General features: G+C 70.3%; 52 protein-coding genes and 2 pseudogenes (1 of these 54 only partly in view). 26 read left to right on the forward strand and 28 right to left on the reverse strand.

Annotated elements, in window-relative coordinates:
* The 6 genes from ACWD4O_RS37195 to ACWD4O_RS37220 form a co-directional block, all read right to left on the reverse strand.
* Positions 1-666, reverse strand: partial view of a Type 1 glutamine amidotransferase-like domain-containing protein gene (locus ACWD4O_RS37195; RefSeq protein WP_451287036.1) — the 5' portion only. Its footprint begins 3 nt before the window's first position; only the first 666 of its 669 coding nucleotides appear in the window; the start codon lies at positions 664-666; the stop codon falls past the left edge of the window.
* Positions 667-977: 311 nt separating this feature from the next.
* Positions 978-1,811 (reverse strand): carbohydrate ABC transporter permease, encoded by an 834-nt coding sequence (locus tag ACWD4O_RS37200; protein WP_451286935.1) that lies wholly within the window; start codon positions 1,809-1,811, stop codon positions 978-980.
* Positions 1,801-2,784: a carbohydrate ABC transporter permease gene (locus ACWD4O_RS37205; protein WP_451286937.1), complete on the reverse strand. Its 984-nt coding sequence runs from the start codon at positions 2,782-2,784 to the stop codon at positions 1,801-1,803. The genes ACWD4O_RS37200 and ACWD4O_RS37205 overlap by 11 nt, the downstream gene beginning before the upstream one ends.
* Positions 2,781-4,061: an ABC transporter substrate-binding protein gene (locus ACWD4O_RS37210; protein WP_451286938.1), complete on the reverse strand. Its 1,281-nt coding sequence runs from the start codon at positions 4,059-4,061 to the stop codon at positions 2,781-2,783. The genes ACWD4O_RS37205 and ACWD4O_RS37210 overlap by 4 nt, the downstream gene beginning before the upstream one ends.
* Positions 4,062-4,210: 149 nt before the next feature.
* A complete protein-coding gene (locus ACWD4O_RS37215; protein ID WP_451286940.1) occupies positions 4,211-5,785 on the reverse strand; it encodes an FAD-dependent oxidoreductase in 1,575 nt (524 codons plus the stop codon).
* A 17-nt stretch (positions 5,786-5,802) separates the two neighbouring features.
* Entirely contained in the window at positions 5,803-6,852 is a 1,050-nt protein-coding gene (locus tag ACWD4O_RS37220; RefSeq protein WP_451286942.1) for a LacI family DNA-binding transcriptional regulator, read from the reverse strand.
* Between the two features lie 169 nt (positions 6,853-7,021).
* Here ACWD4O_RS37220 and ACWD4O_RS37225 point away from each other — a divergent pair, with 169 nt between their 5' ends.
* On the forward strand, positions 7,022-9,385 hold the full coding sequence (locus tag ACWD4O_RS37225) for a hypothetical protein (protein ID WP_451286944.1): 2,364 nt from the start codon (positions 7,022-7,024) through the stop codon (positions 9,383-9,385).
* Between the two features lie 65 nt (positions 9,386-9,450).
* A complete protein-coding gene (locus ACWD4O_RS37230) occupies positions 9,451-11,097 on the forward strand; it encodes a glycoside hydrolase family 13 protein (protein WP_451286946.1) in 1,647 nt (548 codons plus the stop codon).
* 351 nt (positions 11,098-11,448) lie between these two features.
* Here ACWD4O_RS37230 and ACWD4O_RS37235 read toward each other — a convergent pair whose 3' ends face one another.
* Entirely contained in the window at positions 11,449-12,060 is a 612-nt protein-coding gene (locus ACWD4O_RS37235) for a TetR/AcrR family transcriptional regulator (RefSeq protein WP_451286948.1), read from the reverse strand.
* Positions 12,061-12,292: 232 nt separating this feature from the next.
* Here ACWD4O_RS37235 and ACWD4O_RS37240 point away from each other — a divergent pair, with 232 nt between their 5' ends.
* Positions 12,293-12,979, forward strand: a complete 687-nt coding sequence (locus ACWD4O_RS37240) for an SDR family oxidoreductase (protein WP_451286950.1) — start codon at positions 12,293-12,295, stop codon at positions 12,977-12,979.
* Between the two features lie 153 nt (positions 12,980-13,132).
* Here the strand turns inward: ACWD4O_RS37240 and ACWD4O_RS37245 are convergent, their stop codons facing one another.
* Together ACWD4O_RS37245 and ACWD4O_RS37250 are read right to left on the reverse strand one after the other, a co-directional pair.
* Positions 13,133-13,612, reverse strand: a complete 480-nt coding sequence (locus tag ACWD4O_RS37245) for a hypothetical protein (RefSeq protein WP_451286952.1) — start codon at positions 13,610-13,612, stop codon at positions 13,133-13,135.
* Positions 13,606-14,199, reverse strand: a complete 594-nt coding sequence (locus tag ACWD4O_RS37250) for a TIGR03086 family metal-binding protein (protein ID WP_451286954.1) — start codon at positions 14,197-14,199, stop codon at positions 13,606-13,608. The genes ACWD4O_RS37245 and ACWD4O_RS37250 overlap by 7 nt, the downstream gene beginning before the upstream one ends.
* 115 nt (positions 14,200-14,314) lie before the next feature.
* Between ACWD4O_RS37250 and pdxR the strand changes: the two genes are divergently transcribed.
* Complete coding sequence (gene pdxR, locus ACWD4O_RS37255; RefSeq protein ID WP_451286956.1) at positions 14,315-15,766, forward strand: MocR-like pyridoxine biosynthesis transcription factor PdxR; 1,452 nt, start codon at positions 14,315-14,317, stop codon at positions 15,764-15,766.
* A gap of 156 nt (positions 15,767-15,922) precedes the next feature.
* On the opposite strand, the gene ACWD4O_RS37260 is transcribed toward pdxR, so the two are convergent.
* Entirely contained in the window at positions 15,923-16,618 is a 696-nt protein-coding gene (locus ACWD4O_RS37260) for an alpha/beta fold hydrolase (protein ID WP_451286958.1), read from the reverse strand.
* Positions 16,619-16,694: 76 nt separating this feature from the next.
* Between ACWD4O_RS37260 and ACWD4O_RS37265 the strand changes: the two genes are divergently transcribed.
* Positions 16,695-17,270 carry a TetR/AcrR family transcriptional regulator gene (locus ACWD4O_RS37265; RefSeq protein ID WP_451286960.1) on the forward strand — a complete coding sequence of 192 codons (576 nt, stop codon included), beginning with the start codon at positions 16,695-16,697 and terminating at the stop codon, positions 17,268-17,270.
* Positions 17,271-17,629: 359 nt separating this feature from the next.
* A complete protein-coding gene (locus tag ACWD4O_RS37270; protein ID WP_451286962.1) occupies positions 17,630-18,364 on the forward strand; it encodes a hypothetical protein in 735 nt (244 codons plus the stop codon).
* 168 nt (positions 18,365-18,532) lie between these two features.
* Here the strand turns inward: ACWD4O_RS37270 and ACWD4O_RS37275 are convergent, their stop codons facing one another.
* Entirely contained in the window at positions 18,533-19,423 is an 891-nt protein-coding gene (locus ACWD4O_RS37275; RefSeq protein ID WP_451286964.1) for a LysR family transcriptional regulator, read from the reverse strand.
* A 135-nt stretch (positions 19,424-19,558) separates the two neighbouring features.
* Between ACWD4O_RS37275 and ACWD4O_RS37280 the strand changes: the two genes are divergently transcribed.
* The 3 genes from ACWD4O_RS37280 (at position 19,559) to ACWD4O_RS37290 (ending at position 21,362) form a co-directional block, all read left to right on the forward strand.
* Positions 19,559-20,017, forward strand: coding sequence for a nuclear transport factor 2 family protein (locus tag ACWD4O_RS37280; RefSeq protein ID WP_451286966.1), 459 nt, complete (start codon positions 19,559-19,561; stop codon positions 20,015-20,017).
* A 61-nt stretch (positions 20,018-20,078) separates the two neighbouring features.
* Positions 20,079-20,921: an NAD(P)H-binding protein gene (locus ACWD4O_RS37285; protein ID WP_451286968.1), complete on the forward strand. Its 843-nt coding sequence runs from the start codon at positions 20,079-20,081 to the stop codon at positions 20,919-20,921.
* A 57-nt stretch (positions 20,922-20,978) separates the two neighbouring features.
* On the forward strand, positions 20,979-21,362 hold the full coding sequence (locus ACWD4O_RS37290) for a DoxX family protein (protein WP_451286970.1): 384 nt from the start codon (positions 20,979-20,981) through the stop codon (positions 21,360-21,362).
* A 197-nt stretch (positions 21,363-21,559) separates the two neighbouring features.
* On the opposite strand, the gene ACWD4O_RS37295 is transcribed toward ACWD4O_RS37290, so the two are convergent.
* From ACWD4O_RS37295 to ACWD4O_RS37320, 6 genes and pseudogenes are all read right to left on the reverse strand, one after another.
* Positions 21,560-22,591: a WD40 repeat domain-containing protein gene (locus ACWD4O_RS37295; protein WP_451286972.1), complete on the reverse strand. Its 1,032-nt coding sequence runs from the start codon at positions 22,589-22,591 to the stop codon at positions 21,560-21,562.
* Positions 22,557-24,692, reverse strand: coding sequence for a WD40 repeat domain-containing protein (locus tag ACWD4O_RS37300; RefSeq protein WP_451286974.1), 2,136 nt, complete (start codon positions 24,690-24,692; stop codon positions 22,557-22,559). The genes ACWD4O_RS37295 and ACWD4O_RS37300 overlap by 35 nt, the downstream gene beginning before the upstream one ends.
* A gap of 361 nt (positions 24,693-25,053) precedes the next feature.
* Positions 25,054-27,030 (reverse strand): M20/M25/M40 family metallo-hydrolase, encoded by a 1,977-nt coding sequence (locus ACWD4O_RS37305; RefSeq protein WP_451286976.1) that lies wholly within the window; start codon positions 27,028-27,030, stop codon positions 25,054-25,056.
* Complete coding sequence (locus ACWD4O_RS37310) at positions 27,006-28,160, reverse strand: FAD-dependent oxidoreductase (protein ID WP_451286978.1); 1,155 nt, start codon at positions 28,158-28,160, stop codon at positions 27,006-27,008. The genes ACWD4O_RS37305 and ACWD4O_RS37310 overlap by 25 nt, the downstream gene beginning before the upstream one ends.
* 18 nt (positions 28,161-28,178) lie before the next feature.
* Positions 28,179-28,451, reverse strand: a pseudogene (locus ACWD4O_RS37315) (alpha/beta fold hydrolase); the annotation flags it as partial.
* Between the two features lie 254 nt (positions 28,452-28,705).
* Positions 28,706-29,611, reverse strand: a complete 906-nt coding sequence (locus ACWD4O_RS37320) for an AraC family transcriptional regulator (RefSeq protein ID WP_451286980.1) — start codon at positions 29,609-29,611, stop codon at positions 28,706-28,708.
* A gap of 143 nt (positions 29,612-29,754) precedes the next feature.
* Here ACWD4O_RS37320 and ACWD4O_RS37325 point away from each other — a divergent pair, with 143 nt between their 5' ends.
* The 3 genes from ACWD4O_RS37325 (at position 29,755) to ACWD4O_RS37335 (ending at position 32,024) form a co-directional block, all read left to right on the forward strand.
* Positions 29,755-30,072 (forward strand): putative quinol monooxygenase, encoded by a 318-nt coding sequence (locus ACWD4O_RS37325; protein ID WP_451286982.1) that lies wholly within the window; start codon positions 29,755-29,757, stop codon positions 30,070-30,072.
* A gap of 163 nt (positions 30,073-30,235) precedes the next feature.
* Positions 30,236-31,204, forward strand: coding sequence for an alpha/beta hydrolase (locus ACWD4O_RS37330; RefSeq protein ID WP_451286984.1), 969 nt, complete (start codon positions 30,236-30,238; stop codon positions 31,202-31,204).
* Between the two features lie 58 nt (positions 31,205-31,262).
* Positions 31,263-32,024, forward strand: coding sequence for an SDR family NAD(P)-dependent oxidoreductase (locus tag ACWD4O_RS37335; protein WP_451286986.1), 762 nt, complete (start codon positions 31,263-31,265; stop codon positions 32,022-32,024).
* 273 nt (positions 32,025-32,297) lie between these two features.
* Here ACWD4O_RS37335 and ACWD4O_RS37340 read toward each other — a convergent pair whose 3' ends face one another.
* Entirely contained in the window at positions 32,298-33,167 is an 870-nt protein-coding gene (locus ACWD4O_RS37340; protein ID WP_451286987.1) for a helix-turn-helix domain-containing protein, read from the reverse strand.
* A gap of 226 nt (positions 33,168-33,393) precedes the next feature.
* Between ACWD4O_RS37340 and ACWD4O_RS37345 the strand changes: the two genes are divergently transcribed.
* Positions 33,394-34,311 carry an alpha/beta hydrolase gene (locus tag ACWD4O_RS37345; protein ID WP_451286989.1) on the forward strand — a complete coding sequence of 306 codons (918 nt, stop codon included), beginning with the start codon at positions 33,394-33,396 and terminating at the stop codon, positions 34,309-34,311.
* 126 nt (positions 34,312-34,437) lie between these two features.
* Here the strand turns inward: ACWD4O_RS37345 and ACWD4O_RS37350 are convergent, their stop codons facing one another.
* Both ACWD4O_RS37350 and ACWD4O_RS37355 read right to left on the reverse strand, forming a co-directional pair.
* The gene (locus tag ACWD4O_RS37350) at positions 34,438-35,115 is read right to left on the reverse strand and encodes a hypothetical protein (RefSeq protein WP_451286991.1); all 678 of its coding nucleotides are present in this window, start codon (positions 35,113-35,115) and stop codon (positions 34,438-34,440) included.
* 115 nt (positions 35,116-35,230) lie between these two features.
* Positions 35,231-35,323 (reverse strand): annotated as a pseudogene (locus ACWD4O_RS37355) (IS5/IS1182 family transposase); the annotation flags it as partial.
* Positions 35,324-35,391: 68 nt separating this feature from the next.
* Here ACWD4O_RS37355 and ACWD4O_RS37360 point away from each other — a divergent pair.
* The 3 genes from ACWD4O_RS37360 to ACWD4O_RS37370 are packed head-to-tail and all read left to right on the forward strand — an operon-like array spanning position 35,392 to position 36,911.
* Positions 35,392-35,733, forward strand: coding sequence for an ArsR/SmtB family transcription factor (locus ACWD4O_RS37360; RefSeq protein WP_451286993.1), 342 nt, complete (start codon positions 35,392-35,394; stop codon positions 35,731-35,733).
* A 3-nt stretch (positions 35,734-35,736) separates the two neighbouring features.
* Complete coding sequence (locus ACWD4O_RS37365; RefSeq protein WP_451286995.1) at positions 35,737-36,243, forward strand: SRPBCC family protein; 507 nt, start codon at positions 35,737-35,739, stop codon at positions 36,241-36,243.
* Positions 36,243-36,911 (forward strand): dihydrofolate reductase family protein, encoded by a 669-nt coding sequence (locus ACWD4O_RS37370; RefSeq protein ID WP_451286997.1) that lies wholly within the window; start codon positions 36,243-36,245, stop codon positions 36,909-36,911. The genes ACWD4O_RS37365 and ACWD4O_RS37370 overlap by 1 nt, the downstream gene beginning before the upstream one ends.
* Before the next feature lie 502 nt (positions 36,912-37,413).
* Here the strand turns inward: ACWD4O_RS37370 and ACWD4O_RS37375 are convergent.
* Complete coding sequence (locus ACWD4O_RS37375; protein ID WP_451286999.1) at positions 37,414-37,614, reverse strand: hypothetical protein; 201 nt, start codon at positions 37,612-37,614, stop codon at positions 37,414-37,416.
* Positions 37,615-37,858: 244 nt separating this feature from the next.
* On the opposite strand from ACWD4O_RS37375, the gene ACWD4O_RS37380 reads away from it, so the two are divergent.
* Both ACWD4O_RS37380 and ACWD4O_RS37385 read left to right on the forward strand, forming a co-directional pair.
* Complete coding sequence (locus ACWD4O_RS37380; RefSeq protein WP_451287001.1) at positions 37,859-38,176, forward strand: nucleoside triphosphate pyrophosphohydrolase; 318 nt, start codon at positions 37,859-37,861, stop codon at positions 38,174-38,176.
* A 264-nt stretch (positions 38,177-38,440) separates the two neighbouring features.
* Positions 38,441-39,472, forward strand: a complete 1,032-nt coding sequence (locus ACWD4O_RS37385; protein WP_451287003.1) for a S66 peptidase family protein — start codon at positions 38,441-38,443, stop codon at positions 39,470-39,472.
* A 277-nt stretch (positions 39,473-39,749) separates the two neighbouring features.
* Here ACWD4O_RS37385 and ACWD4O_RS37390 read toward each other — a convergent pair whose 3' ends face one another.
* Positions 39,750-40,529, reverse strand: a complete 780-nt coding sequence (locus ACWD4O_RS37390) for an NAD(P)H-dependent oxidoreductase (RefSeq protein ID WP_451287005.1) — start codon at positions 40,527-40,529, stop codon at positions 39,750-39,752.
* 139 nt (positions 40,530-40,668) lie between these two features.
* Here ACWD4O_RS37390 and ACWD4O_RS37395 point away from each other — a divergent pair, with 139 nt between their 5' ends.
* Positions 40,669-41,514, forward strand: coding sequence for a helix-turn-helix transcriptional regulator (locus ACWD4O_RS37395; RefSeq protein WP_451287007.1), 846 nt, complete (start codon positions 40,669-40,671; stop codon positions 41,512-41,514).
* Positions 41,515-41,662: 148 nt separating this feature from the next.
* A complete protein-coding gene (locus ACWD4O_RS37400; RefSeq protein WP_451287009.1) occupies positions 41,663-42,514 on the forward strand; it encodes a class I SAM-dependent methyltransferase in 852 nt (283 codons plus the stop codon).
* A 332-nt stretch (positions 42,515-42,846) separates the two neighbouring features.
* Here the strand turns inward: ACWD4O_RS37400 and ACWD4O_RS37405 are convergent, their stop codons facing one another.
* Together ACWD4O_RS37405 and ACWD4O_RS37410 are read right to left on the reverse strand one after the other, a co-directional pair.
* A complete protein-coding gene (locus ACWD4O_RS37405; RefSeq protein WP_451287011.1) occupies positions 42,847-42,993 on the reverse strand; it encodes a hypothetical protein in 147 nt (48 codons plus the stop codon).
* An 84-nt stretch (positions 42,994-43,077) separates the two neighbouring features.
* Positions 43,078-43,506 (reverse strand): ester cyclase, encoded by a 429-nt coding sequence (locus tag ACWD4O_RS37410; protein WP_451287013.1) that lies wholly within the window; start codon positions 43,504-43,506, stop codon positions 43,078-43,080.
* A gap of 192 nt (positions 43,507-43,698) precedes the next feature.
* Between ACWD4O_RS37410 and ACWD4O_RS37415 the strand changes: the two genes are divergently transcribed.
* Positions 43,699-44,457, forward strand: a complete 759-nt coding sequence (locus tag ACWD4O_RS37415; protein ID WP_451287015.1) for a MerR family transcriptional regulator — start codon at positions 43,699-43,701, stop codon at positions 44,455-44,457.
* Positions 44,458-44,567: 110 nt separating this feature from the next.
* A complete protein-coding gene (locus tag ACWD4O_RS37420; RefSeq protein ID WP_451287016.1) occupies positions 44,568-45,137 on the forward strand; it encodes a hypothetical protein in 570 nt (189 codons plus the stop codon).
* Between the two features lie 160 nt (positions 45,138-45,297).
* Here the strand turns inward: ACWD4O_RS37420 and ACWD4O_RS37425 are convergent, their stop codons facing one another.
* The gene (locus ACWD4O_RS37425) at positions 45,298-46,170 is read right to left on the reverse strand and encodes an LLM class flavin-dependent oxidoreductase (protein WP_451287018.1); all 873 of its coding nucleotides are present in this window, start codon (positions 46,168-46,170) and stop codon (positions 45,298-45,300) included.
* A gap of 176 nt (positions 46,171-46,346) precedes the next feature.
* On the reverse strand, positions 46,347-47,021 hold the full coding sequence (locus ACWD4O_RS37430) for a TetR/AcrR family transcriptional regulator (protein WP_451287020.1): 675 nt from the start codon (positions 47,019-47,021) through the stop codon (positions 46,347-46,349).
* 125 nt (positions 47,022-47,146) lie between these two features.
* On the opposite strand from ACWD4O_RS37430, the gene ACWD4O_RS37435 reads away from it, so the two are divergent.
* The 4 genes from ACWD4O_RS37435 to ACWD4O_RS37450 all read left to right on the forward strand — a co-directional run bounded on the left by ACWD4O_RS37435 (position 47,147) and on the right by ACWD4O_RS37450 (position 50,579).
* Entirely contained in the window at positions 47,147-48,205 is a 1,059-nt protein-coding gene (locus tag ACWD4O_RS37435) for a zinc-binding dehydrogenase (RefSeq protein ID WP_451287022.1), read from the forward strand.
* A gap of 66 nt (positions 48,206-48,271) precedes the next feature.
* Positions 48,272-48,835, forward strand: a complete 564-nt coding sequence (locus tag ACWD4O_RS37440; protein WP_451287024.1) for a nuclear transport factor 2 family protein — start codon at positions 48,272-48,274, stop codon at positions 48,833-48,835.
* A 26-nt stretch (positions 48,836-48,861) separates the two neighbouring features.
* Positions 48,862-49,725: an NAD(P)-dependent oxidoreductase gene (locus ACWD4O_RS37445; RefSeq protein ID WP_451287026.1), complete on the forward strand. Its 864-nt coding sequence runs from the start codon at positions 48,862-48,864 to the stop codon at positions 49,723-49,725.
* A 53-nt stretch (positions 49,726-49,778) separates the two neighbouring features.
* Positions 49,779-50,579, forward strand: coding sequence for an SDR family NAD(P)-dependent oxidoreductase (locus ACWD4O_RS37450; RefSeq protein WP_451287028.1), 801 nt, complete (start codon positions 49,779-49,781; stop codon positions 50,577-50,579).
* Between the two features lie 171 nt (positions 50,580-50,750).
* Here ACWD4O_RS37450 and ACWD4O_RS37455 read toward each other — a convergent pair whose 3' ends face one another.
* Both ACWD4O_RS37455 and ACWD4O_RS37460 read right to left on the reverse strand, forming a co-directional pair.
* Complete coding sequence (locus tag ACWD4O_RS37455) at positions 50,751-50,993, reverse strand: hypothetical protein (RefSeq protein ID WP_451287030.1); 243 nt, start codon at positions 50,991-50,993, stop codon at positions 50,751-50,753.
* Positions 50,994-51,120: 127 nt separating this feature from the next.
* Positions 51,121-51,585 (reverse strand): oxidoreductase (locus tag ACWD4O_RS37460; RefSeq protein ID WP_451287032.1); only part of this gene is annotated, 465 nt, incomplete at its 5' end.

Here is a 51,585-nt window from a genome sequence, read left to right on the forward strand (position 1 = left end):
CGGATGGAACCGCCACCGGCCTTCAGAAATGACATCCACCTTGCCGTCCCTGACTTGAACGGCCGTCTCGTCGTCGATGAAGTAGATCGGGAAGTCCGCCCGCGCAGCGATGCGATCGGCCCAGGCGTCGTCGCGCTCAGGAAAATCCGGTGAGTACAGGTGGGGCTTGAGATACCAGTCGAAGAAGCCGAACGGCGGCTCCACGGTCGTCGCGCCGAGCACGTGGAGGTCCGGGGTGTCCCCGATGACGTCAGCGGAGTGCTCGGTGAGATTACGGCTGAAGATCATTGATCCGGCGCTCACCCCCACATAGACCCGGCTCTCCAGCGCCTCCAGGAAGCCGTCGGTCAGGCCGTTGCCGGTGATGCTGCGCGCGAGGTGGTAGTGGTTGCCGCCCTCGACATAGACGACGTCGGCGTGGAGCAGCCGGTCGAGCACCATCTGCCGGGGCAGGCCGTTCAGTTCCAGGACGTCGAACTCCCGCCAGCCGAGGCCGTGCAGCCGGTTCATGTCCGCGACGAACCACCCGTGGTCCCCGGGCTCGGCGACTGATGCCGTGGGAACGAACACGACGTTCGCCGACCCGAACGGCTTGCCCAGCATGTCCCGCAGCGCATCCACCAGCGTCTCGTTGCGCAGGCCACTGGCCGTCAACAGAAGGTTCATCGGGCGAGCCAACCACGGCTGACAGTCGCGCGCAACGAACCCAGGATCCACCAACACCGTCATGGCATGGCCGCATCCGGAGCAGGCGCCAAAAGCCTCGCCTCGCGCGTCGGCCCGTTCTCGACGCCTGCGCCGTCAGCAGTCGACGCACCGTGGACGTGCGGCCGTTGGCCCGCAGGGCTGCCTCCGGCGCGGACACCGCAGCCGACCGGAGCACGTCGCGGTGCGGCATCTGGTGGGTGCCCGGCGTGCCGAGGGTTCGGGCTTCTCGGCGGGAGGCGGGAGGCGGGAGGCGGGAGGCGGCCCGGCGTTCATTTGAGGCCGGAGTGGGACAGCCCTTCGATGAAGTGGCGCTGGGCCAGGACGAAGACGATCAGCATCGGGAGGACCGTCATGGTGGCGGCGGCGAGTTGGGTGTTCCACATCGGGCCGCCGTAGGAGTCGGCGAAGCGGGTCAGGGCCTGCGGCAGGGTGAACAGCTCCGGTGACGTGAGGTACACCGTGGGTTCCAGGTAGAGGTTCCAGGAGGCGAGGAACGTCAGGATCGCCACCGCCGACAGGGCCGGTCTGGCCAGCGGCAGGCAGATCCGCCACCAGATCGCGGGGCGGCCGAGGCCGTCGAGGCGGCCGGCCTCCTCCAGTTCGACGGGGAGGGCGATGAAGAACTGCCGCATGATGAACGTCGCCAGTACGCATGGTCCGGCCAGCGCGGTCACCAGGATCAGCGGCCAGTGCGTGTTGATCAGGCCCGCCGATTTGAACAGCTGGAACAGGGGCACGATCGTCACTTCGCTCGGTACCAGCATCCCGGTCAGCACCACCAGGAACAGCGCGTTCGCGCCGGGGAAGCGGATCCGGGCGAAGGCGTACCCGGCCAGACTGGACACCAGGAGAGTGATGAGGGTGACCAGGACGGCGATGTAGACGCTGTTGAAGTACTGCCGGGCGAAGGGCTGGAAGGTGAACGCCTCGCGGTACGCGGACAGGGTCGGTGAGTCGGTCCACAGCGACGGCGGGGCCTGGAAGATCTCCGCCAGTGGTTTGACCGACGCGGCGACCATCCAGATCGTAGGCACCACGAACGGGATCGCCAGCACGCTGAGCGCGATCACCAGCAGGGCCGGCCGGACTCGGTCAGTCCTCATAGAACACCCACTTACGGCGCAGCTGCCATTGCAGCAAGGTGAGCAGCATGACGAAGGACAGCAGCATCAGGGCCAGCGTCGAGCCGTAGCCGATGTCGTTGAACTCGAAGGCCTGCTGGAACACGTAGTAGACGAGGACCGTGGTGGACAGGCCCGGTCCGCCGCCAGTCAGGACGGCGATCTGGGCGAAGGACTGCAGCGCCCCGGCGACGGTGACGATGGCGGTCAGCAGCACCGTCGGGGAGATCATCGGCAACGTGATCCGGGTGAAGACCGTGCGACTGTTCGCACCGTCGATGCGGGCGGCCTCGTACAGCTCCCGCGGTACGCCCTGGAGGGCGGCCAGGAACAGCACCATGTTGATCCCGACGCTGCGAACCACCTGGGTGAGGATCACCGACACCATCGCGGTGTCGCCCTTCTGAAGCCAGTTCGGTCCGTCGATCCCGAGGGTGCCCAGCAGGCCGTTGATGCCGCCGTTGTCCTGGAGGAGGAAGCCCCAGACCAGGGTCCACGCGACCACGGAGACCACCACCGGGGAGAAGAACAGCGTCCGGAACACCGTGACGCCGCGGAACTTCCGGTTGAGGAGGACGGCGATGAGGAGACCGAGGGTGATGTTGACGACCACGACCCCGCCGGAGAAGAGCACGGTCGCCAGCAGCACCTTGGGCAGTTGCGGGTCGTCGGCCAGCGCCGCGTAGTTCTCGCCGCCGACGAAGGTCTGCTTGCCGGTGAAGACGTTCCAGTCGTTCAGGCTGTACCAGATCGCCATGCCGACCGGCAGCAGGACGAACACCGCCACCCCGACGAGCTGCGGCAGGATGAACAGGTAGCCGGTCAGTACGTCCCGTCGGCGGGACGTCCAGAAGGCCCGACCCGCCGGACCCACCGGCCCCGCCGACCCCGATGCGTGCGCGGTCTCGGCTGCGGACTTCACCACCGCCCGCTCGGCGGCCCGTGTCCCGTTCACTTGGCCAGAATCGGCTTGATCGCGGCGCAGACCGACTTCAGGACGGCCGGGATGTCGGCGTCAGCGCGCCACATCGCGTCGAGTGCCGTCTTGCCCTTCTGGGCGATCTCCGCCGGGCTGGTGTGGTTGGGCAGCGTGACCGCGTCCGGCAGCTGGTCGACCACCGCGTCCTGGAGTTGGGCGGCGTTCAGGACCTTGTTGTTCGCGGCGAGCTTGTCCCCGGTCAGCAGCGACTTGCGGGGCGGCGGGAAGTACTGGGCCAGTTTGGCGGCATTCTCGGGGTTGGTCAGGTAGGCGAGGAAGTCCGCCGCCTGCTCCGGGTGCTTGCTGGAGGCCAGTACGCCCATCCCGGCCTGGCCGAGGACGGAGTACTTGCCCTGGGGGCCCGCGGGCAGCGGGTACAGCCCGAACTTGAACGAGCCGGTCAGCAACGAGGCGCGGGACACCTGCGCGACGGTGAAGGCGGCGTCGCCGGCGAAGAAGTCGGCGCTGGTGCCAGGCCCTGGCATCGCCTGGGTCTTGAACGCCGCGTCGTGCAGGAAGGTGAACGCCTTCTGCATCTCGGGGCTGTCGAAGGTGCAGGTCTTGCCGTCCGCGCTCCACGCCGACGCGCCCCAGCCGGTCCACACGGTGGCCAGCGTGTTCCACGCCTTGTAGTCGAAGTCGCGGACGACGAAACCGGCCTTGCCGGTCTTGGCGTGCACGGCCGCTCCGGCCGCCGCGACCTGGTCCCAGGTCAGGGTGGCCGGGTCGATCTTCTGTCCGGCCTCGGCCAACAGGTCGGTGTTCACGTAGAGGGCGTACGGCGAGTTGGAGAACGGGTAGGCGTACAGCGTGCCGTCGTGGCTGAACTCGGATGTCACGCTGTCGAGCAGGTCGTCGTACTTCCAGCCGGGGGTGGCCTTGAGCTTGTCGGTGAGGCCGAGGAGCGCGTCGGAGGCGATGAGGTCGCGTGACAGGTCGCCCATCCAGGCGAGGTCCGGGGCGTTGCCGCCGGCGATCTGGGTGGTGAGCGTCGTGTTGTAGTCGGCGAACGGGAGACTCTCGAAGGTGATCTTCGAGACGTCGGGGTGGTCGGCCCGGTAGGCGGCGGCGATGCTGTCGAACAGCTTCAGCTGGTCCTTGTCCGAGGTCCAGACCGTCATCCGCAGCTCTGCCGGCTTGTCCGAGGTGTCGGCCGCCGGCCCGGCGCAGGCTGCGCTGAGTGCGAGGACCGTCGTCAGTGCGACAGCGCTCAGCACCTTTCTGGTTCCGGTTCCGGTTCCGGTTCTGGTCATGGGTGGGTTCCTTTCATGTACGGGTGCCGGTCCGGCTCAGTGCTCGTGCCGGTCCAGTCCGGTCAGGTGCGGGTGCCGGCCGGTCAGATGCTGATGCCAGCGGGTCAGATGCGGGTGCCAGTCCGGTCATGTGCTGGTGCCCGTCCGCCTCAGTAGCCGACGACCTCGGGCCAGTGGAGTTCGACGCCGGCCTCGGCCAGGCGGCGTTGGAGCTGCTCGACGAGTGCGGGTTCGGCGGCGACCTGCCGCGGGCTCAGTCCGCGGTCGAGGCAGAACGCGGCGAGTTCGCCCGCGGACTCGCCGACGTTCCACTCGACCGGGTGGAGTCGGTAGGCGCCGTTGGTGATGTGGGTGGTGCCGATGTTCTTGGCGGCGGGGATCAGGTTCTGGGTCCGCACCGGGATCAGCGCGCCCAGCGGGATCTCGAACGGCGCGGACTCGACGTCGATGTAGTTGTCGCCGCCGGTCGAGGGGTGCAGGTCGATCCGGTACATCCCGACCCCGACGGAGGCGTCGAAGCGGGCGGGCCCGTCGGATCCTCGGGCCTTCACCGAGATGTCCTGCTCACGGACGGTCGTCAGCGCCTTGATGCGGCGGGATTCGCGGATGTACGGGGCCTGCGCGAAGCCGTCGTCGGTTCCGACCAGGTCCCCGCGCAGTCGCAGGCCCGGCCAGCCTCGGCCGCCGTCGGGGCGGGGCGCTTCGGTCTGGAGCCAGTGGACGTAGGCCCGGGACTGCGCCTTCGCCGCCGCCAGGTGCAGGTCCCGCTCGTCGGTGTCGATGATCGAGCCGCCTACGTAGTCCAGCTGGGGCCAGTTGGCGAGCACGATGTCGCTGTCGTACAGGCCGTCGGTGAAGGTCTGGCGGGCGGCGATCCGGCGGAACTGCCACAGGTCCTGGTCGCCGGCGTCGAAGCGGGGATCGCCGGAGACGTCCCGTTCCGGATTGACGATCATGGTGCGCTGCTCGGGGGCCAGAGTGCGCGGGTTGGGTGCGGTGAACGACAGCATCGGGGCGCCCCAGTAGGGCAGTTCGAACGCGCGCCAGTCGTCGTAGTCGTCGGGGCGCGGGATCGTGTGGTCGCCGGGCGCGTGGTCGAAGACGAAGCACCACGCGATCGACTGCACGTTGGCCGGGTCGGCGACCTCGGGGGCGCTCGGCTCACCGGTGTCGGACCGGGCCTCGGCGCCGACGACGTACTCGGTGCCGGTCAGCGGCAGCAGGTCGCCTGTCTCGGTGCCGTCCAGCACGAACTCCGCCGTGATCACGCTCTGCGCGCCGGTCCGCGGATCCGCGACCGTGACCGTGCGGACCACGCCGTCCACGGTGTCGGCCGCGACCGGGACCGCGGGCTGCAGGACGGTCAGCCGGCCGCTCGACCGGTACGGGGCGAGAAGGGCCTCGATCACCGCGAGCGCCACCCGCGGTTCATGGCACAGTCGGCTCACCCGGCCGCGTCCCGGGTTGAGTTCGCGGTCGGCGCGGGCCGCGTCCGAGAGCGGGTAGTGGTCGCGGTAGTAGCGGCGGATGTTCTCCCGCAGGTTCCGGTAGCGGGCGGTCACGCCGAACTGCTCGACCCAGATGTGCTCGTCCGGCGGCACCGCCTGTGACGTCAACTGGCCGCCCAGCCACGGGTACTCCTCGGTCAGCACGACCCGGTGCCCGCGCTGGAGCAGCGCCAGAGCTGCTGCCACCGAGCCGAGTCCGCCGCCTATGACCGCCACCTCTGTGGCGATCCTGTTCACGACCGGCCTGCCGGCCGGGCGGCGATGGTGTCGCCCGCTTCGACCTCGGCGACCAGCAGCCGCTGGGTGTCGAGCCCGGCCCACTCCCCCGGGTCGGTGGTGATGAGCTGCCGGAGCAGTTCGAGTGCTTCGGCGGCGACCTGTTTGCGGGGCACGCGGAAGCCCGTCAGCGCCCGTCCGTCGGTGCGATGACCGCGGACCTCACCGAACGCGGCGACCGAGATCTCGCCGGGCACGTCCACCCCGGCTCCGACGAGCGCGAGGATGACGTCCTCGGTGAGGAAGGCGTCCTCGGCGATGATCAGCGTGGCCTCCGTGGCCCTGGCCAGCCTGGGCAGGTCGGCGACGCGCTCCTCCCCCACCAGCATGAACGCCATGCGGCCCGCCGCCGAGGCGGCCTCGACCGCGCCGCGCCGGTCCCGCGCGGTGGCGGTGTCCCGGCCGCGGTGCACGTACAGGGCCTGGCGGTGCCCGCTGTCCGCGGCCAGGTCGATCAGGGCGTTCGCCGGAGTGACGTAGTCGACGCCGACGTACGGCACGGCCGCGGTCGTCTCGTCCCGGCGGCCGACCGCGACGAACGGGAACTGCTCGGCGACCAGCCGTTCCAGCTCGGAGCCGACCATCTGCTGGCCGAGCAGGACGCAGCCGTCGGTGAGGCGCAGCCGGGTCTTGCGGTGGAACAGGCTGCGGGTGCCGTTCTCGACCGGCGAGGACGTGAAGAGCAGCAGGTCCCAGCCGATCTCCTCGGCGGCGCGTTCGATGCCGTTCAGCAGCGGGCCGTAGAAGTCGAGGCTCTCCGGCGACAGGGCTTCCTCGTAGGTGAAGACGCCGATGATCTGGTTGTCCAGACCGGCCAGCCGACGGGCCGCCGGATCGGCGACGTAGGTCGCCTCCTCAAGCGCCCGCTTGACCCGCGCCCGGGTCTCCTCCGGGATGCGCACGTTGGTGCCGTCACGGTCGTTCAGCACCAGCGAGACGGTGGTCTGGCTGACCCCCGCGATCTCGGCGATCTCGCGCTGGGTGACCCGGCGCGGCTTCGATGGCATCGATCCTCCGTTGATAATGCGTAACTTCACCGGACGTTGGAGACGTTAAACCGCCGGAAACAAGAGCGCAATACCTCTTGACCAACGGCCTGTCCGGTTGAGACCGTCCGTGTCACGCCGTTGATGATAGGCATTATCACGACGGTTCTCGGCCAGACAGGAGCAGACGATGACCACTCCCCATGCCGAAGGCGCCCGTCTCAGCCGTCGCGATACCGATGGCGCCCGTCTCAGCCGTCGCCGACTTCTCGGCGCGGCGCTCGCGGCCGGTGTCGTACTGATCGCCGAGCCCACCGCCGTGACGGCCCACGCCGCGGCCGGCGACGTCACCCTCACCGCCGGCGGGATCAGCCTGCTGGCGAGCATCGGCGGCCGGCTCGCCATCCGCGACGCGGCCGGCGTCACCCGCAGCGCCGGGTCGAAGTTCCAGATCAAGGACCAGCTCACCGGCATCCATCTGTCGACCGGCGGCACCCCCGCACTGGCCGCCCTGCCGGACGGGACACCGGCGATCCGGATGGACTACACCTTCGACGCGGCCGCCGGGCCGACCACCGTGACCGGCTGGTTCAGCGTCACCACCGGGCATGCCCGGTTGGAGTGGCGGATCACGGGAGCGGACACTCTGCTGCCGGACGGCTTCCTGTTCAGCCGGGCGATCCAGGCGCCGACCGCGCCCGACGACTACATCGCGATCACCGAATGGGTACGGGACACCGGCGGCGGCATCCCCCACGAGGAGCCCGCCGGTGTCGCCCACACCTCGACCTGGGGCAGCCTGCACGGCCTGTTCCTGCTCGACCGCTCACGCCAGGCCTGGACGAACACCACCTGGATCCACGCACCGGGAACAACCGACCCGGCCGGCGGCTGGACCAGCAGCGCCGACTTCTTCTTCTCCGCGACCAGACCGTCGGCCACGGCTACCATCGGCCGCGGCGTCGAACTCGGCCTGGAGCTGACGACCGACCGCGACTTCAACCTGTACGACAGCCCTGGCGAGCCCATGCAACTCACCGCCCTCGTCGCCAACGGCGGTGCCGCGCGTACGGCCGAACTGGAGCTGTCCGTAAGGGACTTCGACGGCGCCCAGCTGGCCGCGACCACCGTGTCCGGCAGCATTGACGCGGCGGGCACCTGGCAGCACACCTTCACCGTCGCCGCGCCCACCGCCGGCATCGCGTTCGCCGAGGTCGTCGTACGGTCCGGGGACGACGAGGCCTTCGCCCGGACCAACCTCGCGACCCTTCCGCCGTTCACCTACCAGGCGGGCGCGGACAGCATGTTCGGGATCGCCAACTACCCGTGGCTGCAACGGCCGAGCGCCGACGCCCTGCTCGACCTCTGGCAGCGGGCGGGCATCTCCCTGGTCCGTATCGCCTACGACGGCGGCCCGGGCCTGCCGCCCTCGGCGTTCGACGCGCGGGGCATGCGTCACAACATCGAGTTGCAGCCGTCCCTGGACGCGACCGACACGGACGCGGCAACCTGGGCGGCCGACAAACTGGCCGTGGCGCAGGGGGCCGGGGCCGGGTACTTCGAGGTCGGCAACGAACTGAACCGGCCGTTCAACACCGGAACGGCCGCCCAGGCCTACCTGGACAAGGCGCTGCGCCCGGTCTTCGACCGGCGGGCCGTGACCGGCGACACCGTCAAGCTGATGAACAACGGTCTCGCCGGGATGGACAAGCCCTGGGTGGAGAACTTCATCGCCGCCGGCGGGTGGGACCTGATCGACGCGTTCGCCTACCACCCCGGGCGCGGCAACTTCACTCCCGACTACATCCCGCCGGGCGACGACTGGAGCACCGGCTCGGCGGGCACGTACTGGAACTTCTACGGCGGCCTGAAGCAGCTGAAGGCGCTGATGGCGCAGCACGGCGAGAAGGAGATCTGGCTGACCGAGGCCTACGCGCCGACCAAGCCGAACAGTTGGTGGCACGACACCTACCGGCACGCCGCCGAGAACGTCCTGCTGACTCTGGCACTGGCGAAGTCCGAAGGCGTCACCTGCGTGTGCTGGTACCAGTTCCACGACAGCGTGCTGGGCATGCCGCAGATCGCCGATCCGGACAACGTCGAGTACCACTACGGGCTGATGAACCGCGACCTCAGCCCGAAGCCGTCGCTCCTGGCGTACGCGAACGCGGCCCGCACACTCGACCAGGCCACGTTCCAGGGCCACTTGACCTTCCCGGACCCGCGGACCTTCGGCCTGTGGTTCGACACACCCGACGGCCCGGCGGTCGTCCTGTGGAACCGGGCCGACGGCTACCTGCTGAACACCTCCGGCACCCGCACCGACTGGCACTTCCCCGCCCCCGAGGTCTGGGTCGACCCCTGGCCGACCAAGACCGTCCTCAAGGCCACGGCGGGCAGTGCCGTGCGCGAGGTGGACGCCATCGGCCGCAGCCGCCAACTGCCGCCCGCCCAGGGCAAGGTGACCCTCACGCTCGACGGCGCACCGCGCGTCTTCTACGGCCTGACGCCGGTGGCCGGGCCCAGTGCCAACACGCTGGCGGGCTGCTGCTGACAGCAGCCTGAAGGGCAGCCTGAAGGACCACCCCACTCCCCCGCCTCCAAGGAGCGACCAACCGCATGTCCCTTCCCGACACCTCACCGTGGTGGCGCAGCGCCGTCATCTACCAGGTCTACATCCGCAGCTTCGCCGACGGTGACGGCGACGGCGTCGGCGACATCGCCGGTATCCGCTCCCGGCTGCCGTATCTCAAGTCGCTCGGCGTGGACGCCATTTGGATCAACCCCTGGTACAAGTCGCCGATGGCCGACCACGGTTACGACGTGGCCGACTACCGTGCGATCGATGAGCTGTTCGGCACCGTGGCCGATGCCGAACAGCTCATCGCGGAGGCGCACTGGCACGGGATCCGTGTCGTCCCCGACCTCGTCCCGAACCACACGTCCGACCAACACGTCTGGTTCCAGGCGGCTTTGGCGGCGGGCCCCGGCAGCCCGGAGCGGGAGCGGTACGTCTTCCGGGCCGGGCGGGGCGAGGGCGGCGCGTTGCCGCCCAACAACTGGGTCTCCGAGTTCGGCGGCCCGGCCTGGACCCGGCTGCCCGACGGCGACTGGTATCTGCACCTGTTCGCCCCGCAGCAGCCGGACCTCAACTGGGAACACCCCGACGTGCACGCCGAGTTCGAGGACATCCTGCGGTTCTGGTTCGGCCGGGGCGTGGACGGCTTCCGTATCGACGTCGCCCACGGCCTCGTCAAGCACCCCGAACTGCCCGATGCCCCCGCCCGGTTGGACGCGGCGGACGGGGAACCGCGCCGACACATCGACCACCCGCACTGGGACCGCGACGAGGTGCACGACATCTACCGCGCCTGGCGCAAGGTCGCCGACGAGTTCGACGGCGACCGGTGCTTCGTCGCCGAGGCGTGGGCGGACACCCCGGAGCGCCTGGCCGCCTACGTCCGCGAGGACGCCCTGCACACCGCCTTCAACTTCGACTACCTCAAGGCGAGTTGGGACCCGGAGGAACTGCGCGGGGTCATCGACGACTCCCTCGCCATGCTCGGCGCCGTCGGCGCACCCGCCACCTGGGTGCTCTCCAACCACGACGTCACGCGCCACCCCAGCCGCTACGGCCGCAACACCGCCGAAGGCTGGACCGCCGGCGCGCGCTACACCCCCGGCGGCCCCCTCGACCTCGACCTGGGCATGCGCCGAGCCCGCGCCGCCGCTCTCCTCACCCTCGCTCTCCCCGGCGGCGCCTACATCTACCAGGGCGAGGAACTCGGCCTTCCCGAGGCCGAGGACCTGCCCGCGGAGGTCCTCCAGGACCCCATCTGGGAGCGCTCCGGACACACCGACAGCGGCCGCGACGGCTGCCGGGTGCCGATCCCCTGGTCCGGGCAGCACCCGCCGTTCGGCTTCAGCCCCGACGACGCCACCGCCACGCCCTGGCTGCCCCAGCCTTCCGACTGGACCGGGTTCACCGTCGAGGCACAGACCGGCGACCCGGCGTCCATGCTGGAGCTGTACCGCACCGCCCTGCGCCTGCGCCGCGCACACCCCGCCCTCGGCGACGGCACCATGACCTGGCTGGACGCGCCACCCGGCGTCCTCGCCTTCCGCCGCGACCCCGGCTTCGTCTGCGTGGTCAACCTCTCCGCCGCCCCGTACCCACTCCCCGACGGCTCCTCCGTCCTCCTCGGCAGCGCCGATGTCGAGGACGGTTCGCTGGCGACGGATCACGCGGTCTGGCTCGACGTCTAGAGACCCGCGACGCGGGCACCGGGCCGCGCGCCCGCACCGCAGGGCTCCCGCTTTCCACTTGGGCATCAGTCAGGTGCTGCGGGCCCTCCGGCGTCGCGCACGCCGGACATTCGACGCCGCACCTCGCCGGAACGGCTACAGCCGGCCCGGCGTACAGGACCTCGTCGCTCTCGCAGCCAACCACCTCCCAGCCGAGTAGGTCGGCGATCCTCGCTGCCAGTTCCTGAGCGGCTTCGTAGGCGGGGGGCGCCGGCCGAGGAGCGGATCAGCTCCATCAAGGCCCTCTCGCCCATGCCTTCACGCCTTCCGGCTGTGTGAGTTCAGGCACCGGTGGCGCCCTCATCGCGACGGTCAGCCGAAGAGGATCTGCCGCAGTATCCGGGTGAGGTGCTCGGCGAGTTGGTCGGGCGGCATCGAGGCGAGGGGTTCGGTCCGCGCGATGTACCGGCTGAACGCCACCCCGATCATCTGCGCCCCTACCAGCGCCACGCGCGCGTCCAGGTCGTCGTCGGGTGTCGTGGGTGCACCGGGTGCGAGGACGGACCGGTATACGGCGGCGCTGTGCTCCTGCATCGCGACCAGGAGGTGGGCGGCGGCGTGTTCGTCGGATGCGGCACTGCGCACGAGGATGATCAGCGGATCGTTGACGGCGTCGCTCTCCAGGCGCTGCACGAAGGCGTGGGCGATCCGGTCGGGCAGCGTCTTCGGGTCGCCGGCCGCGACGCGTTCGAGGTCGCGGTTGCCCGGCACCGCTGCGAGGAAGAGCCGTTCCTTGGAAACGAAGTGACGCGTGATCAGGCCGTGCGTGACTCCGGCCCGGCGCGCGATCTCGCGCACCGTCGTACGGGCGTAGCCGCGCTCGGCGAAGGTGTGGCGGGCCGCCTCGATGATGGCCGCCCGGTGTCCCTCGGGATCCCGACGGCGCCTGCGCGGCGGCTCGTCAGCCGTCTCTGCGTCGTTCACGGCACCTCCTTCATGTGATCACCCTACGGCTCCGCGGCGCGGTACCGACCGCCACTGCTACCTTAGTATCCATGTGGATATTAACTACGAGGGACGGAGCCTACGCCGAGCTCGCGGCCGTCACGGCGAACTTGCCGCAAGCCGCCCTGCACCTCGTCCCGGCCATGCGCGAGCAGGCCCGAGCCACTCTCAGCAGCCTGAAGGCCACCGAACACGGAAGGACGGTCACTGCATGACCAGCACACTCATCGTCGGCGGCAGCGGCGGGCTGGGCAGCGTCATCGCCGAGCACTTTGCGAGCCGCGGCGACGACGTCATCGTCACCAGCAGGGACAAGGCACGAGCCGAGAACATAGCCGCCCGGATCGGCGGCCGCACCCGCGGGCTGGCCCTCGACCTCGCCCGACCCGAGACGATCAGCGCCTCGCTCGCGGACATCACCCATGTCGACCGCCTCGTGATCACCGCGGTCGGCCAAGCGGCGAACACACTGGCGCAGTTCAACATCACGGACGCCGTCTCCGCCGTGACCATGAAACTCGTCGGCTACGCGGAAACCGTCCGCGTGCTGCACGACCGGTTCACTCCGGATGCCTCCGTCGTCCTGTTCGGCGGACTCGCCAAGGAGCGCCCCTACCCCGGCTCGACCATCGTCTCCACGTTCAACGCCGGCATCACCGGCCTGGTCAGGACGCTCGCGGTGGAAATCGCCCCGCATCGCGTCAACGCCCTGCACCCGGGCCTGATCGGCGACAGCCCCAAATGGCGGGACGTCCCCGACCCGCCCCACTCCGCCCAGACACCGATCGGGCGGCTGGTCACCATGGCCGAAATCGCCGACGCCACCGACTTCCTGCTCCGCAACACCGCCATCAACGCCCACGACCTCCACATCGACGGCGGTCTCCTCGCCACCTGACCTCACCGCATGACAGCCACCGTCCGGCCGTCATGCGATGGCACGCGTCCAGGTCGAGGCGGCCGAGGCGTTCTCGTCGAAGCCTTCGGCGGCCTCGGCCTGGGCGGAATGCTCATACAGGATGTGCCTGGCTCTTGAGCTGCGCAGGCGTTGTCAGCCGCTCTGCCGTGCCGCCCCCCGCGCGGCACGGCGGCGATCGTCCGACATCAGCCATGCCTCCGCGTCCCGGCGGATCCGTGCCGCGTCGAAGTTCTCGTACTTCCGGACCATCGACCTGATCGTGCCTCGCCCGCGGTACTCGTCCATGATCGCAATATGCTCCGGCAGGCGCACGAACTCCGCCAGGGCCTGCCGCCCGGTCCATACCGAGACCGATCCGCAGCGCCGGGCCGAGGGCATGACCCACAGCCACATGCCGACCGCCCCGTCGAGATGCGGCCAGCGGCGCTGCAGCTCGAATCCGCGACGCGCGATGCCGGGCAAGGCGCGGTATGCGTCGCTGGTGAAGTCGGTGACGCTGACGATCAGCGGGCCGCTGCGGCCACCGCGCATGCCGCTGTCGACGCCATTCACCGCGGAGCGGTCGCCGAGCGAGTCCCCGGCCGGGCCCTGACGCCAGCGGCTCCTCAGCATGGCGCCGGCGTCAAGGACGGGTCGCGGCCGAGCAGGGCGAGCAACCGGTCGCCCGGCGGGGCCTCGTCCGGGACGGCGATCCGCCGGCGGAACGCGGCACCTGCCCCGCGGCCCTCGTCCGGGATCAGGGCGGCGACGGACAGCGCGGCGGTGGTGAGTTCGGCGGCGGGTTCCCACGGGGCGTCGATCGTCACCGCGACGTCCCAGGCGTGAACCACGTAGTCGAGCAGATGGAAGCCGATCGCTGTCCGCCCGGGGACAGCGAAGCCCTCGCCCACCTCCGGCAGCGCGAACCGCCGCTCCAGCACTTCGTCGTCCGCGAACGCCGCGGTGACCTCCCCCGCCGACGCCTCGTACGCTCCGGCCGGGTCGTCGCCGAGGTCGCCGTCGCTCCATACGGCCCACCGCTCACCCGCGCCGCGGGCGGAGGCGGCGAACCCCTCGTTCTGGCTGACCAGATGGCGGAGCAGGCCGTACAGGGTCCAGTCCGCGCACGGCGTCGCCAAACTCAAGTGGTCGGTCTTCACCCGGGAGACCATCTCCCCGGTCAGCAACAGCGCCTGGCTGTCCAGTCGTCGTATGTCCATGGCCGGAGCGTAGAACCGTACTTCGGTCCAGCTCCAGAGCCAATAAGCTGCTGATCGATTGAGCCAATTGCCGAGCCGAAGCCGACAACAGCCGAGCCGGAAACGGAAAACCGAGATGGACGTGCACGTCAGGCTCGACGGTCAACACGACCTGTCCGGCCAGATCTACCGCCAGTTGCGCACCGCGATCCACGACGGGCTGCTACGGACCGGCGATCGGCTGCCCCCGACCCGGGAGTTGGGCCGCCGCCTCGCGGTGGCCCGCAACACCGTCGGCGTCGCCTACGAACGGCTCGTCGCCGAGGGCTACGCGGACAGCAGGGTCGGCTCCGGGACCTATGTGCGTACGACGGGCCTGCCCACGCGCGAGGCCGCGCCCGCCACCGACACCACCGGCCCGGGACTGCGCCCCCGCGCCCTGTGGGCGCGCTTGTCCCCCTGGGCGGCCCCGGAGACCACGGGACCGACCACGGCGGACCACGACTTCCGGGTCGGTCTGCCGGACGCCCGGCTCTTCCCGTACGACGCCTGGCGTCCCCTGATCGCCCGGGAACTGCGCCTCTCGGCGGCCGGGGCGGTCGGATACGGCGACCCGGCCGGCCACGCCGGGCTGCGGGCCGCGCTTGCCCGGCACATCGGACTCTCCCGCGGCGTGCGGACCGGCCCGGAGGACGTGCTGGTGACCACCAGCACGCAGCAGGCCCTGGACCTCGTCGGGCGGGTGCTGCTCGAACCGGGCGACCGGGTGGCCGTAGAAGAGCCCGGTTACCCACCGGCCCGGCTGCCGTTCCTGGCGCAGGGCGCCGAAGTCACGGGCGTACCGGTGGACGCCGAGGGCCTGCTGGTGGACGCCATCCCGCCGGACACCCGCGCCGTGTACGTCACCCCCGCCCACCAGTTCCCGCTCGGCATGCCGATGTCGCTGCGGCGCAGAACGGCGCTGCTGCGGTGGGCGCGGCGGCACGGCGCGGCGGTGATCGAGGACGACTACGACAGCGAATTCCGGTTCGGCGGGCGGCCGGTCGAGACGCTGCAGAGTCTGGACCGGGACGGACACGTCATCTATGTGGGGTCGTTCTCCAAGGTGATGCTGCCCTCCCTGCGCGTCGGCTTCCTGGTGGCGCCCGCCCCGCTGCGCATGGCATTGCGCACCGCCAAGTACACCGCCGACTGGCACACAGCGGTCCCCACGCAGGCGGCGCTCGCCCGCTTCGTCGACGACGGGTTGCTCGCCCGGCACATCCGCCGGATGCAGCACACCTACGCGACCCGGCACCTGGCCATCACCCGTGTGCTCACCGACCACTTCGCGGACCTGGCCGAGCTGGTGCCGTCCGCCGCGGGCCTGCACGTGACCGCATTCACCCGAGGCCACCTCGCCGACCCCGACACCCTCGCGGACCGAGCCGGCCGGGCCAGGTCATCCGGCGTGGCGGTCTACACGCTGGCGGAGGTCGCCGCGAATCGCTCCGCGCGCCCAGGCTTCGTCTTCGGGTACGGCTCGATCAGCGCCCCGCACATCGAGCCGGGCCTGCACCGCGTACTCGGCCCGCCCAAGGACCACTGAACGCGGCAGGAAGCGCCCGTACACGTCTCGCCCGATTCAGCAACACCACGACGATCTTCTGGGCATGCGTTCGCATTCGTCAGCGACGAGGAGGCGCGCGGCAACATCGAGGCGGCCCGGGTGAGTTCTGGCGTGCGGGCTCGTCCGCGGCTGTCGTCACAGGCTGAGCAGGAGGTCCCGGACTGCGGCGGGCCGGGACAGGAACGGGTGGTGTCCGGCGTCGAGTTCGACGACCTTGTCGGCCCGGCGGGCGAACTCGCGCTGCAGCTGCGGCGGGGTGCCCCGGTCCTGGGTGCAGACGAGGTAGGTCGAGGGCGTCTGCTGCCATGCGGCCGCCCCGACGGGCTGCCCGGTCACCTGCACGCTCTGCCGGGCGAGATGGTCCACTGCCTGCGTTTGGACCTCGGGGTCGCAGTCTTGCAGGAATGTGTCCACGAGCAGCTCGGGGCGAACCCCGAAGGTGCCGGTGTCCGGGTCGACGTCGAGGAACGGGGCGGGGCCGCCGTCCCCGAACTCCGACAGGCTCTGCCCGGCCTCGGGCAGGTAGCTGGAGACCAGCAGCAGGTGGCGTACCGACCCGACGCCCGCGGCGGCTTCCGCGGTGACGATGCCGCCGTAGCTGTGGGCGACCACCACGGTCGGCTCGTCGCTGTCCAGCAGCGTCTGCCGCACCGCCGCGACGTCCTCGGGCAGCCCCGGACCGCCGACGCCCGCGGGCAGGCCCGCCTCGCCGCAGCTCGGCAGCGCCGGGGCCACGCTGAGCACCCCTCGCTCCTGCAGCAGCTCGGCGGTGCGGCGCCACCACCACGACCCGTCCCGCACGCACGCCCCATGCACGAACACGACCCTCATCGCTGCCTCCACGTCTGCCTCGACCGCCTTTCGATCAACGGTAGACGTAGTCGCCGTTACGGGAAAAGATGCCTTCATGGGCAGACGACCGCAGCCGGACATCAAGACCAGACTGCTCGACGCCTGTGCTGATCACGCCCTCGCGCACGGCCTCCCCGACCGGCTGGAACCGCTGGCCACCGCCACCGGAACCTCGGCCCGCATGCTGATCTATCACTTCGGCACCCGCGACGCCCTGTTGCGGGCCGTCCTCGGACACGCGCGCCGACGCCAGCTCGACGCATTCGGCGACCTCCTGCGGGCGCGCCCCGGCGAGCCCTACACCGCCACTCTGGAACGCGCCTGGACCTCGATCACCGGCCCGGACGGGCGCCCGTACCTGCGGATGTTCGGTCAGCTGCGTGAGAGCGCGGAGCAGCAGTTGTGGCCCGGCTTCCGGCGCACCGCGACGACCGACTGGCTCGGGCCGCTCGAGGACGGCCTGCGCAGCATCGGCCGACCGGAGCTGGCGACGCTCGTCCTCGCCGTCATCCGCGGTCTCCTCATGGACCTCGACGCCACCGCCGACACCACCCGCACCGACCGGGCCTTCCGCGACTTCCTCACCGCGCTCGAGCACCTGCCCAGCGGCGACGGTTCAGCCGACGCGTAGTGCTGCGTCGCGTACCCCTCGTTCGCCCGAGGTCACCGAGTCGACGCGCGGCCTCCCAGAAGCTGCCGTCCTCTCCTGTCGCGCACCCACGTCTACGGATTGCCGATCACCCCGCTCCCGGATCACCGCAAGACTCCCCCAAGACACGGTAAAACCTCGGACCAGGGCCGATGCTTTGACCTTGCTTTGAGGAACCGGTGATCATTCTGTGGTCTGCGCCCTCCTAGGGTCGCTCCGGGCTCGGCGATCTTCCGGCCCCGCCGACCAGGCCCCGGACGCCTCCGTGCTTCCGCGGCACGGCCGCTCCCGGTCCCCCACCCAGGTCCGGCGCACGGTGCACTTCACTTTCGAGGATTTCGATGCGTCTCCCGTTCCATGCCGTCAAGATGCTCACCGTCGCTGCGCTCCCGCTGGCCCTGGCCTCCTGTTCCTCCACTTCCACGGACTCCGCCGGCGCCACCCCCACAGCCGCCACGCCGTCACAGGCCAAGGACCCCGACGCCGGCCTTCTGACGGGCACGCAGCTGAAGGAGGCACTGGCCCCCTCCTCGTACTTCCCCTCCGGCTTCGCCGCCGACCCGAGCCTCGCCCGCGACACCGGGGACACCTACCAGGCACCGGCCACCAAGACCGCCGCCAAGCCGCACTGCGCCGACCTGGCGGCCACGAGCTGGATCAGCCTCACCGGTGTGGAGGGCGTCTCGTTCGCACAGAACTCCTACATCGACAAGGACACGAGCGCCGAACTCGACCAGGAGATCGACGTCTACCGTGGCACCACCGCCGCGGACGTGTTGAAGGACCTGGCGAGCGTCGTCGCCGCCTGCCCCGGCTACACAGACTCCGACACCCAGAGCAAGGTGACGGTCACCGGCGCCTCCACGGCCGGACTGGGGGACGCGGCGTACACCATCACCCTCACCGACAGCGCCTGGGAGAGCGGGACCACGTTGATCGCCTCCCGCACGGGCACGGCCGTCGTCAGCGTGCTGTCCACGGACGGCGCCGACAACGGGGCCGCGAGCGCGAAGAAGCTGGCGGAACAGGTGCTGGACGCGGTGAAGAGCAAGGGTGGGACAGCCGGCCAGAGCTGAGCCGGTCGGGGCTCCCGGGGGCCTCATCCCTCCCCACGGGAGGAACGCTCCGCGGCCCCAACCAACACGCAGGGGTCGCGGGGCGGGGGCGCCGTGGCGGACGCAGCGACCGGCGGGCCGCGGGCCTCGGTCGCTGCCCGTTGTCGCGGTCACTGCCCGTTGTCGCGGTCACAATGCGATGGGGCCGAGGTCGCCGGCGGTCTGGACCAGTGCGCGGATGGTGGGGCTGTCGTCGGTGGTACGCCAGGTGAGCGCCCATTCGAGGGTGGGGGCGTCATGGAGGGGCAGGAAGACGATGCCTGGGGGCCTGTTGTAGCGCGCGGCGATTTCGCCCAGCGGGTGGACGCAGCGTCCGGCGGCGACCAGAGAGAGGATCTCGTGGAAGGTCCGCGCGGCGGGCCCGCGTGGGATACGGCGACCGAGCGGGGTGCGGGTGGGGACCATGGAGGCGACCCAGTACTCGGGGGCTTCGGGGCCGAGGTCGACGACGTGGTTGTCGGCGAGGTCTTCCAGGGACGCGGTGCCGCGTCGGGCGAGCGGATGGTCCGCGGCCACGGCCAGCACGCGGCCTCCGGTGAGCACGGTGGGGCCGACGGTGAGGTCCGGTTCGGCGACGGGCAGCCACAGCACGTGCGCGTCGTGCTCTCCGGTGCGCAGGGCCGTGAACGCGTCGTTGCCGTTGATTTCGCGGAACTCGATGTCGCTGCCGGGGTAGCGGGTGCGGAACGCGTCGACGAGGGGGCGTAGTTCGTGTCCGGCGTGGCCGAAGACGCCCAGCCGCAGGGTCCGGCCCGCGCCCGGGCCGGCTGCTTGGGCGCGGGCGAGTCCTGCGTGGAGGAGGTCGAGGGCCTGTTGGAGGTCTTCCCGCAGGCGCCGGCCGACAGGGGTCAGGGCCACGCGTCGGCTGGTGCGATCGAACAGGGCCACACCGAGGCGTCGTTCCTGTGTGCGGATGGCCTGGCTGACGCGGGCCTGGGACACGTGAAGCCGTTCGGCGGTGCGACCGAAGTGCAGCTCTTCCGCCAGTGTCAGGAAGATCTCGATGTCACGCAGCTCCATGCATAACCCCCACGTTATGGATAGCTCCACGGACTCTACCTTGTTCCGCCGCTGACCTGCATCGATGCTGGACACATCACTCACCGGGCAGGCGACGGAGGCCTGACCGACGCATCGATGAGGCAGGGAGACCCGATGAGCGCTTTGCAGGCCGTCGTCGATCGCTTCGAGATCGAGGAGTTGCGCGCCGAGGTCACCGACGCGGTGATGATGCGCGACTTCGACCGCGTCGCCTCGCTGTTCACGCCCGACGGCGCCATGCGATGGCCGCACATCGACAAGGAGTTCGTGGGCCGCGAGGAGATCCGCGCGGGGATCGAGTGGGGGCAGGGGCTGTGGGAGTTCTTCGTGCAGAACGTCCACCCCGGCGTCACCCGGCTCGACGGCGACAGCGCGGCCGGGCGCGTGTACGTCCAGGAGTTCGGCCGGATGCACGACGGCAGCTCGCACCTGAACTACGCCCTTTATCACGATCGTTACCAGCGGACGCGCGACGGCTGGAAGTTCACCGAACGCGTCTACGAGGTCAGATACCTCGACTCCACCCCGCTGACGGGCGCACCGCCCCGACGCCTGGGGCGTGGGCGCGTCTGACGACCCCTGTTCTTCATCCTCCGCGTCAACCGAACTCGGCATCAAGCAAAGGAGCACTGTCATGATCCTGATCACCGGAGCCAACGGCGTCGTCGGGCGTCAGGTGATGAACCTGCTGCTGCAGGAGGGCACGGCTGTCGCCGCTGTCACGCGCGGTCCCGGCTCGGCCGCGCTCCCGGACGGCGTCCGAGCCGTCAGCGGCGACCTGTCTCGCCCCCACTGGATCGAGGCGGCGTTAGAAGGAGTGGAGGCCCTGCAGATCAGTCCGCGCGCCACCGGCCCCGGACTCGGCGAACTCCTGCGGCTCGCCGTCGGGCAGGGCGTGCAGCGTGTGGTGCTGCTCTCGGCCACCACCGTGGAGCATCCCGCAGGGGAAGCCCGCTTCGCCGCGCAGTTCCGGCACGCCGAGGAACTGGTCAACGGCTCCGGCCTGGACTGGACGGTCCTGCGCCTGGCCGACTTCGCGGCCAACGCACTCGCCTGGGCGCCCCAGATCAGGTCCGGTGACGTGGTGCGCGGCGCGTACGGTCAGGCCGCCACCTCGCCCATCCACGAAGCCGACATCGCGGCCGTCGCTGCACGCGCCCTCCGCGGCGGTGTTCCCCCGGGATCGGTCCACACGCTGACCGGGCCTCAGTCACTGGACCAGACCGAGAAGGTGCACCTCATCGGTGCCGCCCTCGGCCGGGCACTGTCCTTCCAGGAGCTCCCGCCGGAGCACATCCGCAAGGGCATGCTCGCGCAAGGGCTGCCCGAGGAGGTCCCCGACCGCCTGCTCGGCTCCCTGGCCGACTACGCCCACCGCCCAGGACCCACCACCAGCGACGTGGAAGACCTGCTGGGCCGCCCGGCTCACACCTTCGCCGACTGGGCACGCGACAACGCACCCGCCTTCGGCGGCTGATTCCCCGCCGATTCCCACGACGCCGCACTCATTTCGCACAAGACCGGGAGTCCACCCATGAACCTCACTCTTTGGATCGCCGCCGGACTGCTGGCCGCGGTCGCCCTGGCCGCCGGCGGCAGCAAGGCCTTCATCCCCAAGGCGAGACTGGCTGCGCAGCACGGCGGGGAATGGACGCAGGACGCGAGCGCCGGCTTCATCAAGACCCTGGGGATCCTCGAACTCCTGGCCGGGGTCGGCCTGATCCTGCCCGCCGTGCTCGACACCGCACCGGTCATGGTGCCGGTGACGGCCGTCTGCTGGATCGCCCTCATGGTCGGCGCCATGATCACCCACGGTCGCCTCGGTCAGTCCAAACTGGTGCTGCTGAACACGGTCTATCTCGCGCTTGCCGTCTTCATCGCGTGGGGCCGCTTCGGGCCTTGGTCCTTCGGCGGCTGACAGGAGTCGTCGGTCTCTCGCACCGGCGGCGTCGGTTCCCACCTCGGCTGCAGGCGCGCATCCGCGCCCTGCGCCCCGCGCCGAGGTGGCGTCAATTCCGTGCCCCACCACAACGCCGAACCCGATCGCCGCCTGACGGTCCTCGGCGCCCCGACCGCACCACCGCCTACGCCGAGTTCGGCCCCCGGCAGACATCCTCAGGAGGCGTACCGTGCGCGAACCTGGTCCGCAGGGGCCAGTAACGCCACATCCCGTCCGAACCCCACCACCAGCCGGCCATCCGACGTGGCGGCCACCGCGCGCACCCCCTCAGGAAAGACCAGCTCCGGTCCGACCTGCCGACCGGTGGCCAGGTCCCATACCCGCACCGTGGAGTCGTCGCTGCCGGTGACAGCAGCAGGCCGGCCGTCCACCACCCCCGTTGCCACGGCGGTCACCCCGTCAGTGTGGCCGATTCGAGGCTCGCCGAGGGGCCGGCCGGTGCTCAGGTCCCACACCCGCACCGTCCTGTCGCTGCTGCCGGTGACGGCAACCGGGCAGCCGTCCACCACTCCCGTCGCCACCGCCCACACCGACTCAGTGTGACCGGTGAGGGGCTTGCCGACCGTTGCGCGAGTGTCCAGGTCCCACACCCGCACTGTCTTGTCCAGGCTTCCGGTGACGGCGACCGTACGGCCGCTCACCACGGCCGTTGCCACCGCCCGCACCCAGTGGGTGTGGCCTTGAAGAGGTTCGCCGACAGTCTGGTCGTCGGCGGCGAGGTCCCACACCCGCCCCATGCTGTCGATACCGCCGGTGACGACGACGGTGCGGTCGCTCACCGACACCGTTGCCACCGCCCAGACCAGGTAAGTGTGCCGTTGCAGGAATGCACCGATCTGCCGACCGGTGGTCAGGTCCCACACCCGCACCGTGTCATAGCCGCCGGCGACGGCGACCGTACGGCCGTCCACCACCGCCGTGGCCACGGAACACACCTCGTACCCGTTGCCGGTGAGCGGCTCACCAATTTGCCGACCGGTGGCCAGGTCCCATACCCGCATCGTCCCGTCTTCGCTGCCGGTGACCGCGACCGCCCGGCCATCGACCACCTCCGTCGCCACCGCGGTCACCTTGCCGGTGTGGCCGACCGACAATTGCCGGCAGCGGGGGTCGACCATGCTGCCGGTGGCCCACAGGACCTCCCACCGCGCTTCACCGCGGTCGACGGCCACGGCGGTGATCCTCACCGACAACTCCCGCTCCCCGTACCGGGCGGCATCCAAGGCCAGCAACTGCCGCTGCTCCTGCTCGCACAGTCAGGACTGCGATGTCACGGTCGAAGCACACCACGAGTCGCCCGTCGGATGTGACGGCCAGAGCGTTGACCGAGCCGGGGAGGAGCAGTTCGGGTCCGGCCTGCCGACCGGTGGTCAGGACCCGGATGTGCACCGCCCCGTCGACGTTGCCGGCCACGAAGACGGGGCGGCCGTCGACCACCCCCGTCGCCACCGCGTTGACTCTTCCAGTGCAGCCGGTGAAGGGCTCGCCGACCGGTTGGCCGGTGACCAGATTCCACACCCGCACCGTCTTGTCCCCGCTGCCGATGACGGCGACAGCGCAGCCGTCCACCACCCCCGTCGCCACCGCGTTGACTCCTCCGGCGTGGCCGGTGAAGGGCTCGCCGACCGGTCGGCGGGTGGCCAGGTCCCATACTCGCACTGCGCCGTCCCGGCCACCGGCGACGACGACCGGGCGACCGTCCACCACTGCCGTGGCCACTGACGCCACCTCGCAGCGATCGAAGGGTCCGGAGAAATCGCCTGTACCCAGATCCCACATCTGCAGGCCGTTCCGGTCACCGGTGACGGCAACGGGACGACCGTGGAGGGCTGTGGTCGCCACCACGTCCGTACACCAAATATCGTCCTTCGAGGGCTGGGTGGCGGGTTGTCCGGTCGTCAGGTCCCAGACCACAACTGTCGGGTCGTGGCCGAGGCTGACGGCGACCGGCCGACCGTCCACCACTGCGGTCGCCACCGCGTGCACCGGGCTGTAGTGGCCGTGGAGGGGCTTGCCCACCGGCCGGCCGGTGGCCAGGTCCCATATGTTGACGGTCCCGTCGGCATCCGTGCTCCATGTGCTGGTGACGGCAACCGGCCGGTCATCGACGACAGCCGTGGCCACCGCGGTCACCTCGTGGGCGTGGTCTTCGGCAGACGGCTCTGCCGATCGGCCGGCCGTGAGGTCCCACACCTGGACCGTCCCGTCATCGCAGCCGGTGACGGCAACCGGGCGACCGTCCACCACCGCCGTCGCCACACAGGTCATCGCGCAGGTGTTGGTGTCGATGCCGGCAGCGTAGTCACGGGTGTGCATGGGCCGGCCGACTGTTCGGCCCGTGCCCGGATCCAACATCTGCATCGACGTGCCTTCGTTGAATCCGGTGATGGCGACGACCACCGGGCGGCCGCCGACCACCGCCGTCGCCACCGCGTCGATGTAGTCGGAGGCTGCCCCGGGGTCGAGGGCCGGGCCGACAGGTTGTCCGGTGGCCAAGTCCCACAGCCGTATCGTGGAGTCGGGGTAGTAGCCGCCAGTGACGGCGATGGGACGACCGTCGATTTCGGCCGTCGTCATGGCGTACACCGAGCCGGTGTGTCCTTCGAGGGACGCGCCGACGATCTCGCCCGTGCCAAGGTCCCAGACCCGCACCGACTCGTCGTCGGCGGCGCTGACGGTGAGGGCGACTGCGCGGCCGTCCACTACCGCTGTCGCCGGCACACGCGGGCTGATGCCTTCGAGGGACGGGCCGATCTGCCGTCCCGTCCCCAGGTCCCACACCCGCACCGCTCCGTCGCGGCTGCCCACGACGGCCACCGCACGGCCGTCAAGCATCGCCGTGGCCACCCCGGCGACCTGGCCGGCGTGGCCGGTGAGCGGGGCACCGACCGGGGAACCGGTGGTCAGGTCCCACACCCGCACCGTTGTGTCCGCGCTCCCGGTGACGGCGACCGGGCGGCCGTCGACGACCGTGGTCGCCACCGCCGAAACCTCGTCGGTGTGGCCCGTCAGGCACTGCCGCAACCGTTGGTCCGCCAACGCCCCGGTCGCCCACACCGGGATCCAGCCGCCCGCCTCTCCCGCGTCGCCGTCGACCGTCACCGCGGCCAACCGTCCGGCCAGCTCCCGATCCCCGAACTGGGCCGCCCCCAACGCCAGCACCTGACGCCGTACCGCCGCGCTCGCACCCCTATGACGGTGTACCGACCCTCGGTACACCGTCGTCAACAGCCCCGCCCCCGGGTCGGCGTCCAACAACGCCAACACCCGGTCGGGATCCCCATGCATGACCCGTTCCAGATCCGCGCAACCCGCGACCGAACCAAGAGCCGACTCTCCAGACATGACCAAGACAGTAGCCGCGCCCACCGACACACCCACCCCACCCCACACGCACTGGCTGCATCGGTGAGCGGGGGGAGTCGATTGTCGTTCGGTGCCGGCCTGTCGATGCGCGCGCTGGAGTGCAAGTACGGGGTACGGGGCGAAACTAGGCGCGGCCGGGGTGGTTCAGGGGAGCCAACTGACCGTCTCAGGATGAGGTCAGTCCTCGTGTCCGGCCGGAGGCAGCTTGGTGCCGGCCCGGCAGCTGTGTCATGGCGGTGCTCCTGTCACCGGACGCGAGGCCCGGCTTCGGCTGTCCTGTCGGTCACAGGCCCGCGAGGGTGAGGGCGGTCGCGGTGACCGAGCGGGCGATCGTGGCCGCGAACTCCGGACTGTGATCCTCGTCGGTGAGGGTGTCTCCAGGGGTGTGGTACTGCCTGGTGCCCGTGCCGGGCCCACCGTCCAGAGCGAAAATGTCCTCGGAGACGGCGATGGCCGCCCACCCCCGCTCATGGAAGCTGGCGTGGTCGCTCCGGCCGAGCGCCGGATCGGAAGGGCCCGTGAGCTGTTGGACCGTCACCGCGGGGTCGACGGCGGGGACGGCGTCCGCGACGAGAACGCCCAGCGCGTCGGATGCGGCGACGACCGGCCCCGGCACCGAGGAACCTGCGTGGATCTCGACGGTGGGTGGGCTGCCCTGTTGGCGACCCGCGATCATGTCCATCTGGAAGACAGCGGCGATGCGGTCGTCCGCCGCGGCGGCGGCCCGCGCATAGAACTTACTGCCGACCAGGCCCTGTTCCTCGGCGTTGAAGAGCACGAAGCGCACGTTCCGGGTCGGTGTCCTGCCCTCGTCGAGCAAGCCGTGCAGGCACTCCGCCGCGGCCAGGACGGCGGCGGTTCCGCTGCCGTCGTCGTCGGCGCCCGGTGCGGGGTCCACGGCGGGATCGTAGGGGCGTGGGTCGCCGTTGTCGTCGACGAATTCACCGCTGGAGGCAGTGGAGTCCAGATGCGCGGTGATGAGGACCGTGGAGTCCGCCCCGGCTACACGATGCTCGGCCTCCACGTTGAACAACCGGCGTCCGTGCCACCGGAATCGGTGCAGTCGTACCCTCAGGCCGAGGTCCTGGAAGCGGTCCGCGAGCGCTTCGACGACTCGGGGGTTGTCCGCGGCGGACGCGTCACGGCTGCTCACCAGCAGCGCCTCGCCGTCTCTGAGCGGTGCGGCACCAGAGATGCGCGCGACATGGCCGCGGAGTACCTCGGGGGTCACGGCCGCGCGTACCGCGGCGATCGTCTCCGCGGAGGGACGGCCGTCTCCGGCTGCCGACGCGGGTGGGCCCGGCTCTGCAGGGCCTCCCGCAAGGCCTGCGGCGAGTCCTTGTGCCCATGCCTCGCCGGGGCGGGAGAGGAGTGCCGGATCCGGAAGCAGTCGCTCGGTGTGGCCGGGCTTCGCGCCCGGCAGGTGGACGTCCTCGATCGGGGCGCCGGCGGGTGCCGCGACGTAGACACCGCCTGGTGCGGGACCCAGCGGAAGGAGCGGCCGGGCCGCGAGACCGGCGAGTTCGTCTGCGACGACGCCGAAAGCGGACGTGGCGCGTGTGATCGCCCTGTCCGGACCGTCCGCGACGTCGCCGGCAGGGGTGTGGATGCGGTCGTCGCGGATCAGGAAGGCCGCCGTGTCCTCCACCGGTCCCCGCAGGTCGACCGTGAAACCGGCCTGTTCGAGTGCCGCGGCGCCGCGCATGCTCGCCATGGCCAGCACGAGCCGCGCCGAGGCGATGTGCACGGGAACGACCTCGGTCTGGTTCGCGACCGTCTCCAGTGCAGACAGCCCCAGGTCCTCGGGCAGCTCGATCCGCGCCCACAGGACAGGACGGTTCTCCAGAGCGGCGCCGGTGAACACGGGGTGGGCCGCCGTACGCAGCCCGGCTTGTGCGGCGAACGCGCGCTCCTCGTGGTCCTCGCCCACGAAGACGCACTCGCCTGCTGCGGCGGCCGGGATCCCCTCTCCCCCGGTGCCGGCGACCGCCTCGTCGAAGATCTCCCGGCTGTTCTTGGGGCCCCAATGGATGAGCGCGTCGTCCGTGAACCGGCCGGGGAACGCCGCCTGCAGGGCCGACGCGAGCCGCTCCGCGGCGCCTTCGCTCGGGCCCGGGTTGGAGATGACGCCCTTGTGTACGTCGAGGAAGGCGTCAAGAACCGCGAGGACGCGCGGTCGGGGCAGCAGCGTCAGCGAACCGTCCGCCTCCTCCCGGGCATCCGCCAGGGTCGCTCCTATGTCGAAGAAGAGCACAGGCATGTCGGCGCCTCCACGAAGTGAACCGGCCCGGAATCGGCACGTGACCGGTTGAACGTCCCGGGCGGCAACAGCCGTTCGGGAGCGAGCGAGCGGAACCGCGAGAGCGGTTGGCGCGGCACGAGAAGGCATCCGTGGGCATCCGTGGGTGTCCGTGGGTGTCCGTGGTTTCCGCGAGACGGCCCCGCGCCAGCCGACCACTCCACACATTCCACTCCGGGAATGGGCTCCCCACCCATCCCATCGTCCGCCTTCGGTTGCGTGCTCGCATCCCGGGATGTATGCGAATGCCGTTCAACCTCGGACAGTTGAAGGAGTAATGGAGCGCGAGCGACCTCGAAGCAAGCCGGTGCTACTCCGCCGCGAGGCCGCCTCCGGGGTCGCCCGCGAGGCCGCACCGACCTCCTGATGCGGTGAGCGACGGCGGATAGTCGTCGACGGTCACGGAGTCGTAGAGGCGCGCGCTCTTGGTGGTGAGGCGAACGAGGGCGCGGCTGGGGCCCGCGGGCAGGGTGCTCCGCCATCGCGCGCTCGTAGGCGGGGAAGGCTCGCTCGTGGTCGCCGCCCGCCCGCGCCGGCTCTCCGGCCAGGACATACGCGCCGACGACCGCCAGGCTGGTGCTGCCGCCGACGGCTGGACCGGGGCAGTAGCCCGCGTCGCCGACAAGCGTCACCCTCCCCTGCGACCATGTGTCCATGCGGAGCTGGGTGATCGAGTCGAAGTAGAACGCCGGGGTGCGGTCGAGCTCGTCCAGCCAGCGGTCCACGTGGGCGTGCATGCCGGCGAACGCACCGCGCAGGAGCTCCTTCTGCCGAGGCACGTCATGGCGGTGGTAGTCGAGCTCGCGCTCGCTCCGGAACAGGAAAAGGGCCCGCGCGTCGCCGACGGGACGCCGTGAGCCCTCCCGGTAGACGGTGATCCGGTTCGTGCCGGTGGCCCGCTCCTCTACTCGCGGAAGCACACCCATCTTCTCCGAGATGTTCATCGCGGGCCGGAACAGGGCGACCGCGTGGCCGCCGGTCTTGCGCAGAGTCGGCGCGCGCTCGACGACGGTGACGGAGAAGCCGTGCCGGGTGAGCCAGTAGGCCAGAACCGGACCGGCGACGCCGGCGCCGGAGACGAGAATCCGCATGGCACCGCTCCTTTTCATTCAGTCCACCCGTGCGGCGTGGATCGCGGTGAAGGCCAGCAGGGGGGTGGCGGTCCGCGGCGGGTCCTCGAGCAGGGGCGAGTGCCCGAGGCCGGGCAGCAATTCGACCTTCGCCCCCGGAACGGCGCGATAGTCGAAGGCGGATGAGGATCGCCATCTGCGGTCGTCCTCGCCGAAGATCACCAGCAGTGGCTTGCCCAGGGCCGTCAGCCGGTCCGGCAGCGCCCGCTCCTCCAGGTAGGAACGGGTGGCCCGCATCGTCGCGGTGAACGCCGTGGCCGGCGAGCCGTTTCTCGCCGTTGACGACATCGCATGGCCCAGCCGCGGAGCAACCTCCATGCCTCACGCCTCCAGGGAGTCCCGACTCGATCGCCGGCCGGGGTGAGACGGCTACCGATGTGAGCGTCGCAGACCCCCGGGTGCCGGGTGCCTGCAGCCGTGCGTCGTGAAACCCACCTTCACCGGCGGCGCTTGGTAGAGCCGTAAGATCACCCGCGTTTGCGGCCTGGTGACACGGAGCGGTCGGCTCACGGGAGGACGCCTGCCGGGGTGCGCACGGCCTGGCGCAGGCGGGCGGCGTCCTGGCTGGGCGGCGCGCCGAACTGGCGGCGGTACTCGCGGCTGAACTGTGACGGGTTGTCGTAGCCGACGCGTTGGCCGACGCCGGTGACGTCACCCGGGTGGGTGGCGAGCAGCAGCCGGGCCTCCTGCAGCCGGATCTGCTTCTGGAACTGGATGGGGCTCATCGCGGTCACCGCCTGGAAGTTGCGGTAGAAGGCGGAGACGCTCATCCCGGACAGCCGCGCCACGTCCTCGACCCGGAAGGGCTGCGCGTAGTGCTCGCGGATCCAGCGCACGGCCCGGGAGACGTGGCTGAGGCTGCTGTCGGCCAGGCCGAGCTGACGAACCGTCGCACCCTGCTCGCCCGTGATCACGCGCCACAGGATCTCGCGCTTGACCAGCGGAGCCAGAACGGCCCGGTCGCGGGGCTCGTCGAGCAGGCGCAGCAGCCGCACCCCTGCGTCGAGCAGCGCGGCCGGAGCGTCACTGACGGCGATGCCCGACGGCGCGCCCCCACCGGCGCGGGGAGTGTCTCCGGGGCCGGCCTGCAGCAGCAGTTCGGCAACGGCGGACGGTTCCAGCACGAGACCGAATCCGAGCGCCGGCTCCTCGGGGTCGGCCTGGGTGAACTGCCCGGTGACGGGCAGATCGACGGATGCGACCAGGTACTGCCCGGGCCCGTACTCGTACACCCGCTCGCCGAGGGCGAGTCGTTTGGCACCCTGGGCGATGACCGCCAGCACCGTGCCGGACATCGAGGGTGACGGCGGATCGGGCCGGTCGACCTTCGAGATGAGGACGCCGTCGATGGCCGTGGTCCAGTCGGGGCGGGCGTGCCGGGCCAGTAGGGTGCGCAGCTCTTCGAGGTACATACGTCCATTCCAGCACCGCTCCGCGCCGCAGCTCCCGCGTCCGCGAGGATCGTGCAAGTACGAGCGAGCATCGTTCTAACGTTTTCGCAGGTCAGCTCGGTTGAATGGAATCACTTCACTCCATTGCCGAGAAAGAGACGGCCATGATCGTCAATTACGGTTTCAACGCCACCCTGACCGCCAGGCCCGGAATGGGCGACCAGCTGGTCGAACTGCTGCTGACCGGGCTGAACGAGGGCAGCCCCGGCGCAGACGAACACTGCGTCGTCTACCTCGTCTCCCGTTCCGCGTCCGACCCCGACGTCGTCCACGTCACCGAGGGGTGGACCAGCGAGGAGGACCACCACCGGATCTTCGCCGGTGAGGCCGCCCAGGCCATCGTGGCGCAGATCGGCGGACTGCTGGCCAAGGAGTCCGAGTACACCGACTACGTCCCGGTCCGCGGCAAGGCCGCCTTCTGACCCGCCGATCGCGCCTCTGACCCGCCGATCGCGCCGCATCCCGACCCCTGCCGCCTCGGCGCCTCGGTGCCTTGAGGCCTCGACGCCTCGACGCCTCGGTGCCTCGCGAGCCGGCCCTCTCCTCCCCCGACCGTCCGCCGCCACCCCGCGAAAGGCCGCCACCATGACCACGCCACGACCCGCCCTGGACCCCGAACTGCGTGAGCTGCTCGCCGACATGCCTCTCATGTCCCAGCTCAGCCCGGAAATCCTCGCGCAACTGCGCCGGCTCCCGTCGACGCCCGTCGAGCCCCTCCTCGCCCACCGGCAGGTCGACCGGCGCGAAGTCACCGTGCCCGCCAAGGACGGTGCCCCGATCCCTCTGTCGGTCTTCAGCCCCGCGAACACCGATCGCACCACCGCCGCACCCTGCGTCTACTGGATGCACGGCGGCGGGATGGTCATGGGCGACCGCTTCTCGCAGATCGACATCCCCCTGGAGTGGCTCGACGAGTTCGGCGCGGTCCTGGTCACCGTGGACTACCGGCTCGCACCCGAGGCCACCGGTACCGCCCTGGTCGACGACTGCTACCAGGGACTGCTGTGGGTCGTCGAGCACTCCGCCGAACTGGGCATCGACCCCGCACGGATCGTCGTCGCCGGTGCCAGCGCGGGCGGCGGCCTCGCCGCCGGCGTCGCCCTGCTTGCTCGCGACCTCGGCACCCCCGCGATCGCCGCGCAGATGCTCATCTGCCCCATGCTCGACCACCGCAACAGCAGCACCTCCAGCCACCAGTACTCCGGCGAACCCGGCGTCTGGACCCGCGAGATGAACGAGTTCGGATGGCGTGCCGTCCTCGGCGACCTCACCGACCAGGAGATACCCGAGTACGTCTCACCCGCGCGGGCCGACGATCTCTCCGGCCTGCCGACCACCTACATCGACACCGGCTCCGCCGAAGTCTTCCGCGACGAGGACACCGACTACGCCACCCGCATCTGGGCGGCCGGCGGCCAGGCCGAACTCCATGTCTGGGCGGGCGGCTTCCACGGCTTCGACGCCCTGTATCCGCAGGCACGCATCTCGGCCGCAGCCCGCCGGACCCGCACCGCCTGGCTGACCCGGCTCCTGCTGCCGGACTCCGCCGCATAGCGCCACCGGCGCGCCCACACACCACCACACCCACGAATCGCACACCAGGAGGAACACCATGAAGGTCGCCGTCGTCACGGGCGCCAGCTCCGGCATAGGACGAAGCGCCGCGATCGAGATCGCCAAACGCGGAACGGGAGTCATCCTCACCTACAGCACCAACCGGCAAGGTGGGCTGGAGACGGCCGACATCATCGAGAAGGAGGGCGGCACGGCCGTCGCGCTCCCGCTGGACGTCGGCGAAGCAGGCACCTTCGCGGCCTTCCGCGACACGGTGACCGACGTGCTGCACGACACCTGGCAGCGCGACACCTTCGACCACCTGGTCAACAACGCCGGTTTCGCGCAGACGTCGTTGATCGAGGACACGACCGAGGAGATGTTCGACAAGCTCATGCGCGTACTGCTCAAGGGCCCGTACTTCCTGACGCAGAAGCTGCTGCCCCTGATGGCGGACGGCGGGGCCATCGTCAACACGAGCAGCAACTCGGCGACGGCGGCGACCGGCCTGGAGCCCGGCTACTCCGCCTACGCCTCGATGAAGGGCGGACTGGACGTGCTGACCCGGTACATGGCCAAGGAATTCAGCCCGCGCGGCATCCGCGTCAACGCCGTCTCGCCGGGGTCGACCCGCACCCGGATCGCCGACGACGCCTTCACCCGGTTCCCCGAGGTCGTCCCGGCCCTCGCTGCGAAGACGGCGCTGGGCCGGGTCGGCGAACCCGACGACATCGGGGCGATGATCGCCACACTGGTCTCCGAGGAGAGCCGCTGGGTCACGGCTCAGAACATCGAGGTATCGGGCGGCTACGACCTCTAGGAGAGGATCCGCAACTCCCCTGTTCGACTGTTCGGCTGTTCGGCTGTTCGGCTGTTCGGCTGTTCGGCTTTCGCTGAGCGCCGCGAGCAGCGCGAGGTCCTGGAGGCGGGGCACGGCTGCCCTTCCCGGCCGGACGGCAAGCAGGCCCGACAGGTCCGACAGGCCCGACAGGCCGGGCAACGTCCGCCGCTGCTTCAAGCCGCCGCCGGAGGCGATCGCTGGACTCACGAGTCGGCTCACCCCAGGGAGCAACAGCCGCTGAGAACCCTGGGTCTAGCGGTCTGACACGGAGCGGCCGGCGGATTGCGCGGCCCATGAAGCGAGGATGCGCAGACGGTCGTGGCTGGGTGAGCCGGGCTCGGCGGTCAGGGTGATGAGCTGCTGGTCGGGATCGGCGGTGCAGGTGAGGAAGGACCAGTCGAGGGTGAGCCGACCGGCGATCGGATGGTTCAAGGTCTTCGTGCCTGGGCCCTGGACGGCAACGTGGTGGGCGCCCCACCACCGGCGGAAGTCGGGGTCCTGAAGTGACAGCTCGCCCACCAGTTCCGCCAGCCGTGGGTCCTTCGGGTCCCGGGCGGCCTCCATGCGCAACTGCGCGAGGGTGGTCTGTGCCACCCAGTCCCAGTCCGGGTACAGCGCTCTGATGGCCGGTTCGCAGAAGACCAGCCGTACGAAGTTGCGCTGCTTCTCCGGGATCTGCGCGAAGTCGGTGAACAGGGCGGCGGCCATGGGGTTCCAGGCGAGGATGTCCGTGCGCCGGCCCATCACGACGGCCGGCGTGGTGGACAGGTCGTCCAGCAGCCGCTGCAGCTGCGGCTGGACCTTCTGCGTGGTGCGCCGACGAGGCCGGGCGGCGTCCTTGCCTGAAAGTTCGAACATGTAGGCACGCTCGCCGTCGCCGAGCCGGAGAACACGCGCGAGGGTGTCCAGCACCGGTTCGGAAGCCTGGCGGCGGCCCTGCTCCAGGCGCGTGTAGTAGTCGGGGCTGATCGAAGCCAGCAAGGCCACTTCCTCCCGGCGCAGACCCTTGACCCTGCGCCTGCCGCCCGCATCCGGCAGCCCGACCTGGGCCGGGCTCAGCTCCATGCGCCGCGCCTTGAGGAAGGCACCCAGTTCACTGTGGTGGGCGTTGCTGCTGCTCATAGGGACAAGTCTTGCACCGCGCCATGTCCGTGACAGGGGGCCTGTCCTGTCCCAGGACAGCGTTGTCCGGGGACACGAGACGCCCCTTACCCACCCACGCACCGCGTGCGACTGTCGGTGACATGACCGGCGGGCGGGCCGCCCCGGGGCGGGAGGCATGGCCGGAGGGATTCCGCCCCTCCGCGGTCACAGCACTCGCTCACCTGCACCCAGGAGACACAGAAACATGAGGACCCGCGTCACCTTCCCCAGCACCCATCTCGCCCTCGCCGGGATTCTCTTCACCCCAGATGACCACGTTGCCGGCCGGTTGCCGGCCGTCGTCGTCTCCCATCCGGGTGGCGGCGTGAAGGAGCAGAGCCCGAGCATCTACGCCGAGCGTCTGGCCGGTGCCGGGTTCGCCGCGCTCGTCTTCGACGCCGCCCACCAGGGCGAGAGCGAGGGCGAGCCGCGAGGCCTGGAGGACCCTTTCCAGCGGGCCGAGGACATCAAGTCCGCAGTGACCTACCTGACCACCCGTGACGACATCGACCCGGACCGCATCGGGGCTCTGGGGATCTGCGCGTCAGGCGGCTATGTCCCCTACGCCGCGCAGACCGACCGCCGTATCAGGAGCGTCGCCACGGTCAGCGCCGTGGACCTCGGGTCGGTGTTCCGTGAGGGACTGGGCCGCACACAGGACCCGGCGATCCTCATCGCCATGCTCGACCAGGCCGGTGCACTGCGCACCGCGGAAGCACGCGGCGCGGCCCCGCAGTTGGCGGCATGGATTCCCGACAACGCCGACGAACTGCTGGAGAGCGCCACCAGACAGTTCCGGGAGACGTTCGAGTTCTACTGCACCCCGCGCGGTTACCACCCCCGCGCGAACCAAGGATGGGTGCTGCGCAGTATCGACCTGATCGCCCAGTACGACTCGTTCGCGCTGATCCGGCTCATCTCGCCCCGTCCCCTGCTGATGATCGCTGGTTCGGAGGCGGAGAGCGCCTACTTCAGCCGGGAAGCGATCGAGAAGGCGGCCGGGCCCAAGGAACTTGTCGTCATCGACGGTGCCACCCACATCGACCTGTACGACAAGGACGAATACGTCACCCCCGCCGTCGCCAAGCTCACCGAGTTCTTCGGCAAGCACCTGGCCGGCTGACCGCCTGCTGTCCCCATTCCCGCCCGTATCGACTCCTTCCCCAGCAGCCTGGACTCCACAAGGAACCGGCGGCAGCTGAGGAGAGCCCACCAGTGAAAATGAGCTGGTGGGCAGACAGATCGACTCTCAGTGGACCTGCGGATAGCCGATTTCGGAGATGTCTTGGGCCAGGTCCGTCAGGGTGAGCGCTGCATTCAACGACGACACAAGTTCCTCGTCCAGCGGCCGCAAGGCATACACGTGACTCACCGCTTCCAGATCCACAGAGACCTCGTAATAGTCCTCGGCGAAGCGCTGGAACGCTTCGGGCGAACGGTCGACCAGCAGCTGGAAGAGGTCCGTGGCCCCATCAGCATCGGCACGGTTCGAGGGGAAGTCGATCGTGCCGTGGTGCCACTGATCATCCGTCGCCTCCCGCCACAGGCAGGCCGTCACGACGGGCACTCCGTCCTCGTCGGTGAACGCCGGCTCCTGAACAAACGGCTTGAAGACATCAGGAACATCGTCAATCACTCCCGGCCAGGGCTCGCCGTCATGGCCATACGGGCTCATCGGCGATTCGTGGCCGAAGCCTCGGACATAGCCTCCCGCCGCCGAGAACACGATGGAGTACTCGTCTCCCGACCCGTTGCGCATCGAGGCCATCTCCTCGCCTTCAGCCCAAGCGGCGTTGAAGGAGTAGTACCGGCTTTCCCAGTCCGGGCTCAGGATCGCGTCGAGCATCGCAAGCGAGCGGCACAGGTCCCGAAGGTCACCGAGGGCGGGAAGCTGGCGGGCTACGTTATAGACAGTCACGGGGCTCATCCAACCGGATGCCTCTGACATCAGCCGTGCCCCTGCCAGACGTCACGATCAGTAGCAATTCCGGAGCCGGACGCGTGTACGGGATGACGGGTCCGGATGGCAGGTCCGGATGGGTGTGTACGGCCTTCCGCGCGGCGATCACCGGCTCGATCAGCGCCCACTGCTCGTCGGACAGGTCGATCTTGTAGGGCGGCCTGCGCTCGCTCACGACGTTCAGCCCGGCACGCCCGAGCCCGCCGGCTTGTCATATTCCGATATGGGAATATGATGGCTGGCATGGCACGAGCAGCGACGACGTCGGACGCATTCAACGCGATCGCCGAACCGCAGCGCCGGGACATCCTGGCGCTGCTACAGGCGGGTGAGCGGCCGGTGACCGACCTGGCCCAGGAGCTGGGGATGAGCCAGCCGCGGGCGTCCAAGCACCTGCGGGTGCTCCGTGAGGTGGGCTTGGTGCGGGTCCGCGGCGTGGGCAAGCAGCGCCTCTACGGCCTGGACGCCCGCGGGCTGCGGCCGGTCCACGAGTGGGTCGGCGGATTCGAGCGGTTCTGGAACGAGAGTTTCGACCGGCTGGACGCCTACGTGCAGGACCTCAAGCAGACACGGCAGGAGGACTGACCGATGGCAGAGGCAAGGCGAGAGACGCGGGCGGAGCCGACGACGGCCGAACGGGAGATCGTGATCTCCCGGGTGATCGACGCCCCGCGAGAGCTGGTGTTCGAGGCGTTCACCGAGGTCCGGCACCTGTCGCGGTGGTGGGGTCCGGAGGGGTTCACCACCACCACGCGGTCCTTCGAGTTCCGCGAGGGCGGGGAGTGGGAGTTCGTGCTGCACGGGCCGGACGGGACCGACTACTCCGAGTGGATCCGCTGGCTGCGGATCGTCCCGCCTGAGCGGATCGCACTGCTGCACGGCGAGTCCCGCGACGACCCGAACGCCTTCGAGTCGGTCCTGACCTTCGCGCCGGACGGCGCGGCGACCCGGATCGTGATGTGCACGGTGTTCCTCACCAAGGCACTGCGCGACGAGGCAGTCGAGAAGTACCACGCGGTCGAGGGCGGCCGGCAGACCCTGAGCAGCCTGGCGGCCTACGTCGCCGACCTCGCGCGGAAGGGGGCGCAGGACTGATGGCCGGGAAAGTGTTCTTCAGCGTGACGATGTCGCTGGACGGCTTCATCGCGCCCGAGCCCGTACCCGTTGAGGACGAGCTCTTCGCGTCCGACAAGCAGGACGACCCGGACGTTCGGCGCTGGATGGAGCAGTGGACGGAGCTGCAGCAGTGGGCGTTCCCGCTGCGGTTCTTCCGGGAGAACCTGAAGCTGGGCGAGGGCGGCGAGGAGGGCCTCGACAACGACGTGGCGCGGGAGACGTTCGAGCGCACCGGCGCGAGCGTCATGGGCAAGCGCATGTTCGACCTCGGCGAGCCGTCATGGCCGGAGGAAGCGCCCTTCCACACCCCGGTCTTCGTCGTGACGCACACCAGGCGTGACCCGTGGGAGCGGCCTGGCGGCACCACGTTCCACTTCGTCAACGACGGCATCGAGCACGCCCTCGACCAGGCCCGCGAGGCCGCCGGCGACCGCGACGTCCGCATCGCCGGGGGCGGCGCGACGATCCTGGAGCACCTGAACGCCGGCCTGGTCGACGAGTTCTCGATCACGCTGTCACCGGTGCTTCTCAGCGCCGGCACCCGCCTGTTCGACGGCGTGGACGCGTCCAGGGTCGCGCTGGAGCCGCTCCGTTCGGAGCCGTCGTCGCGGGTGACGCACCTGACGTACGCCGTGCACCCACGGTAGCCGCGCCACCACTCCACCCTGGCGACCCGAGCACGCACGGCGCACACGGCGCACACGGCGCACACGTTTGAATCAGCAGGCCACCACGGCCAACTGCGAACAGCCCGCAGATCCGGTTTGAGGACTGCCGTCGGCGCCTCTCCCGCCAGGCGTACCGCTCGCCGAGCGGCGCGTCGTCCTTCGGCTTCTTGGGCGGGGCACTGACCTGGTTGGGGAACTCGTTGGCCAGGCCCCGGTAGCCCTCGTCGACTTCGGCTCCCACCTGCGGGTGGAGCCGGAACTGCTCGGCGCTGCCCTCGGTGCGCATCGCGGTCTGGTCGTGCATGCGGCCGGGCCGGTCCGCACCTGACCACAGCAGCCGGCCCTGGCCGTCGCTGACGGCGGTGGTCTTGATGGTGTCGGGATGGGACAAGGCCGCACGGGCCCACTTCTTGGTCACACTCCAAGAACCCGTGCGGCCACTGTCACGCCACGGCCGTGCGGCAGCGTCCGCGGAGGGGGCTTAGCCCTCCTCCGCGCGCAGTGGCCGGTCGACAAGGCGATGCGAGTCTGCGGCGTCGCCGGTGCGAGCCTCAGTGCGGCTCCTGGTGGCGAGATAGTCCCGGACGATCAACTCGACCGCGTCCTGAGGACTTCTGGTGCCGGACAGCAGCATGGCCTCGATCGCCAGATCGCTGTCAAGGCTGATGGTGACCTTCGCCATGGCGGCTTCCCCCTGAAAGGCTGTTCCACACAGCCTACTTCGCGAGCTGACCCCCCAGCGGGGATACATGCAGGAAGCTGCCCGGAGTGGACCAGAGCATCGGGGGCAGCCTCCTGCCCATAGACCGACCGGGCAAGAGGACTCGCGGCGTCGCGTGCCGATCGCGCTCCTTGCCTAGGCTGCGGCGGCAGGGAGGAGCGGCAGTCGGTGGCCGTTCCAAGGTGATGGGTGCGGGAGAGCACGCGTGAGCAGCCAGGGCAAGCTGGTACGGGATCGAATCCCCGAAATCATCCGATCGTCGGGCGCAGAGCCCGTGGTTCATACAGCTGGCCCCCTGGAGTACAGGCGGCGGCTGCGGGACAAACTCGGCGAGGAAGTCGCTGAATTTCTGGCCGCGGACGAGGCGGAGGCTCCGGAGGAACTCGCGGACGTACTTGAAGTCGTACGAGCTCTCGCGGCCGAGTTGGGCATTGGCCTGGCGCAGTTGGAGAAGATCCGTGAGGAAAAGGCCCGTGAGCGCGGAGGATTCGCCGAGCGGGTCATCTGGACGGGCAATCGCTGACCTCCGCCCTGCCCCGCCGGCTCGCAGACCTGTACCCACATGGCCGGCGCCCAGACGAGGTCCAGGACGTCCGACTCCGGTCGCACGTCTCGGGCACCGAGCCGATGACCGCGGACTGATCTCAACAGGGTCCGAGGGTCTGTGTCCGTGATGGGGTGTCGCCGTGGCGGGCGAGTTCGAGTCGGAGGTCGAGGTTCTCGCCGTGGGCTTGTTCGAGCAGATAACTGTGTCGCGTGGTGCTGAGGGGGTCGGGATACTGCCTCGGTGACCCTTGCCGCACTGCCTCAGCTGCCTCAGTTGCTTCGGCCTCGTGCCCTGAGGCCCGGAGATCTCGTCGTTGTCGCATCGCTGTCCGGGCCGCTCCATGCCATGTACGAGCCCGACCTCGAGCAGGCGGTGGTCGTGCTCGAGCGGATGGGATTCCGCGTGCGTCGGGCACCGCTGCTCGAAGCAGGGCGGCACCGTTGGTGGAGCGCGGCTGCGCCGGCGGAGATCGCCCGGGAGTTCAATGCTCTGCTGCGTGATCCTGAGGTGCGCGCGATCATCGCGCATGACGGCGGTCAGTCGGTGCTCGGCTACCTCGACCTGATCGACTTCGAGGCGGTCGTGGCCGACCCCAAGCCGATCCTCGGCTACAGCGACATCTCGCTGCTGCATCTGGCGCTCTATGCGCGCACGGGTCTGGTGGGCTTCCATACCGACGTGGCCACCCCTGGACTCGGCGGCCACTGGCAGGCCGCGTCCGCGGCGCGCAGAGCGGAACTTGAAACGCTCTACTCGACGTTGCTGACCGGTACGAAGCCGATCGGTGCGCTGCCGGCCACCCCGTCGTGGGAGTGCTGGCGTGCCGGTCGCGCCGAAGGCCGGCTGATCGGCGGGGTGATCAACCGTATCGTGATGGCGCAGGCGACGCCTTATGCGCTGCCGCTCGACTGGTTCGACGGCGCGGTGCTGTTCTGGGAGGAGACGGGCGGCCAGGCATCGTATGTGTGGAGCTACCTACAGGTGCTGCGGCACTCCGGCATCCTCGATCGCATCTCCGGCATGGTCGTGGGCGTCCCGCACGCGATCGACGGACTCGACTCGCCCGACGCGTCCCCGACCCTGCCCGAGATAGTCCTCGACGTCCTCGGCGACCGTGACATCCCGGTCCTGGGCAACGTCGAGTTCGGACACGCCGGCCCGAATCTGCCGATGCCGGTCGGCATCCGCGTCGCCCTGGACGCGCAACAGCGAACGCTGTCGCTGCTCGAACCGGCGGTACGGCCGCACGCGTGGACGGGACCGGTCGGCTGAGCAACGCGGATCGGTGAGCCGACGGCCTCGGCAGCCCGCCGCTCTCACCCCGGCCTCCAGTGGCAGGTCGCGGTCGTCGCCGCGCTCGTAGACCTGCTCCAGCGCCCAGGCCGACGCCTCCTTGCCGACCACGGCGTGGGAGAGGCAGGAACGTCCGTACCGCCGTGAGCGCACGAACAGCCCCATGTCGCGTGCGGCAGTTCGCCAGTCCTCCGCTCCGTACTGTCACACCAGCGCAAGAACAACGACAGGCCTTCCGCGTACGCCTTGTCGGCGGTCAGCCCCGCATGTGGAGCCCGAAACCCGTGCGGCCCGCGGGTTCCAGTCCCTCCTTCAGGTGCAGCGAAGGGATCTCGTAGTCGCCGAAGTTCTGCCGTCGGAACGCGATCGGCTCGGTCGAGTCCAGGGTGAGCAGGCGCTGCTCCCAGGCCTTGGCGACGTCCGGGTAGTCCTCGCCGGTCATCCGGTCCGCGCCGTACAACACGAACGGCGGGAGCACCTCGATGCCCGGGTAATAGAGGATGCCGTGGTGGATCGGGAACAGCAGATCGTCGATGGGGCCGTTGATCCCGCGAGCGGCGTAGTGCGACTCCGGGCCGCCGACGGTCACCGACAGCAGAGCCTTCCTGCCCGCGAGAGTGCCTTCGCCGAAGCGCTCCCCGTACCTGGTGTCGCTGTGCTCGCCGACGCCGTACGCGAAGCGGTGGGTGAACACGCGGTCCACCCAGCCTTTGAGGATCGCGGGCATCGTGTACCACCACAGCGGGAACTGGAAGATGATCGTGTCGGCCCACAGCAGCTTCTCCTGCTCGGCGAGGACGTCCGGGGTGAGCGTCCCGGCGCCGAAGGCCCGGCCCGAGTCCAGAGCGACCTTCAACGGACTTGAGGCGTCCGGGCCGTAGTCCGCGGCGTCCACGACCGCCTTCCAGTTCATCCCGTACAGATCGCTCACCCGTACCTCGTGCCCGGCGGTCTCCAATGTGGACACCGCGAGGTCCTTCAGCGAGCCGTTGAGCGACTTCGGTTCCGGGTGGGCGTAGACGATCAGCGTCTTCATGGGAACTCCTTCGGATCGGGTGTCTTCGATCCTGAGCCCCGCGGCGCCCGGCGTTCAGGGACGCCCCTTCCGTCGGACCGGACTTCCTGGTAACGGCAGGACCACCTTCACGGGCGCCGCCGAGGCCATACTGGGGGGCATGGACGATCTTGCGGGCTTCCTGCGGACCCGGCGTTCCCGGGTCGACCCGGCGACCGTCGGCATTCCCGCCGACAGCCGCCGCCGGGTCGAAGGACTGCGCCGCGAAGAGGTCGCGCACCTGTCCGGAGTCAGCGTCGACTACTACGTACGCCTGGAGCAGGGGCGTGCCACCCAGCCCTCCGAGCAGGTCCTCGATGCGCTCGCCCATGTCCTCGGCCTCGACGAGACCGAACGCGAGCACCTCGGCCGGCTCGCCCGGCAGCGCCGCCGCCGCGCGAAGGCGCCGGGCGGGCGGGTCCGGCCGGAATTGCTGCGCGTCCTCGACCTGGTTGCCGCACCTGCGCTGATCATGGACCACCGCCTGGACGTGCTCGCCGGGAACCGCCTCGCCGGGCTCCTCTACGGCCGGCCGATGCCGGGCCTGAACACCGCCCGGCACATCTTCCTCGAGGAGGCCGAGCGCGGCCTGTACGCGGACTGGGAGAACTGCACCCTCGACGTGGTCGGGCACCTGCGCCTGGCCGCCGGCAAATACCCCGAGGACCCTCGCCTGGCCTCGCTCATCGGCGAGCTGGCGATGGGCAGCGAGCGCTTCCGCCGTCTCTGGGCCCGCGCGGACGTGCGCGCCCGCACACATGGCCGCAAGGCGTACCGGCACCCGCTGGTCGGACTGCTGGAACTGCACCAGGAGAACTTCGCACCACCGGACGAATCAGGCATGGAGCTGCTGGTGCTGTCCGCCGCCCCCGGTAGCCCCGCCGAGGACGGGCTGCGCCTGCTCGCCGGCCTGGGCGCGGAAAGCGGTGACGCGCATCCCACTGTCAACGCTCAGATACGCGAATGACTCAACTACGCCCACCCACCGCCGGGAACGCTTCCACCCATGGTGGTTTTGGTGGTCGTAGGCGTTCGGTGCCCGCATGACTGGCCGGCCGCGCACGAAGCTGGCTCACCTCTCAGGCCCCTTGGAATCGAGCTTCTAGGCTGGCCCGATGACTGATGAGCAGGAGCGGGTGCAGCCGTCGGGAGTGTGGGCCACGGCGGTGGGGGTGGCCAGGGTGCGGGCGCTGGAGACCGAGCGCGAGAACGCGCTGTTCCGCGACCCACTGGCACAGGCCTTCGCCGCCGCCGGCGGCCTGTGGCCCTCCTCGCCGCCGCTGCCCGATGACGAGGCCGCGCGACGCCGTCGGCTGGCCGTGTCGTTCTCCATCGTCATCAGGACGAATTTCCTCGACGACCTGTTGCAGCAGGCCTCGGCGTCCGGGGTCCGGCAGGTCGTGCTGCTCGGCGCCGGCATGGACAGCCGGGCCTTCCGGATGGACTGGCCCGAGGGCACCCGGCTGTTCGAGGTCGACACCGCCGCGCCGCTGGACTTCAAGGCTTCGGTGCTGCGCCAGGAGCGGGCCGTCGCGCGCTGCGAGCGGATCACCGTCGCGGTGGACCTGCGTGAGGACTGGCCAGGCGCGCTGGCCGCCGCAGGGCACGACCCGGCCGTGCCGACCGCGTGGATCGCCGAAGGACTGCTGATCTATCTGCCCGAGGACGCGGTGGAGCTGTTGCTGGCCCGGATCAGCGCGCAGTCGGCGGCAGGCAGCCGGATGGGGCTGACGTTGGGCTCGCGCGGCGTGATCGAGCGCTTCGGCGCGGACGCCGCGCAGGGATCGGCGGCGTCCATGTGGGTCTCGGAGATGCCCGACGACCCGGTGGGCTGGCTGGCCGGGCACGGCTGGGAGGCCGACAGCCACACCCTGCGCGAGCGCGCTGCCGCCTACGGCCGCCCGATCAGCACCCCGCCGCAGCGCGAGGAGCGACCCGGCGGACTGATCTCGGCGATCCGCCGGTAGAGCGCCTCTCGGTTCCCCAGATGATCGATTCCAAGGGGGCCGAAAATCGCCTGGCTGGACGGGGGTGTGGTCGACGGTCCTTCGCCGTGAACGAAGTGCTGCCGCAGTTGAACGAGCTGCTGTTCTCTTCGGTCGAGGGCGTGTCGGTGGAATCGGACCCAGCCCCCGCCGGCATTCCATTCGTTTGAGGCGATGGTCAGCAGCGGGCTCAGCGGTGCCACAGGCGACGCATAACCGGGGTGTGTCCATCCGCGGGTCGGCGGTCGGCGTTTCCTCGCGGGAACGGGGCTGCGAGGATTCAACGACGGCTCATGAGTCCAGGTCGGGGAGGTTCAGCGATCCTCCGGTGGGCGCTGTGCGCGACGCGGCCGCCGGTCTCGCCTCAGCATGGTCTCGATGCCGGCGATCAGCATGGCCACCACCGTCTCGAACAGTGCGTCCGGCGATTCGGCGGTGGACTCCGCGACGACGCGCCGCAAATGCGGTAGTTCCTCCTGCCGTGTGAGCGGTGGGATACCTGTCCACGCCACCGGGTCCGCCCCGGGTACGGCCCGCAGGGTGGGTCAGTGATCGGTCGTGGTGGGCGCGATCTGCTGCATGAGGCTGATCATGTCCGGGGCGACCCACTCTTCGGCGATCTTGTCTCCTTCGATGCGGTAGACCTCGACGCTGCGGTAGGCGACCGTCCGGCCGGTCGCCTCGAACTGCTGGAATGCTCCCAGGTGGGTTCCCCGGAAGTTGACCAGCACCGTGACCTTGTCGCCGACGCCGAAGATGTCCTGGACGTCGATCTTCAGGTCCGGGAAGGCGTCGAGCATGGCCTGGGTGCCGAAGCGCCAGATCTCCCGGCCGTGCAGGGGCTCGGGGCTGCCGGGAACGTTGGCGATGAAGTCCTCCGCCATGAGTTCCGTCGCCGCGTCGAGGTCGCCGCGCTCCACGCACCGGTACGCCGTGCGCAGCAGGGTCACGTTCCGGTCGGTGGCAGTGGTCATCTCTGTGTCCTTTCGGAGGTGGAGGCCCGGGCACGGTGATCGCCCGGGGGCCGATGTCCTTCAGTGAAGACCATGACGTCGCGGCAAGGTCAAAGAGCTGGTTCGCGGCCGTCTGCCGAGGTCAGGGGTGCCGGCCGCCGCGCGATCGGCTGTGCTTGACCTTGCCGCGACGTCATGGTTTTCACTGGTCTCATGCGAATCGGCGAAGTCGCTGCGCTGGTCGGGGTCACCCCGCGGGCCGTGCGGCACTACCACCATCTCGGGCTGTTGCCCGAGCCCCTGCGGCGCAGCAACGGATACCGCGACTACGGCGTCCGGGACGCTGTGCTGCTCGCCCGGATCCGGCGTCTGACCGAGCTCGGTGTCGGGCTCGACGAGGTACGGGACGTCCTCGCGGACACGGAAGGCCATGACCTGAGGGAGGTCTTGGAGGAGCTGGACGCCGACCTCGCACGGCAGGAGGCCCGTCTCCGGCAGCGACGGACGCGACTGGCCGAGTTGCTGGCCCAGGTGCGGGCCGGATCCCTGCTCCCTGAGGGACCGGTGTCGCCGGAGCTCTCCGGCCTGCTGGCCGCTCTCGGCGACCTGGGCGACCTCGGCGACTCACCGATGGCCGTGAAGGACCGCGAGCATCTGGAGTTCCTCGACGCCGCGACCCCCGAGGAGAGGAGGGTTTCGCTGATGACGGCGTTGCACGAGATGCGCGAGCACGCCGGACAGGTCTACAGCCTCCTGGACGGCCTCGCCGGCCAGAAGCCGGACAGCCCGCACGTGGCCCGAGCCGCCTCAGCGCTCGCGGCCCTTCTGCCCGACGGCCTGGCGACTCACATTCCCGACACCGACGCCCACGGCCTGGCCGAGGCCCTCTACGAGGACCTGACCCCGGCACAGGCGGCAGCCGTCCGACGCGCACTCGAACTCGTCAAGCGCCGACAGGAAGGACCCGCATGACCCCCACGCCCCCGGTGGCCCGGCCGCAACCCGCCGCCCCCGCACCACAGGAGCACACACGATCCGGGGCCTCATCCGTGGCGCGGTTCCTCTCACACGAACGCCGGGTCGTGGAAAGCCTGATCCGGTGGGTCGCCCGCCGGCCACACGGCGTCGAGGGAGCCGACGCGGTCTTCACCCACGGCCGGGACCAGGCCACCACCATGTACGGACTCACCTTCGCGTGCGTGGTCGAGACCGTCGCCCTGTCCTACCTCCTCGCCGACCGGCCCGTCATCCACACCGCCCTCCTGGTCGTGGACGTCTACACCGTCCTGTTCGTCCTCGGCCTGCACGCCGCCTCCCGCACCCGGCCGCACGTCCTCGCCGGCCGCACCCTGCGCATCCGGCAGGCCGCCAACACCGACGTCCTCCTCCCCCTGGACCGGATCGCCTCCATCCGCCGCGAGACACGCTTCACCCACGAGAAGAAGGACGGCGAACTGAACCTCCCCGTCGGATCACAGACCTCCATCACCCTCCAACTCGCCGAACCGGTCAACGCACCCAGGTTCCTCGGCGCGACCCGCCTCGTCACAGTGATCAGGCTCCACGCCGACGACCCGAAAGCCCTCTACGACGCCGTCACACAAGCACGAACCACCCTCGAACCCACCCCGGAAACAGCCCCGCAGCTCTGACAGGCAACCGTGCCCAACAGGCCGGGTCCGGCTACCGGATGGGGAGCTACTTGGCGGGCGGGTGCTGGTCGTCGGGTGTCGACGCCGGCACGGCCTGCACGTCGACGGTGAACTTGCGTGTTGGTCATCCGGTGGAAGGCCTCGCTGCCGCCGGCCCGCCCTACGCCAGGGCCGCGCGCACTCCCGGCACGACCTCCAGCGCGAACCGGGTCAGCTGGCGGAGATGGTCGGCGTCGGGCCAGTAGACAAAGCCGTTCATCCCGTACTCGCGCACGAGGGAGACGAGTTGGTCGACCCACTGCCGTACGTCGCCCTGGAACGGCGCGTCCGACTCGACAGGGCTGATCAGCCCGTTGAGGTTGTAGACCTTGCGCAAGGACGCGGGGTCCCGGCCGGCGTCCTGTGCGCCCGCGTCGAGCCGCGCGACGGCGTCCTTGAGCCGGTCGAGGCCGAGGAAGCCGTACGAGGGCATCCAGCCGTCCGCCTTGCGGCCCGTAAGCGCCAGCATGCGCGGGCCGTAGGCGCCGAGCCAGATGCCGAGGTCCGAGGAGGGGGCGGGTCCCGGGTGGACGCCGGAGATCGAGTAGTGCTCGCCCTTGAAGCGCACCGAGCGCTCGCCACTCCACATCAGCCGGGTGATGTCGATGGCCTCGTCGAGCGCCGCCACGGCCTCCTTGGGCTCGCGGCGCGGTCCGCCCATGGCCTCGATCGCGTCCCAGAAGGCTCCGGTGCCGAGGCCGAGCTGGATCCGCCCGGGGGCGAGCACGTCGAGGCTGGCCGCGGACTTCGCGAGCATGGCGGGCGGGCGCAGCGGGAGGTTCGCGACCGTGGGCACGAAGGTGATACTCCGGGTGGCGCCCGCGAGATAGCTGATCAGCGTCCAGGCGTCGTAGAACCTGGGCTGGTACGGGTGATCTTGGACCGTGACGAGGTCGAGGCCGGCCTTCTCGACCTGCTGGGCGATCCGGAGGGGCTGCCCCGGGTCCTCCCAGACGGGGTCGACATTGGCTCCGAAGAGCACGGGAAGTGACATGGGGGACTCCGCTCGCTCGACCATCACCCGTCGTCAGCGTACGGGGACCTGCATCCATTCCCCAGCAGGGACGCTAGTTTTGCCGGCCAATCAAATGGCGGCTGGGCTTGTCCGGGTCGTCCGGGTCGTCCGGGGTCGAGGACATCACCCGGAACCGCCGGCCGACATCGCTCCGGTCACGCGCCCGAATCACCCGGATCGCCCGGATCGCCCGCTTCGGCGGCTTCGGCGGCTTCGGCGGCTTCGGCGGCTTCGGCGGCTTCGGCGCTGTCCAGTGGGCGCAGCATCCGGAGCACCATGTCGACGGTGCGCTCCAGGGGGCGTTGTCGCGTCGTGACGGCGAAGAGGAGGGTGCGGGTCAGGACGGCGCCGAGGAGCATGTCGAAGACGTCGTCCGGGTCCACGGCGGGGTCGACGCTTCCGGGCGGTGCGGCGCGCAGGATCTCCCGGAACTGCGGCCGTGCCGACACGCGCACGTACATCTCCGGCGGTCGAGGGCGCCCGGAGGCTTGGTGGTGCGCGAGGAGGCCGGCCGCAGCCGCACGAGCCGCAGGCGCGTTGAAGGCCGCCAGGTAGGCACGGACGAATCGGCGGACATCGCGACGGAGATCTCCCGTCGGCTGGACGCTCAGCGGGCTGAGCCCGGGGAACGTCGCCTCCTCGATCAGCTCGATCCGTGACGTCCAGCGACGGTAGATGGCGGAGGCGTGCACGCCGGAGTGCTCCGCGACGGCCTGGATCGTCGTCGCGTCGAAGCCGCGCCGGACGAGCAGTTCACGCGTCGCCGCGAGAGCCCGTTCGTCGATGCTCGTGTCACGTGGACGTCCCTGTCGACGGCGAGACTCGGTCATGCCGGTCATCGTAGTGACCAGGGCCCCGATTCCTTATTTATAGGAGACGGTCTTCTATAAATCGTGAGGCGTCGCTACAGTCGCGTGACAGAGACGAGTCCTGGGTTCACGAAGAGGAGAACCTGATGCGGGCTGCTGTACTGCGCGGCGGGACGGTCGTGGCGCGGATCATCGACGATCCGGTTCCCGGCCCGGGCCAACTCCTCGTCCGGTCGCTGGCCTGCGGCATCTGTGCGTCGGACCTCCACTTCATGGATCATCCGGAGGCGGGGGCCGACGACGACAGCGGGATGTCGACGTACGACCAGGACGTCGACATCGTCATGGGACACGAGTACTGCGCCGAGGTGGTCGACCACGGCCCCCGCACCGAGCGGCGGATTCCCGTCGGCGCCCGGGTGAGTTCGCTGCCGGTGCTGTCCACCGCCGCCGGCCGCAGGATCATCGGGCAGAACCCGGAGTCCCCCGGCGGATTCGGCGAGTACTTCCTGTTGACCGAGGCCATCACCCGGGTCGTGGTCTCCGACCTCCCCAGCGGGGTCGTCTGCGTCGCCGACGCGATCTCGGTGGGCTGGTCGACCGCGTCACGGGCCCAGGTCACGACCAAGGAGGTGGCGCTGGTCATGGGCTGCGGTGCGATCGGTCTGTCGGTGATCGCACGGCTCAAGCGCCTAGGCGTGGGACCGGTCGTGGCGGTCGACTTCGTGGCCTCGCGACGCGAGACCGCACGGGCGATGGGGGCCGACGTGGTCGTCGACCCCGCGAGGGTGTCGCCCTATCAGGCCTGGCGTGAGCTGGCCCGCGGGCCGGCCGGGTCGACGAGGGACGTGATGACGACGATGGCCGGCCTGCCGGGGTGCGTCGTGTTCGAGTGCGTCGGCGTGCCGGGCGTGCTCGACTCGATCATCAAGGGGTGTGAGCGCGGCACCCGGATCTTCTCCGTGGGCGGGCCGCCGGAGGGCGATCACCTGCACACCCTGACGGCCAAGCGGAAGGGCCTCAACATCCAGTTCGGCGGGGGCCCGTCGATGGCCGACTGGGACGAGGCGTTCGAGGCGGTCTGCTCGGGCGCCCTCGACGTCGGGCCGATGCTCGGCAGAACCGTCGGGCTCGATGAGGTAGCCGACGCGCTCGACGCCGCACGGGACGCGGGCGGGCCGGCCCGCATCATCGTCGTGCCCTGAACGGACCTGCCCTGAGCGGGGCTTCCCTGAGCGGGGCTTCCCGAGCGGACTTCAGAGAGGGCTCACATGACTGAGATCGACGAGCTGCGCGCCGCCGTCGAGAAACTGGCGGCACAGGTTCACACCCTTCAGGACCAGGTCGACATCATGCAGCTCGTCGCCCAGTACGGGCCCGCCGTCGACAGCGGTTCGGGCGAGGCCGCGGCGGCGCTCTGGACCGAGGAAGGTGTCTTCGACGCCATCCCCCACCTGCGGATGGAGGGCCGGGACGACATCGTCGGCATGGTCCACGGCACCGGCCACCAGAGCGTGATCGACAACGGTTGCGGTCACGTCCTGACCGTGCCGCACATCGTCGTCGACGGCGACCGGGCGACCGGCCGCAGCCATGCGCTGCACCTGCGCTGGGACGCCGGCGCCGGCCGCTTCTGGGTCTTCCAGGTCTCCGCGAACACCTGGCGCTGGGTGCGCACCGCGCGGGGCTGGCGCATCGCCGAGCGGGTCAACGCCAACCTCGACGGCACGCCCGGACCCCGCGCGATGCTGACGCCGCCTGCCGCCGACGGCCCGCCCGTGGAGATCACCGCGACAGCCCGCCCGAGCAACCGGCGCCGGTCGGCGGGCGGTTGACATCCGTTGCGCCGACTGGAGGAGCAGTGAGGATCGGATTCATCGGGGCGGGCCGCATGGGCCGGCCGATACTCGGCCGTCTCATGGCCGCGGGTCACGACGTCACCGTCCTCGTGCGGCGTCCGCAGAACCGCGCGGCCGCCGAGGCGGACGGGCTGACCTGGGCCGGGACGGTGGCCGAGACCGTCCGGGACGCCGACGCGGTGTTCGTCGTCGTCCTGACGGACGAGCAGGTGCGATCGGTGTGCCTGGGGCCGGACGGTGCCGTCGCGGCCATGAAGCCGGGGGCGACGCTCGTCCAGCACACCACCTCCGATCCGGCGACCGCCCGACTGCTCGTCGAGGCGGGAGCGGACCGTGGGATCAGGGTGCTCGACGCCGCGCTCTCCGGCGGCCCGCACGACATCGCCGAGGGCAGGCTCACGCTGTGGGTCGGCGCGGACGAGACCGTTCTGGAGGACGTACGTCCGCTGCTGGCGACGTACGCCTCGCCGGTCATCCGGGTCGGCCCGCCCGGCAACGGACAGCGGGTCAAGCTGGTGAACAACGCGCTGTTCGTCGCACAGGTGGGCCTCGCGGTCGACGCGGTGCGCCTGGCCGGCGAGCTGGGGATCGACGAGAAGACGATCCTCGATGCCGTGCAGCACGGCAGCGGCGCCAGCCGCGCCCTCGGCGTCGTCGCCCGTGGTGGTTCGGTCGGGGCGGTGGCGGAGCGACTGGCGGACCTGATGCTGAAGGACGTCACCGTGGTGCGCGAGGTGGCACGGAGCGCGGGAGCGGACCTCGGGATCATCGGGGCGGTCCTGGCGTCGGACGCGGTCGAGAAGAAGGTGCTTCAGCGGGACGAGCCACCGTCGACGGGCCGCGACAAGGGCCGTGGGGCGTCGTGAACGGTGTGGAGGCGCCCGGGCGTTCGGTCAATCGAAAGGTGACGGCAACTGTGATGAGCACATATGGCCCCTGGGGCATCGTCGCGGGCGGATCCGACGGAGTCGGTGTCGCGTTCGCGCACGGGATGGCCTCCCGGGGCATCAACGTCGTCCTGGTGGCCCGTCGGGTCCCCGTACTGGAGGCGGCCGCGGACGACATACGGGCCCGATACGGCGTCGAGGTCCGAACGATCGCGCTCGACCTCAGCGCCGCGGACGCACTGGCGGAACTCGAAGGCGTCACCTCGGACCTGGAAGTCGGGCTCCTCGTGTACAACGCCGGTGCCGACAGCCACAGCGTGGCGTTCCTCGACAAGGACCTCGACGCCCACCTGGAACTGGTCCACCGCAACTGCACGGCGGTAGTGGAGGCGGCCTACCGTTTCGGCGCCCCGATGGTGGCGCGGGGGCGAGGGGCCGTGGTGCTGGTGACCTCGGGCGCGGCCTGGGCCGGCGGCGCCACGCTCGCCGCCTACGGCGCCACCAAGGCGTTCGATCTCATCCTCGCGGAGAGCCTGTGGGCGGAGTGGCGGGACAGCGGCGTCGACGTCCTCGGGCTCGTGCTCGGCAGGACCGACACCCCTTCCCACCGCCGGATGCGGGACGCGGGCGGCGAGTCGTACGGCGGGGAACTCGCCGACCCCTACGACGTCGCGGAGCAGGCGCTCACCCACCTCGGCGACGGCCCCACCTGGATCCACGGCAGCGAGAACCCGACCGGCGGTTCGCCGTTCGGCGCGCTGAGCCGTCGCGACGCCGTGCTCGCGATGAGCCGGGGCGCGTCCGCGGGCAAGAAGGCGGACGTCGAGCGCTGACGGATCTCGAAGAAGCGGTCCCACCGGCCCCTAGGCGGCGTCACGTCCGAGCCTCCGCCCCTCCGCCCAACTGCCCCTCCGCCCAAGTGCCCAACTGCCCAACTGCCCAACTGCCCAACTGCCACGAGACGTTGCCGGGCCGGCCTCGGACGCCCGCCCGCCCTACCGGGGTCAGCCCGCCGCAGGCTGCGGCTCGTGCTGCTCCCGCGCCACGGTCGGGACCTCGCGCCGGAACACGTCCTTCAGGTAGAGCACCACGGCGGCGCCGACCACCCACAGCGGAAGGATCACCAGGGCACGGGGCAGACCGTCGTCCTGGAACCGGGACAGGCCCTGCATCGCCCGGACGCCCACCCCGACGGGCAGGATCTCGGACAGCGGGCGCAGCCAGGCCGGTAGGTAGGCCGCCGGCATGACCCCGCCACTGCTGCTGTTGCCGAGGATCAGCAGGAGGATCGAGGCGAGACTGACCCCGGCCGGGCCGAACAGCCGTAGCGGTCCGCCGCGTGCGGGGCCCGGGGCGGGCGGGCCCCTGGTGGGATCAGCCGAGGGCCGGGTAGTCGGTGTAGCCGCGCTCGTCTCCGCCGTAGAACGTCGCGGGGTCGGGCGTGTTGAACGGGCCGCCCTGCTGGAGCCGGACCGGCAGGTCGGGGTTGGCGAGGAAGAGTGCGCCGAACGCCACCGCGTCAGCGATGCCGTCCTCGACCAGGCTCAGCGCGTCCGGGCCGGTGGGGTTCGGGTGGGTGAAGGGGTTGAGGATGAACGTGCCCTGCCACTGCTTGCGCAGCCGGTGGGTCAGCTCGCGGTCCGGGCCCTCCATGAGGTGGACGTAGGCCAGGCCGAGCGGGGAGAGCGCCGCCAGCAGTTCACCGTAGAGGACCGGCAGGTCGCTCTCGACGATGTCGTTGAAAGGGTTTCCGGGCGAGATGCGGAAGCCGACGCGGTGGGCCCCGACCGCGTCGGTCACCGCCTTGGCCACCTCCACGCCGAAGCGGATACGGCCCTG

The sequence above is a fragment of the Streptomyces sp. NPDC002623 genome, assembly GCF_053592635.1.

Coding starts and splice junctions, on each gene's coding strand:
- ACWD4O_RS37450 (WP_451287028.1), top strand. CDS start 49,779: ATGAGCACATATGGCCCCTGGGGCATCGTCGCGGGCGGATCCGACGGA.
- ACWD4O_RS37285 (WP_451286968.1), top strand. CDS start 20,079: ATGATCCTGATCACCGGAGCCAACGGCGTCGTCGGGCGTCAGGTGATG.
- ACWD4O_RS37225 (WP_451286944.1), top strand. CDS start 7,022: ATGACCACTCCCCATGCCGAAGGCGCCCGTCTCAGCCGTCGCGATACC.
- ACWD4O_RS37265 (WP_451286960.1), top strand. CDS start 16,695: ATGGGCAGACGACCGCAGCCGGACATCAAGACCAGACTGCTCGACGCC.
- ACWD4O_RS37440 (WP_451287024.1), top strand. CDS start 48,272: ATGACTGAGATCGACGAGCTGCGCGCCGCCGTCGAGAAACTGGCGGCA.
- ACWD4O_RS37370 (WP_451286997.1), top strand. CDS start 36,243: ATGGCCGGGAAAGTGTTCTTCAGCGTGACGATGTCGCTGGACGGCTTC.
- ACWD4O_RS37270 (WP_451286962.1), top strand. CDS start 17,630: ATGCGTCTCCCGTTCCATGCCGTCAAGATGCTCACCGTCGCTGCGCTC.
- ACWD4O_RS37250 (WP_451286954.1), bottom strand. CDS start 14,199: ATGGACATACGACGACTGGACAGCCAGGCGCTGTTGCTGACCGGGGAG.
- ACWD4O_RS37430 (WP_451287020.1), bottom strand. CDS start 47,021: ATGACCGAGTCTCGCCGTCGACAGGGACGTCCACGTGACACGAGCATC.
- ACWD4O_RS37395 (WP_451287007.1), top strand. CDS start 40,669: ATGGACGATCTTGCGGGCTTCCTGCGGACCCGGCGTTCCCGGGTCGAC.
- ACWD4O_RS37275 (WP_451286964.1), bottom strand. CDS start 19,423: ATGGAGCTGCGTGACATCGAGATCTTCCTGACACTGGCGGAAGAGCTG.
- ACWD4O_RS37425 (WP_451287018.1), bottom strand. CDS start 46,170: ATGTCACTTCCCGTGCTCTTCGGAGCCAATGTCGACCCCGTCTGGGAG.
- ACWD4O_RS37200 (WP_451286935.1), bottom strand. CDS start 1,811: ATGAGGACTGACCGAGTCCGGCCGGCCCTGCTGGTGATCGCGCTCAGC.
- ACWD4O_RS37415 (WP_451287015.1), top strand. CDS start 43,699: ATGCGAATCGGCGAAGTCGCTGCGCTGGTCGGGGTCACCCCGCGGGCC.
- ACWD4O_RS37320 (WP_451286980.1), bottom strand. CDS start 29,611: ATGTACCTCGAAGAGCTGCGCACCCTACTGGCCCGGCACGCCCGCCCC.
- ACWD4O_RS37365 (WP_451286995.1), top strand. CDS start 35,737: ATGGCAGAGGCAAGGCGAGAGACGCGGGCGGAGCCGACGACGGCCGAA.
- ACWD4O_RS37280 (WP_451286966.1), top strand. CDS start 19,559: ATGAGCGCTTTGCAGGCCGTCGTCGATCGCTTCGAGATCGAGGAGTTG.
- ACWD4O_RS37350 (WP_451286991.1), bottom strand. CDS start 35,115: ATGAGCCCCGTGACTGTCTATAACGTAGCCCGCCAGCTTCCCGCCCTC.
- ACWD4O_RS37305 (WP_451286976.1), bottom strand. CDS start 27,030: ATGCCTGTGCTCTTCTTCGACATAGGAGCGACCCTGGCGGATGCCCGG.
- ACWD4O_RS37410 (WP_451287013.1), bottom strand. CDS start 43,506: ATGACCACTGCCACCGACCGGAACGTGACCCTGCTGCGCACGGCGTAC.
- ACWD4O_RS37240 (WP_451286950.1), top strand. CDS start 12,293: ATGACCAGCACACTCATCGTCGGCGGCAGCGGCGGGCTGGGCAGCGTC.
- ACWD4O_RS37330 (WP_451286984.1), top strand. CDS start 30,236: ATGACCACGCCACGACCCGCCCTGGACCCCGAACTGCGTGAGCTGCTC.
- ACWD4O_RS37310 (WP_451286978.1), bottom strand. CDS start 28,160: ATGCGGATTCTCGTCTCCGGCGCCGGCGTCGCCGGTCCGGTTCTGGCC.
- ACWD4O_RS37340 (WP_451286987.1), bottom strand. CDS start 33,167: ATGAGCAGCAGCAACGCCCACCACAGTGAACTGGGTGCCTTCCTCAAG.
- ACWD4O_RS37260 (WP_451286958.1), bottom strand. CDS start 16,618: ATGAGGGTCGTGTTCGTGCATGGGGCGTGCGTGCGGGACGGGTCGTGG.
- ACWD4O_RS37345 (WP_451286989.1), top strand. CDS start 33,394: ATGAGGACCCGCGTCACCTTCCCCAGCACCCATCTCGCCCTCGCCGGG.
- ACWD4O_RS37325 (WP_451286982.1), top strand. CDS start 29,755: ATGATCGTCAATTACGGTTTCAACGCCACCCTGACCGCCAGGCCCGGA.
- ACWD4O_RS37245 (WP_451286952.1), bottom strand. CDS start 13,612: ATGCTGAGGAGCCGCTGGCGTCAGGGCCCGGCCGGGGACTCGCTCGGC.
- ACWD4O_RS37335 (WP_451286986.1), top strand. CDS start 31,263: ATGAAGGTCGCCGTCGTCACGGGCGCCAGCTCCGGCATAGGACGAAGC.
- pdxR (WP_451286956.1), top strand. CDS start 14,315: ATGGACGTGCACGTCAGGCTCGACGGTCAACACGACCTGTCCGGCCAG.
- ACWD4O_RS37375 (WP_451286999.1), bottom strand. CDS start 37,614: ATGGCGAAGGTCACCATCAGCCTTGACAGCGATCTGGCGATCGAGGCC.
- ACWD4O_RS37390 (WP_451287005.1), bottom strand. CDS start 40,529: ATGAAGACGCTGATCGTCTACGCCCACCCGGAACCGAAGTCGCTCAAC.
- ACWD4O_RS37230 (WP_451286946.1), top strand. CDS start 9,451: ATGTCCCTTCCCGACACCTCACCGTGGTGGCGCAGCGCCGTCATCTAC.
- ACWD4O_RS37290 (WP_451286970.1), top strand. CDS start 20,979: ATGAACCTCACTCTTTGGATCGCCGCCGGACTGCTGGCCGCGGTCGCC.
- ACWD4O_RS37435 (WP_451287022.1), top strand. CDS start 47,147: ATGCGGGCTGCTGTACTGCGCGGCGGGACGGTCGTGGCGCGGATCATC.
- ACWD4O_RS37360 (WP_451286993.1), top strand. CDS start 35,392: ATGGCACGAGCAGCGACGACGTCGGACGCATTCAACGCGATCGCCGAA.
- ACWD4O_RS37455 (WP_451287030.1), bottom strand. CDS start 50,993: ATGCCGGCGGCCTACCTACCGGCCTGGCTGCGCCCGCTGTCCGAGATC.
- ACWD4O_RS37220 (WP_451286942.1), bottom strand. CDS start 6,852: ATGCCATCGAAGCCGCGCCGGGTCACCCAGCGCGAGATCGCCGAGATC.
- ACWD4O_RS37400 (WP_451287009.1), top strand. CDS start 41,663: ATGACTGATGAGCAGGAGCGGGTGCAGCCGTCGGGAGTGTGGGCCACG.
- ACWD4O_RS37210 (WP_451286938.1), bottom strand. CDS start 4,061: ATGACCAGAACCGGAACCGGAACCGGAACCAGAAAGGTGCTGAGCGCT.
- ACWD4O_RS37300 (WP_451286974.1), bottom strand. CDS start 24,692: ATGCATGGGGATCCCGACCGGGTGTTGGCGTTGTTGGACGCCGACCCG.